The 57,671-nt window shown below is 63.3% G+C and carries 46 protein-coding genes, 1 tRNA gene, 5 pseudogenes and 1 other annotated feature (1 of these 53 running past the window's edge); of the genes and pseudogenes, 23 read left to right on the top strand and 29 right to left on the bottom strand.

What is annotated here, in order from left to right:
- From AC50X9_RS15385 to AC50X9_RS15360, 6 genes and pseudogenes are all read right to left on the bottom strand, one after another.
- A protein-coding gene (locus AC50X9_RS15385) for a hypothetical protein (protein WP_494894683.1) crosses the window boundary here: on the bottom strand, positions 1-342 show its 5' portion. 51 nt of this gene lie to the left of the window's left edge; only the first 342 of its 393 coding nucleotides appear in the window; its start codon is at positions 340-342; its stop codon lies beyond the left edge, outside the window.
- A 133-nt stretch (positions 343-475) separates the two neighbouring features.
- Positions 476-949: pseudogene (locus AC50X9_RS15380) on the bottom strand (ATP-binding cassette domain-containing protein); the annotation flags it as partial.
- A 545-nt stretch (positions 950-1,494) separates the two neighbouring features.
- On the bottom strand, positions 1,495-1,704 hold the full coding sequence (locus AC50X9_RS15375; protein ID WP_494894681.1) for a hypothetical protein: 210 nt from the start codon (positions 1,702-1,704) through the stop codon (positions 1,495-1,497).
- Positions 1,705-1,948: 244 nt separating this feature from the next.
- Complete coding sequence (locus AC50X9_RS15370; protein ID WP_494894679.1) at positions 1,949-3,178, bottom strand: MFS transporter; 1,230 nt, start codon at positions 3,176-3,178, stop codon at positions 1,949-1,951.
- Positions 3,179-3,466: 288 nt separating this feature from the next.
- Positions 3,467-3,790 (bottom strand): hypothetical protein, encoded by a 324-nt coding sequence (locus AC50X9_RS15365; RefSeq protein WP_494894677.1) that lies wholly within the window; start codon positions 3,788-3,790, stop codon positions 3,467-3,469.
- A gap of 70 nt (positions 3,791-3,860) precedes the next feature.
- Entirely contained in the window at positions 3,861-4,796 is a 936-nt protein-coding gene (locus AC50X9_RS15360; RefSeq protein ID WP_494894675.1) for a VOC family protein, read from the bottom strand.
- 144 nt (positions 4,797-4,940) lie between these two features.
- Here AC50X9_RS15360 and AC50X9_RS15355 point away from each other — a divergent pair, with 144 nt between their 5' ends.
- The 12 genes from AC50X9_RS15355 (at position 4,941) to AC50X9_RS15300 (ending at position 17,821) form a co-directional block, all read left to right on the top strand.
- Positions 4,941-5,879 (top strand): LysR family transcriptional regulator, encoded by a 939-nt coding sequence (locus tag AC50X9_RS15355; protein ID WP_494894673.1) that lies wholly within the window; start codon positions 4,941-4,943, stop codon positions 5,877-5,879.
- Positions 5,880-5,992: 113 nt separating this feature from the next.
- A complete protein-coding gene (locus AC50X9_RS15350; protein WP_494894671.1) occupies positions 5,993-7,375 on the top strand; it encodes an aromatic ring-hydroxylating oxygenase subunit alpha in 1,383 nt (460 codons plus the stop codon).
- Positions 7,372-7,902 carry an aromatic-ring-hydroxylating dioxygenase subunit beta gene (locus AC50X9_RS15345; RefSeq protein WP_494894669.1) on the top strand — a complete coding sequence of 177 codons (531 nt, stop codon included), beginning with the start codon at positions 7,372-7,374 and terminating at the stop codon, positions 7,900-7,902. The genes AC50X9_RS15350 and AC50X9_RS15345 overlap by 4 nt, the downstream gene beginning before the upstream one ends.
- Entirely contained in the window at positions 7,899-8,117 is a 219-nt protein-coding gene (locus AC50X9_RS15340; protein ID WP_494894667.1) for a ferredoxin, read from the top strand. The genes AC50X9_RS15345 and AC50X9_RS15340 overlap by 4 nt, the downstream gene beginning before the upstream one ends.
- Positions 8,114-9,340: an NAD(P)/FAD-dependent oxidoreductase gene (locus tag AC50X9_RS15335; protein ID WP_494894665.1), complete on the top strand. Its 1,227-nt coding sequence runs from the start codon at positions 8,114-8,116 to the stop codon at positions 9,338-9,340. Before AC50X9_RS15340 ends, AC50X9_RS15335 begins: the two co-directional genes overlap by 4 nt.
- Positions 9,337-10,194: an SDR family oxidoreductase gene (locus AC50X9_RS15330; RefSeq protein ID WP_494894663.1), complete on the top strand. Its 858-nt coding sequence runs from the start codon at positions 9,337-9,339 to the stop codon at positions 10,192-10,194. The genes AC50X9_RS15335 and AC50X9_RS15330 overlap by 4 nt, the downstream gene beginning before the upstream one ends.
- 201 nt (positions 10,195-10,395) lie before the next feature.
- Entirely contained in the window at positions 10,396-11,385 is a 990-nt protein-coding gene (locus AC50X9_RS15325; RefSeq protein WP_494894661.1) for an ornithine cyclodeaminase family protein, read from the top strand.
- 35 nt (positions 11,386-11,420) lie between these two features.
- The gene (locus AC50X9_RS15320; protein ID WP_494894659.1) at positions 11,421-12,440 is read left to right on the top strand and encodes a dihydrodipicolinate synthase family protein; all 1,020 of its coding nucleotides are present in this window, start codon (positions 11,421-11,423) and stop codon (positions 12,438-12,440) included.
- Positions 12,437-13,879: an NAD-dependent succinate-semialdehyde dehydrogenase gene (locus AC50X9_RS15315; protein ID WP_494894657.1), complete on the top strand. Its 1,443-nt coding sequence runs from the start codon at positions 12,437-12,439 to the stop codon at positions 13,877-13,879. Before AC50X9_RS15320 ends, AC50X9_RS15315 begins: the two co-directional genes overlap by 4 nt.
- Positions 13,880-14,133: 254 nt before the next feature.
- Positions 14,134-15,051 carry an MBL fold metallo-hydrolase gene (locus tag AC50X9_RS15310; RefSeq protein ID WP_494894810.1) on the top strand — a complete coding sequence of 306 codons (918 nt, stop codon included), beginning with the start codon at positions 14,134-14,136 and terminating at the stop codon, positions 15,049-15,051.
- 55 nt (positions 15,052-15,106) lie between these two features.
- Entirely contained in the window at positions 15,107-16,132 is a 1,026-nt protein-coding gene (locus tag AC50X9_RS15305; RefSeq protein WP_494894654.1) for a fumarylacetoacetate hydrolase family protein, read from the top strand.
- A gap of 564 nt (positions 16,133-16,696) precedes the next feature.
- The gene (locus AC50X9_RS15300; protein ID WP_494894650.1) at positions 16,697-17,821 is read left to right on the top strand and encodes an FAD-dependent monooxygenase; all 1,125 of its coding nucleotides are present in this window, start codon (positions 16,697-16,699) and stop codon (positions 17,819-17,821) included.
- Between the two features lie 659 nt (positions 17,822-18,480).
- On the opposite strand, the gene AC50X9_RS15295 is transcribed toward AC50X9_RS15300, so the two are convergent.
- Both AC50X9_RS15295 and AC50X9_RS15290 read right to left on the bottom strand, forming a co-directional pair.
- Positions 18,481-20,940, bottom strand: a complete 2,460-nt coding sequence (locus AC50X9_RS15295; RefSeq protein WP_494894647.1) for an Ig-like domain-containing protein — start codon at positions 20,938-20,940, stop codon at positions 18,481-18,483.
- A gap of 28 nt (positions 20,941-20,968) precedes the next feature.
- Positions 20,969-21,595 (bottom strand): hypothetical protein, encoded by a 627-nt coding sequence (locus AC50X9_RS15290; RefSeq protein WP_494894645.1) that lies wholly within the window; start codon positions 21,593-21,595, stop codon positions 20,969-20,971.
- Positions 21,596-23,429: 1,834 nt separating this feature from the next.
- Between AC50X9_RS15290 and AC50X9_RS15285 the strand changes: the two genes are divergently transcribed.
- Entirely contained in the window at positions 23,430-23,552 is a 123-nt protein-coding gene (locus tag AC50X9_RS15285) for a ribosomal protein bL36 (protein WP_494894643.1), read from the top strand.
- A 58-nt stretch (positions 23,553-23,610) separates the two neighbouring features.
- Here the strand turns inward: AC50X9_RS15285 and AC50X9_RS15280 are convergent, their stop codons facing one another.
- Complete coding sequence (locus AC50X9_RS15280; protein ID WP_494894641.1) at positions 23,611-23,763, bottom strand: hypothetical protein; 153 nt, start codon at positions 23,761-23,763, stop codon at positions 23,611-23,613.
- A 656-nt stretch (positions 23,764-24,419) separates the two neighbouring features.
- On the opposite strand from AC50X9_RS15280, the pseudogene AC50X9_RS15275 reads away from it, so the two are divergent.
- Both AC50X9_RS15275 and AC50X9_RS15270 read left to right on the top strand, forming a co-directional pair.
- Positions 24,420-25,122, top strand: a pseudogene (locus AC50X9_RS15275) (transposase); the annotation flags it as partial.
- Positions 25,123-25,284: 162 nt separating this feature from the next.
- A complete protein-coding gene (locus tag AC50X9_RS15270; RefSeq protein ID WP_494894639.1) occupies positions 25,285-25,929 on the top strand; it encodes an ANTAR domain-containing protein in 645 nt (214 codons plus the stop codon).
- A 646-nt stretch (positions 25,930-26,575) separates the two neighbouring features.
- Here the strand turns inward: AC50X9_RS15270 and AC50X9_RS15265 are convergent.
- Positions 26,576-27,586, bottom strand: coding sequence for a metallophosphoesterase family protein (locus AC50X9_RS15265; RefSeq protein WP_494894637.1), 1,011 nt, complete (start codon positions 27,584-27,586; stop codon positions 26,576-26,578).
- Positions 27,587-28,258: 672 nt separating this feature from the next.
- Here AC50X9_RS15265 and AC50X9_RS15260 point away from each other — a divergent pair.
- Complete coding sequence (locus AC50X9_RS15260; protein ID WP_494894635.1) at positions 28,259-28,411, top strand: hypothetical protein; 153 nt, start codon at positions 28,259-28,261, stop codon at positions 28,409-28,411.
- Positions 28,412-28,422: 11 nt separating this feature from the next.
- Positions 28,423-28,638, top strand: coding sequence for a hypothetical protein (locus tag AC50X9_RS15255; RefSeq protein ID WP_494894633.1), 216 nt, complete (start codon positions 28,423-28,425; stop codon positions 28,636-28,638).
- 229 nt (positions 28,639-28,867) lie between these two features.
- Here the strand turns inward: AC50X9_RS15255 and AC50X9_RS15250 are convergent, their stop codons facing one another.
- Positions 28,868-29,104 (bottom strand): hypothetical protein, encoded by a 237-nt coding sequence (locus AC50X9_RS15250; protein WP_494894631.1) that lies wholly within the window; start codon positions 29,102-29,104, stop codon positions 28,868-28,870.
- Between the two features lie 709 nt (positions 29,105-29,813).
- On the opposite strand from AC50X9_RS15250, the gene AC50X9_RS15245 reads away from it, so the two are divergent.
- Positions 29,814-30,263: a pyridoxamine 5'-phosphate oxidase family protein gene (locus tag AC50X9_RS15245; RefSeq protein ID WP_494894629.1), complete on the top strand. Its 450-nt coding sequence runs from the start codon at positions 29,814-29,816 to the stop codon at positions 30,261-30,263.
- A gap of 300 nt (positions 30,264-30,563) precedes the next feature.
- Here the strand turns inward: AC50X9_RS15245 and AC50X9_RS15240 are convergent, their stop codons facing one another.
- Positions 30,564-30,773, bottom strand: coding sequence for a hypothetical protein (locus AC50X9_RS15240; RefSeq protein ID WP_494894627.1), 210 nt, complete (start codon positions 30,771-30,773; stop codon positions 30,564-30,566).
- Positions 30,774-30,874: 101 nt separating this feature from the next.
- Positions 30,875-31,282 carry a DUF6544 family protein gene (locus AC50X9_RS15235; protein ID WP_494894625.1) on the bottom strand — a complete coding sequence of 136 codons (408 nt, stop codon included), beginning with the start codon at positions 31,280-31,282 and terminating at the stop codon, positions 30,875-30,877.
- A 48-nt stretch (positions 31,283-31,330) separates the two neighbouring features.
- Between AC50X9_RS15235 and AC50X9_RS15230 the strand changes: the two genes are divergently transcribed.
- From AC50X9_RS15230 to AC50X9_RS15220, 3 genes are all read left to right on the top strand, one after another.
- Positions 31,331-31,891: a recombinase family protein gene (locus tag AC50X9_RS15230; protein WP_494894623.1), complete on the top strand. Its 561-nt coding sequence runs from the start codon at positions 31,331-31,333 to the stop codon at positions 31,889-31,891.
- A 271-nt stretch (positions 31,892-32,162) separates the two neighbouring features.
- A tRNA-His gene (locus tag AC50X9_RS15225) sits at positions 32,163-32,248 on the top strand.
- A gap of 99 nt (positions 32,249-32,347) precedes the next feature.
- Entirely contained in the window at positions 32,348-32,641 is a 294-nt protein-coding gene (locus tag AC50X9_RS15220; RefSeq protein ID WP_494894621.1) for a hypothetical protein, read from the top strand.
- 459 nt (positions 32,642-33,100) lie between these two features.
- On the opposite strand, the pseudogene AC50X9_RS15215 reads toward AC50X9_RS15220, so the two are convergent.
- The 14 genes and pseudogenes from AC50X9_RS15215 to AC50X9_RS15150 form a co-directional block, all read right to left on the bottom strand.
- Positions 33,101-34,242: pseudogene (locus AC50X9_RS15215) on the bottom strand (IS701 family transposase).
- A gap of 89 nt (positions 34,243-34,331) precedes the next feature.
- Positions 34,332-34,895 carry a type II toxin-antitoxin system RelE family toxin gene (locus AC50X9_RS15210; protein WP_494894619.1) on the bottom strand — a complete coding sequence of 188 codons (564 nt, stop codon included), beginning with the start codon at positions 34,893-34,895 and terminating at the stop codon, positions 34,332-34,334.
- Positions 34,896-34,904: 9 nt separating this feature from the next.
- Complete coding sequence (locus tag AC50X9_RS15205; protein WP_494894617.1) at positions 34,905-35,198, bottom strand: prevent-host-death family protein; 294 nt, start codon at positions 35,196-35,198, stop codon at positions 34,905-34,907.
- Between the two features lie 517 nt (positions 35,199-35,715).
- Complete coding sequence (locus AC50X9_RS15200; protein ID WP_494894615.1) at positions 35,716-36,024, bottom strand: hypothetical protein; 309 nt, start codon at positions 36,022-36,024, stop codon at positions 35,716-35,718.
- A gap of 343 nt (positions 36,025-36,367) precedes the next feature.
- Positions 36,368-36,862, bottom strand: coding sequence for a universal stress protein (locus tag AC50X9_RS15195; RefSeq protein ID WP_494894613.1), 495 nt, complete (start codon positions 36,860-36,862; stop codon positions 36,368-36,370).
- Between the two features lie 111 nt (positions 36,863-36,973).
- Entirely contained in the window at positions 36,974-39,058 is a 2,085-nt protein-coding gene (locus AC50X9_RS15190; RefSeq protein ID WP_494894611.1) for an NUDIX domain-containing protein, read from the bottom strand.
- 297 nt (positions 39,059-39,355) lie between these two features.
- Entirely contained in the window at positions 39,356-41,023 is a 1,668-nt protein-coding gene (locus AC50X9_RS15185; RefSeq protein ID WP_494894609.1) for an ABC1 kinase family protein, read from the bottom strand.
- A 99-nt stretch (positions 41,024-41,122) separates the two neighbouring features.
- The gene (locus AC50X9_RS15180; RefSeq protein WP_494894607.1) at positions 41,123-41,983 is read right to left on the bottom strand and encodes a DMT family transporter; all 861 of its coding nucleotides are present in this window, start codon (positions 41,981-41,983) and stop codon (positions 41,123-41,125) included.
- A gap of 475 nt (positions 41,984-42,458) precedes the next feature.
- Entirely contained in the window at positions 42,459-43,133 is a 675-nt protein-coding gene (locus AC50X9_RS15175; RefSeq protein ID WP_494894605.1) for a methyltransferase family protein, read from the bottom strand.
- The gene (locus AC50X9_RS15170) at positions 43,123-43,407 is read right to left on the bottom strand and encodes a DUF2933 domain-containing protein (protein WP_494894603.1); all 285 of its coding nucleotides are present in this window, start codon (positions 43,405-43,407) and stop codon (positions 43,123-43,125) included. The genes AC50X9_RS15175 and AC50X9_RS15170 overlap by 11 nt, the downstream gene beginning before the upstream one ends.
- Complete coding sequence (locus tag AC50X9_RS15165) at positions 43,404-44,468, bottom strand: type II glyceraldehyde-3-phosphate dehydrogenase (RefSeq protein WP_494894601.1); 1,065 nt, start codon at positions 44,466-44,468, stop codon at positions 43,404-43,406. The genes AC50X9_RS15170 and AC50X9_RS15165 overlap by 4 nt, the downstream gene beginning before the upstream one ends.
- Entirely contained in the window at positions 44,465-47,722 is a 3,258-nt protein-coding gene (locus AC50X9_RS15160; protein WP_494894600.1) for a beta-phosphoglucomutase family hydrolase, read from the bottom strand. Before AC50X9_RS15160 ends, AC50X9_RS15165 begins: the two co-directional genes overlap by 4 nt.
- A gap of 1 nt (position 47,723) precedes the next feature.
- Positions 47,724-50,153, bottom strand: a complete 2,430-nt coding sequence (locus AC50X9_RS15155; RefSeq protein ID WP_494894598.1) for a phosphoketolase family protein — start codon at positions 50,151-50,153, stop codon at positions 47,724-47,726.
- A 54-nt stretch (positions 50,154-50,207) separates the two neighbouring features.
- A complete protein-coding gene (locus AC50X9_RS15150) occupies positions 50,208-52,706 on the bottom strand; it encodes a heavy metal translocating P-type ATPase (protein WP_494894596.1) in 2,499 nt (832 codons plus the stop codon).
- A gap of 892 nt (positions 52,707-53,598) precedes the next feature.
- On the opposite strand from AC50X9_RS15150, the pseudogene AC50X9_RS15145 reads away from it, so the two are divergent.
- Together AC50X9_RS15145 and AC50X9_RS15140 are read left to right on the top strand one after the other, a co-directional pair.
- A pseudogene (locus tag AC50X9_RS15145) lies at positions 53,599-54,816 on the top strand (IS3 family transposase).
- Positions 53,875-53,988: a sequence feature (AL1L pseudoknot), on the top strand. It overlaps the preceding pseudogene by 114 nt.
- Before the next feature lie 23 nt (positions 54,817-54,839).
- A pseudogene (locus AC50X9_RS15140) lies at positions 54,840-55,067 on the top strand (IS1380 family transposase); the annotation flags it as partial.
- 658 nt (positions 55,068-55,725) lie between these two features.
- Here AC50X9_RS15140 and AC50X9_RS15135 read toward each other — a convergent pair.
- The gene (locus AC50X9_RS15135) at positions 55,726-57,192 is read right to left on the bottom strand and encodes a multicopper oxidase family protein (protein ID WP_494894594.1); all 1,467 of its coding nucleotides are present in this window, start codon (positions 57,190-57,192) and stop codon (positions 55,726-55,728) included.
- A complete protein-coding gene (locus AC50X9_RS15130) occupies positions 57,192-57,464 on the bottom strand; it encodes an SHOCT domain-containing protein (protein WP_494894592.1) in 273 nt (90 codons plus the stop codon). The genes AC50X9_RS15135 and AC50X9_RS15130 overlap by 1 nt, the downstream gene beginning before the upstream one ends.
- Positions 57,465-57,671: the final 207 nt, after the last annotated feature.

Genomic DNA, 57,671 nt, shown 5'->3' with positions numbered 1-57,671 from the left:
CTGGGCTACGCCCGATTTCCAATCTTCAAGGTCCTGAATGAGGGACTTTATATCAGCAGGGCTTGGCGGTTCGTCCTGAGCTTCCTGCGGTTCGTCATGGGGCCCGAGCCGTGAGAGCTCGGTCATTGCATTTTCAATTGCAGTCCAGTCGCTGTCGTCGACCGTAACCGTGCGGACTCGGTTTGTCTGGACGGCACGTTCGAAACGCGTCACCGCGTCGTTGAAGAGGACCTCTTCGATTGCCCTTTCCCAAGCCTTGCGCATCTCTCTGACAAGAGTTTCGCGGGCTTCCCGCCACACCTTGTCGGCCTTGTTGTCCCAGTATTTTTCATTTTGCTGCAAGTGATTGCGGATGTAGCCGAGCCGTTTACTAAGGTTTGCGCCGTACGGAGGTAACGTGCCGCTGTACGTGCCCGCTCCGGCAGAAGTGTTTTCCAGTACTCGGTACTCGATGTCGGCTCCGGTATGTGGAGCGTGGTGATTTAGCTGTGGTCACGCCGAGCTGGATCTTTTGCTGCTGCCCGCCGGAAAGCTTATCGAGCCGCATGTTCGCCTTGTCGGCCAGGTCCACCCGTTCCAGGTACTCTTGGGACCAGGTTTTGGCGCGGGTCTTGTCCAGGCCTTTGAGCCGGCCGAAGTAGACCATGACATCCAGGACGGTCTCTTTCTTGTACAGACCGCGTTCCTCGGGCAGGTACCCGAGCCGGGCACCGTCCTGCGGGGCGAAGGGTTTGCCGCCGATGTGCAGGGTCCCGGCGGTGGGCTGGTAGATGCCCAGCAGTGCCCGGAGGGTGGTGGTTTTGCCGGACCCGTTGCTGCCGAGGAACCCGAAGGTTTCCCCGGCGTGGACGTCGAAGGAGAGGTCTTTGATGACCGTCGTGTCCCCGAAATCCATGCGGAAGTCTTTGAAGTGTACAAGCGGCTCTGTGGCCGCGTCCCCCAACGTCATGCTCCCACTCTAACCGGGTGCACAAGGGTGCCTTCTGGCTCCTGTTGCATGTTGCTGCGAGCCCCGTGAGCCCCATCAGCTCTTTGTCCGCAGCGCTGTGCCCTATCCTGTTTCGAAAGCGCTAATCGCCGGATTCACGAGCGTTGGGACTCCGCGGCCGGTGAGGACCTGGAGCCTATACCGCGGTCGGTGAGGTCATGGACGATATTGGCAGGGTTCGACGCTGAGGAGCTGATATGGCCGGTCTGCCTTTCACGAAGTACCATTCCGCGGCTGGACAAGAGGTCAACGGTCGTTGTCACTCTCAGTAGAGTGGCGAACGTCCGCTTGATGGATAGCTCGAATTTCAATGCCTACGAGGCCGGGCGAAGCTATCGAGGGTCAGGTCTTGGAGTTCTTTGACAGCAGCGTTGAGGAGCCGGTCGGCCTCCTCGATGCTGGATGCGGTGATGTGGTGCGGGGTCATGGCGAAGCACCTTTCTATCGTGGGGCGGGAAGTGCTGGCCTGATCTGCTCGACACTGTCTTAAGGATTGTCTGACTGAATCAGGTCTGATACCGGTGGATTTGGCACTCGTCCATGAAGAGCATTCTGCGTTCCCCGGTCCTCAGTTCCCGGACCCACACGATGTTCAGCTGCGGCATGGTTTCCTCCACGTGTCCGCTGTAACGGGTGGGTCCATTCCCGTGGACATCGACGTGATCGCCATATTGAAGGGGGGCGGAGTCGAGAGCGCTGCCGGTGTGGTCCGTCATGGTGCCGTCGTCTTTTCTCTGGGTGGCCGTTGTTGGCTGTCGAAGTGGGTGGCGTGGGCCGCCCGGAAGCTAGGTGGAGCAAGCTTCGGGCGGCCCATGCGTTTAGGCCCGGGACGTATTGATATGACGCAGCATTCGGCGCCCTGTAGCTCCCGTCTCGGATGCGAGCAGTACGCGTCTTCGGGTGGGGCAAAGTCGCGGTCACAGTCCAGGGGGCTGCGGTCCTTTAGGGCATTGGGATGATTTACGGAGCGGTGAGGACCTTTTCTTCTTCAACCGGCTCGGCGCCGACGGGCCCGGGTCGCACGACGGCTGCCAGCACGAGGGCGACAAGGGCACATAGGATGCCGATGATACCGACGGCTGCTGCGGCCTCAATCCCGATCGCGCCCTGCATTGCGCCGACAACCAGTGGCGTGATGAATTGACCGAGGTAGAAGGCCGAGGCCCAGGCCCCGGTCGAGCGGCCCCGAGCCGAGAAATGAATCCGACCGAGCGCCCATGCCAACATTGTAGGTAGCAGGATCCCGGTTCCCGCACTGGCGATTAGCACGCCGGCGATGACACCGATCACAGACTCTGCGTCCGCCGCGATCCAGATGACGACGTAGCCGGCGGCCAGTGCCCCAAACGCAGTGGGCAGAAGCTTTTTGGCTCCGAAGCGGGCGAGCCGCGGGAATATGAAAGCGAAGATCGCAGTTGCGAGTGACGCGGCGGCGGAGATCGGCCCGATTGCCTGAGCGTCAGCGAGCCCGAGGCTCGCGTAGATGACCGGCGGCTCGGTGAGTGCCACGAAGAACGCGAAACCGCCGAAGAACGTAACGACAAGCGGCAACGCGAGATACCGCCACGGGATGCCGGACGCTGCTTGCACTCGGGATGCTGCTCGGTCTCCCTCAGTCTTTTTGGGTTCCCACAGCACGAAAATCATCGGGATGGCGATGAGGAGGCTGATTGCGTAGACGTAAAATGGCGTGCGCCAGCCGCTGCCACCCAGTAAGCCGCCCATGAGCAGGAAAATCGTCGCCGAAATGGTCGTGTACACCGACTGCAAACCGAAATAACGGTTCCGGCGGTCGCCGCTGAAGTAGTCGCCGATGAGCGTGGTGCAGCATGTGAGAATCGCCGCCTCGCAGATGCCGACTAGTAACCGGCTGATGAGAATGATCGACAGATCGGCGGGGAGCCACACCGGCGCCGTTCCGACGATCGCGTAGAGGAACAACGCCACGATCAAGAGATTCTTACGGCCGATCCTGTCGGCGACCAGGCCGGCGACCGGCGCAAAGATCGCGACCATCAGTGCAGGTGCCGAGATGATCAGAAGCACGAGCGGGCTGCCGCCGAACTCTGCCAGCAGCTGCGGGATAACGGGGGCCAGCAGCACCGAGCCGAGCACCTGCATACAAGTCGCGAAAAGCAGCGGCAGGGCCTGGGCGGTGCCTGCCGTTCGGGCAGACGATGTGATTGTCATAAGATCTCCTTTGATCGTTGGCATGGGTGGTTCAGGGTGGAGCTGTGTCGGGAATGCGCTCGTCGTAACGCACGATTGGGGAACGGCGAGAGTCTGAACCGGGACCCTCAACGCCCGTCGCCGTGCCGGGGTACCCGTGCCGCAGATTTACCGTCCACGACCCGATGGCGGATCGTCCCGGGCGTCTGGGTGGGGTGATCTCGACGGCACCGGCTTGACCAGAGCCTCTACGACGCTTGGCAGCGTTCACTTTTGGGGAGCTCGTGCGCGTCAGCGATGACGGGGCCCTTAGTGCGCGCCCGGAGGGTGGTGGGCGCTGATGGAATCAGCCACTCGGCGATCGGCCAGGCGGTACCAACAGTCCTCTGCCTCCCGAACGGTGATCACAAGTTCCCGACTGCCGAGTGCATTGAGTTCGTGTTCTACGGTTTCGGGTGCGATGTTGAGGCTGAGTGCGATGTCCCGGGCGTGTCCGGGAGCTTCCAGCAGCATGGTCAGCAACACCCGCGACAGGTCACGGGACATTGCCTTGCGGACTGCTTCGTCTATTTCATCCAGCGTCCGTGACGAAACCACGAACGCGCTGGCCGGTATCGACTCCTCCACTTCCATTAGCTTTCCTCGACACGCAGCAGGGACGGGAGGGATGTTGGAGCGTGTTTCCACGTGGCCAAACATGGCGCTAAACCGGTGACGGTTTCCAGAGGCCGCTGTCTGTCTTCTGGCGCAGCATCGCGGGGATCATTTCCTCGGTGATCGAACCGCCGGTGCCCCACTGATCCTGGGATTCGGGGTCGCTCATGTCGAATGTGCGGGGTTCCCAGGTGTTCTCATCCGGGATCGTCTCGAGCTCGGTGGTGTACTCGATGATGTTGCCCTCGGGGTCATTGAAGTAGGTGAATGTGTTGTCGCCTGGACCGTGCCTGCCGGGTCCCCAGAGCGGGCGGTGTCCGCTGCGCAGGAGGCGGCCGGTCCCGCGCATGTATTCGTCCAGGCCGCGAAGTTCGAACGATACGTGGTTGAGCGAAACGGATGGGGCCTGCGCGATGGCGAGGATGTGGTGTTGGGAGCCGCTGCGCATGAAGCACATCATGTCGCCCAACCAGTCGGACAACTTGAAGCCCAGGTGGGTTTCGTAGAACGCTTTCGTGGCCTTCACATCTGTGGAGTTGATGACCACGTGGCTGAGGCTCTTAGGGATGGATTCCCGGGGCTCCAGCGCCCGGTAAGGGCGCTCCTCGACTCCGGTCGATACTTCAATCAGCCGCCCGTCAGGGTCGAAAAACCGCAGGCCGTACCCACCGCCTGGAGTGTCGAGCTGGCCGGGTTCTCGGTCCAGTTTGACGGCGGCGCTGCCCAACCGTTGCGCGAGCTCGTCGACCTCGGCTTCGGTATCGGTTCCGAAAGAGATGAGGTCCAGCCGCTGGTCCGTGTCCTTGCGAACGCGAAGAATGTAGTGTTCCGGGTCCGCGGGTGTGCCAAAAAAGGTGATGCCGCTGTCTTCGGCGACGGGCTGCAGCCCCCACATGTTCTTGTAGAACTCGACCGATTTGGCGTAGTCCGGAACTCCGAGGCCGACGTGCCGTAGCCGGGTAATTGGTTGGAAGGGAGTCGTCATTTGCTGTCCTCGCTTGATTTGGAATCCGTCCTTCGTGACGGTTAGCTCCTGATGCAAGCAAGCTAACCTTGCCTTGGCCTTCGATTCAAACGATTATTTGCGATACATCTGGATCGATTTTGACAATGAATGGACTGCACCCCCGTGAACTTTGATTTGGCCCGCATTGACCTGAACCTGCTCGTGGCGTTTGACGCTCTTATGGCAGAGCGAAGCGTGTCTTCTGCTGCGAAGCGGCTGTCCATAGGGCAGCCGGCGATGAGTTCCACCTTGGCGCGCCTGAGGCGGCTGCTGGATGACCCTGTCCTGGTGCGCGATGGACGCACGATGATTGCTACGCCTTTGGCGCAGTCTCTCGTCGTCCCGGTGGGCGACATCCTGGCGAGGGTGCGCGAGATGTTGTGGGCCCGGCAGTCGTTCGCACCCGAAAACGAGCATCGCACCTTCCGGGTGATGACCAGCGAATACTCTGCTCTTGCCTTGCTCCATCCCCTCATGGTGGCGCTGAGAACGGAGGCGCCGAGCATTCGGCTCAGCATCCAGACCATGGCGCCCGATTTTGTCGACCAGCTCAAGCACAATCAGCTCGACTTGGTCATCGTCCCCGCCGAAGTATTCCCCCGCCAATCATTCTCGCGGCAGGAGCTTTATCAAGACCGCTACCTCCTGGCCGTCGATGAAGCGAACCCGGACGTAGGTGAGGAAATCAGTCTGGAGCAGTTCAGCGACATGCCGTACCTGGCGACCCAATGGGGCACGCAACTCTCCCTGGTCGACACCCAGCTGGACAGGCTGGCGATACCGCGCCGTGTCGAGGTCACGGCAGGGTTCGGGCTGGCGCCGTTAATTCTCCGCGGAACGCTCCTGATCACCTTGATCCCCGAGTTGCTCGCGCGGCGGATCGCCGCCTTGGCGGACATCCGCTTGTTGGAGCCGCCCATGCACTTGGAGCCGGTCACCGAGACCATGACCTGGAACCCAATGTTCGACGACGAACCCGGCCTGCAATGGCTCCGCAACCGGCTTCTCACCGAAGCGCTCAAGCTGAACAACCGAGGTGAGCAGAGCCGCCAAATACATTGATCAGATCGATCGATTGACATCGAAACTTACAGCTTCTGTTGATGGGACCCCTCCCGTATCGTTGCCAAACACCGGGTGTTGAAGGTCACACGGTCAAGAATCTAGGAGCTCATATGTCAGTCACTACGTCCAATGGCGCGCGAGTTGGCGGACTCCTCGACCGCGTCGAGGAATCTCTCGCAGACGGCCAGGTGCCGGTCGAAATATTCAACGACGACGAAGTCTTCCACGCCGAGATCGACAGCATCTTCGGGACATGCTGGGTCTTCGTCGCCCACGAGAGCGAAATTCCGAAGGCAGGAGACTTCGTTCAGCGCCGCATCGGTCTCGATCCCGTTATCGTCACTCGGGACGGCAAGGGCGGCGTCAACGTAATGTCGAACTACTGCCGCCACCGTGGCACACAGGTGTGCCAGACGGATGCAGGCAACTCACGCTTCTTCAAGTGCCCGTACCACGGTTGGACCTACAACAACGAGGGCGATCTCGTGGGCACGCCGCACATGCACGATGCCTACGGGGAACGGCTGGATCCCAAGCATTGGGGACTGAAGCGCGCGCCCCGCATCGCCGTTCGTTCCGGATTCATCTTCGCGTCCCTCTCCAAGGAGGGGCCCTCGCTTGAGGAGTTCCTCGGCGGATCCGGCTGGATGCTGGATCTGATGGTGGGCCTGCACCCTGACGGTATGCGCGTCGCCGGTCCGCCGGAACGCTACAGGGTCAAGGCGAACTGGAAGATCGCGGCGGAGAACTTCGCCGGCGACGCTTACCACGTCGACACGCTGCACTGGAGCAACGAGGAAGTGGCGATGGTTCAGGGCTTGCAGGGCAACTGCGAGATGGCCCATCTATACGACTTCGGAAACGGCCACGCGAACATTGCCCACCCCTGGCCGGACATCATTCACCCGGGCTATGTGCTGTGGGGCTACCCCCCGGAGATCACCAGCCGCTTTGACCTGTCAGGTCTGGACGAGGCCCAGCTGCAGGTGGTCAACAATGAACCACCGACCACGGGGACAATTTTCCCGAACTTCAGCTACCTCCGAGTCAACTCGCCCACGGTACCTAACGGACCCATGACAGTGGTCACCACCTTCCGGCAGTGGCAGCCGATCGGTCCCGGAGAGATGGAGATCTGGAACTGGCAGTTTGTGTGGAACTTCATGTCCGAAGAAGAAGCACTCGAATCAGCCGTCGCCGGCCAGTTCGTCTTCGGTTCCGCAGGCACCTTCGAGCAGGACGACACAGTCGCCTGGGAGGGTGCGCCTCAGGCAGCTCGCAGCCCGTGGATGCGCCGCGAAGGCATGGCCTTCAATTACCAGCAATCACACCGGACTCCCGTTGATACCTCACCCGATCCGGACTACCAGGGTCCGGGCATCAAGCGGAACAGCGGCTACGGGGAACACAACCAGCTCAGCTTCTACCGCTCATGGCTGAAGACAATGCGGTTTGGTGCCCAGGCTGCGACCGGAAAGGAGAACGAATCATGACGACCGCCTTGGACCCCATAGCCGCTGAGGCTTCCGCCGAGACACACACGTTGGCCGCCCAGTTCCTGGCCCATGAAGCGCAGCTGCTGGACGAGGGACGCGAACGCGAGTGGTTCGCCCTTCTCGACGATGACCTCCTTTACACAATTCCGATCCGCCAGGCCGCTGAACCGCGCAGCAAGGAGATCGACCGCAAGGCCTTCCGTGTCCGTGATACCAAGGCGCACGTCCACACGCGGATCGAACGCCTCGCAACCGGCATCGCCTACTCGGAAGTGCCGCCGTCGCGCACCATGCGCCTGGTCGGATCCATCCACGTGACGCTCACCGGTCGACCCGACGTCATCGCTGTGACCAGTTCGCTGCTCGTTTACCGCCAGCGCGGAATCGACCAGCACTTCGACCTCATCCCTTGCCGCCGCAACGACACCCTTCGACTCACTGATGGAGCCGTCCGCTTGCTGACCCGGGAAGTCATCCTCACCGAAGTTGCCCTCAACACCCCGAACCTGGGCCTGTTTCTATGAGTGAAGGAATCGATGTCCACCTCGACGACAAGCGTTGCCGGATGTACGGCATCTGTGTCTCCGTCCTGCCTGATGTCTTTGAGACACCTGCCGGCAGCCCGACCGCCATCTTGCTGCGCACCTCGGTCGGGGAGGACGAACGTGAAGACCTGCAGGAGGCCATCCGATACTGCCCCGCCCAGGCCATCTCGATGCAGACTGTGAGCGGGCCATGAGCAGCGCTCCGCAACGAGTCGTGATCGCCGGAGGGTCGGCGGCCGGGCTGAGTGCCGCGGACGGGCTCCGCGAAGGCGGCTTTGACGGCTCCATCACCGTGCTGAGCGCCGAACGCCACCCGCCGTATGACCGGCCAACGGTGTCCAAGGATCTGTTGACCGCGGACGCCGAGCCGGAGGTCCTGGAACTTCGCACGGCAGAACGGCTCGCCGAGAACCGGATCTACCTCCGCCTCGGCCAGGAAGCCGTCGGCCTGGACATCGACCGGGGCTACGTCGTCACCAGCAACGGGGAGCCTCTACCCTGGGATGCACTCGTCATCGCCACCGGAACGCGCGCACGCCGCCTGCGCACCGTCGACGGAACCCCGCTGCCGGTCCTGCGCACCATAGATGATCTGCGGCTACTCAGGACAGCCATGGCGCTCTACGGCGAGATCACCCTCATTGGCTCCGGTTTCATCGGTTTGGAAGTCGCTGCCGGGCTGGCACGAAAAAACGTGAAAGTCACCGTATTCGATGCTGCCCCCCTGCCATTGGAGCCCATCGTCGGGCCCGAGGTGGCCACCGGTATCCGGAAACTGCACCGTGATCACGGTGTCGCCATGCACGGCGGGGTAGCAATCACCTCCGTTGAAGGGAAACCCGGGAACTACCGCATCGCCTTCGCCGACGGGACCGCACACCGCACACCCTTCGTTCTCGTCGGAATCGGCGTCGAAGCCAACACCGACTGGCTGATCGGATCCGGTGTGAAGCTGAACGGCGGTGTCACCACGGACCCTGCCGGCCGGACGAACATCCCGGGAGTCTGGGCGGCAGGTGATGTCGCTGCCTTCGAGCACCCACTGCTTAATGCGACCGTCAGGGTGGAGCACTGGACGCACGCCATCGAACAGGGCAGGCACGTCGGACTGAACATCATGCGTGCCGAACCCGTGCCCTATGGCATGCCGCCGTACTTCTGGAGCGACCAGTACGGCAAACGCTTCCAATCCTATGGACGACGCCGACCACAAGACCGCACGGTGGTTGCGGAAGGGGCACTCGACTCCGATGAGTTCCTGGTCCTGTACGGCGACGAACACCTGCACGCCGTATTCGCCTGCGGGCGCGAACGCTCCCTGCGTCCCTACCGGCGCTTGCTGGAACGGCGGGGAACCTTCGCGGAGGCCCTGGAGATCGCCCGTGCAGCGGATGGATCGCAGGTGAGAGTTTCATGAATTCAAAGACGCCCGGCAAGGGTGGCAAAGGAGAGGACAGCCCGATGGGACTGCTGACTGACCATGTGGTCCTGGTAACCGGAGGGGGTTCGGGCCTGGGGCTCGGAGTGGCCCGCTACCTGCTCGGGGAAGGCGCCCAACTCGCCATCCTGGAATACGATGCAGCCAAGGTCGCAGATCTCGAACGCGAGTTTGGCGCCGATGTCCTCGTGATACATGGCGATGTCCGCAACATTTCCGACCTGGAAAGCACCCGCGCGTCCATCCTCGAACGGTACGGGCGACTCAGCGCTGTGGTCGCCACCCAGGGGATCTGGGACGGGAACATCCGGCTCATGGACATTCCTGTTGATGAAGTCGATTCGGTTCTCGATGAGGTGCTCGCAGTCAACCTGAAGGGCTACGTACTGACAGCCCGCATCATGTTTGACCTCCTCAAAAAGGAGCGCGGAGCGATCGTCTTGACCGGCTCCAACGCCGCCTTCGCCGCCGACGGCGGTGGCGTGCCCTATACAACGAGCAAGGGCGCGGTCCGCAGCCTCGTTAACCAGCTGGCTTTCGAATTCGCCCCGGACGTGCGCGTCAACGGCGTTGCACCCACGGGGATCGCCAAGAGCCAACTGCGCGGTGCCGAGACGCTTGGGCTGGGTGCTACTAAACAATCCGACGTGCCGGCAGACCTCTTCCGGACCCACTTCGAATCCGCGGCGCCCCTGGCCTACCTGCCAGAACCGGAGGACTACGGCCCCCTCTACGCGCTGCTCGCCTCCAGCCGCAACCGGGTGATGACCGGACAAACCATCCTCGCCGACTCGGGCCTGTTCAACCGCGCGTTCATATCGGCAGGCGGATAACAAAACCCTCGCACCGGCACGAGCGCCGAGCAAGGAACCTGCTCCAGCCTGCCGGGCCCTAAACAGGGACACGGCTCGCAAGTCCCCAACAACACCACCCTCAACCCGTACCGCCGAATGGCATCGACGCCGGACGACTCGTCGTTCTTCCTCGCTGTCATGCTGCGCGCCCCGAGCCGCACCCTGTAGAAGGAACCGAACATGACCACCCTTTCGGACACAACGTTCATTACCGATAACGATGTCGCGATGCTCACCGACTGGCCTTCGGCGGTGGCGGCCCTTCGACGGGCTTACGCCCATGAAGGCCAGGCAAATTCGGTGCCGCCCCGTTCGATCGCCACAACAAGCACCGGGTGGCTTCGGACCATGACGGCGGCGCCCGGCGCGACCCGCCTGATCGGCACGAAGATCATCTCGGCATCCACCGCCGCTGGTGCCGCGAGCTACCTCATCGCACTTTTCGATCGCGAGACGTCCGGGCTGGTGGCCCTCGTCGACGGCAACCGCGTCACGGGGATCCGCACCGCGGCGACGTCGGCCGTTGCAGTTGACGCGCTGGCCCCGGACCGGGCGCTGCGCGTGGCGTTTATCGGGTCCGGGTTTGAGGCACGATCGCATTTCGCGGCACTGGCGTCCGTGCGCGACATCGCCTCCGCTACCGTGTTCAGCCCCACTCCGGCGAACCGCGAAGCATTTGCGCGTGAACTCGGGGAACAGCATGGCGTGGTCATCGTCCCTGTCGAATCCGCCCGGGAAGCGATTCGCGGTGCGGATGTCATCGTGTGCGCGGCCCGGTCCCGCGACGAGTCACCCACGCTGCTGGGGGAGTGGCTGGAACCTGGTACCACCGTGGTTTCGATCGGCTCCACGGTGCCTTCCCAGCGTGAGGTCGACCCTGAGGTCATCCGCAGGGCATCGGTCATTGTGGCCGACGAACTGGACGAGGTCGCACGAGACACCGGCGACATGATTGCCGCGGCTGAAGCCGGCATCGACTTTAGCGACAAGTTGATTTCGCTCAGCGAATGTCTGCGCCTGGGAGTGCCGGGCCGCGAAGGCATCAACCTCTACAAATCGACCGGATCGGCGTTGCAGGACATCGTTATGGCCGAAGTGCTCTATGAGAGCGCGGTCTCGACCGGACGGGGCGCCGCCCTTCCCACCGGCGTCACGATCAATAAGAAGTAGCCGTCAACGACGGCCATAGTCAAGGAGAGATCAGCATGATCGATTACACCAAAACAGAGGCCCGTGCGTGGGCCAAGAAGAACTTCGTTGGAGTCTGCGGGGTGACGCATCCGACGTTCACCAGCGACCTGGAACGGATCAACGAGGCGGCCATTGTCCATGACATCACCCTGCTGAAGAAGCTCGGCTACGACTCGACCCTGCTCGTGACCGAACTGGCAATCACGCCGGAGGAAAATGCCCGCGTGGCTGAAATCGCGAGTGAGGCCGCCGGCCCGGACTTCGGCCTTTTCTTCCACGCAGCCTTCGGCACGCTCGAGGAAAACATCCACGCCGCCAAGCTGGCCCAGGATGCCGGAGCAGACCGCGCCCTCCTGTCCTACCCCTCCGGCTTCTACCCCACCACCGCCGACGAGATCTACGAGTACACCAGCGCCTTCTGCAACGCTACCGACCTCGCCGTCATGCTCTTCCCAATTCCGCTCTGGGGGTTTGAGCGAATCCACCCGGCCGGCATGCCGGTCGACTTCGTCCGTCGCGTCGTCGACACCATCCCCAACATCGTCGCGGTCAAGTCCGAGCAGGGCTTCCCGTCCATCCCGGGCGTGATGGAGATGTACCGCCACTTCCGGGACGAGATTGTCATCAGCGCCCCCATCGAGAGCGATGTCATTCCACTGATGTCGGTGCTCGACCTGCAGTTTTCCGGGACCAGCAACACCAGCTGGATGAGTGACTACTTCCCGAAGGCCTTCGACCTCGCCCGCAAGGGCGAATGGGATGCGGCCATGGAGCTTTACTGGAAGGTGCATCCGGCCCGCCAGGCCAACGGCGCAGCGGCCTCCTCGTACGCGTCGGGAACGAACATGCTGAATCGAACCATGTGGAAGTACCAGGAGTGGCTCGCCGGGTTCAACGGCGGACCTCTGCGCGCCCCGGCGATGCGCATCCCGGACCGCTTCATGTCGACCTTCCGCAAGAGCCTGGAAGCTTCGGGGCTTCCGGTCACCGACAGCGAGGACCGCGAGTACTTCATCGGACGGAACCCGGCATGAGCCTTCGAATGCCGGAGACCGGTCTTTACATCGACGGTAAATCCATCCCGGCGGACGATCTGGCCGAATTCGACGTCTTCAATCCCGCCACCGAACAGCCTCTGGCGCGGGTCGCCTCGGCTTCGGTCGACGATGCCAAACGTGCGGTCGACGCAGCCGAGGGGGCAGCCGCCGAGTGGGCAGCGACGCCGCCGCGGCGCCGGGGGGAAATCCTCCGCCGGGCTTTCGAGCTGATGACCGAACGCGAAGACTACCTCGCCCGCCTCATTACCCTTGAAAACGGCAAGGCATTGCCCGAATCAGTCGCCGAAATCCGCTACGCAGCCGATTTTCTCCGGTGGTACTCGGAGGAAGCGGTGCGGATCATCGGAGATCTGAGCGTCGCCCCGAGCGGAGCGAATCGGATGCTGGTGAGTTACCAGCCTGTCGGCATAGCCCTTCTCATCACGCCGTGGAATTTCCCGGCAGCGATGGTCACCCGGAAGATCGGGCCCGCCCTGGCGGCAGGGTGCACCACAGTGTTGAAACCCGCCTCCGAAACACCCTTGACGGCCCTCGCTCTCGCCGAGATCCTCACTGAAGCAGGCGTCCCCGCCGGCGTTGTTAATGTCGTGCCGACACGGCGCACCGGGGACGTTGTCTCGGCGCTGCTCGACGATGACCGGGTGCGCAAACTCTCGTTCACCGGATCCACCGAAGTAGGAGTCCGCCTGATGGAGCAGGCAGCCCCGCAGGTCATCCCGTGCTCCATGGAACTGGGCGGAAACGCGCCGTTCATCGTGCTCGATGACGCCGATCTCGAGGTTGCTGTCGCCTCCGCGATCACGGCAAAGCTCCGCAACGGCGGGCAGTCCTGCACCGCGGCCAACCGGTTCTACGTTGCCCGGCCGGTCCTCGACGATTTCACGACCAGGCTCACCGAAGCCATGGAGGACCTTCAGCTCGGGCCGGGCCTCGATGACGGGGTCCATGTCGGGCCCCTTGTCAACGCGGCCGCTGTTGCCAAAGTCGACTCTCTCGTTGCCGATGCGGTGGCTCGCGGAGCCAGAGTCGTCACCGGAGGGTCGGCGCCTGAAGGTGTGGGCCATTACTACTCCCCAACAGTCCTGGCCGACGTCCCCGCCGACGCCCGGATTGTGCGGGAAGAGATTTTCGGACCGGTGGCACCGATCGTTGCCTTTGACTCCGTCGATGAGGCGGTCGAGCTGGCCAACTCCACACCGTTCGGCCTCGTGTCCTTTATCCAGACCGGAGATTTGGCGAAGGGGCTCGCCCTTGCTGAGCGGATCGATTCGGGCATGGTCGGTATCAACCGCGGTGTCGTCTCGGACGCGGCCGCCCCGTTCGGAGGCTGGAAGCAAAGCGGTCTCGGTATCGAGGGCGGGCACGCCGGCCTCATGGAGTACCTGGAGACGAAGTACGTCGCAGCAACCTGGTGATGCTGCCCGGAGGGGCCCTCGTGCATTGAGGGCTCCTCCTCTATAAGCCATTCATAACTGGGATTCGCTGGGCCAGGGTGCGGCAGGATTCATTTCCCCGGTACCGGCCCCTACAGCATTCAGATGACGGTGGCGGCCATTGTCCTGCTGCCGGGACACATGGTGCTCGTGACACTGCCGCGCTACCCGCACGGTACGGAAAACCAGGTCGACGAAGAGTCGGCCGCTTCTATGGAGATGTGATCGTGGAAAACATGATGGTGGAACAGGAAAAGCAATCGGGCGCGCCCGAGTTGCAGCAGGTGGCTCCCGGGGTATGGGCTTACATCCAGCCCGATGGGAGCTGGATGGTCAACAACATGGGCTTCATCGAGAGCTCCCGGGGCAACATCAGTATCGACGTGACGTCAACGGAGAAGCGCACTGCCGCGTATCTGGCAGCGATGGAGTCAGTTACGGGCCAGGGCGTGCGGTACCTTGTCTACACCCACGCGCACCCGGATCACAGTAACGGCGCCTCCTTGCTCGAGGACGCCGTCGTCGTGGCCCATGAGAACGCCCGGACGGAGCTGCGGGCAAGCCAGCCCGTTGCGGGACATATCTTCACCCCGTTCGATCAGGGGTCGGTCCGGCCCAGGGAACCTGAAGTGACGTTTACCCACTCGATGAGCTTGTACGCGGACGAACGAGAGGTGCAGCTGATCCATCCGGGCACCCGGGCCCACACGCAGGGTGATTCCTACGTCTGGCTCCCCGGCTCCCGGGTCCTTTTCGCCGGCGATCTCGTCTTCAACGGAGGGACCCCGTTTCTCATGTCGGGTTCTGCTACAGGATGGCTCGAGGCCTTGGCCCAACTCAGGTCCTTGAACCCCGGTGTCATCGTTCCCGGACACGGCCCGGTCGGAGGTCCTGAACTGCTGGATGCGATGGAGGACTACCTTCGATTCGTCTGGGAAGCCGCCGCAGAGGCCAGGTCCCAGGGCCTCTCGCCCCTGGAGGCGTCGCGCGCACTGGACTTGGGCCGGTTCGCGGGGCTGCTGGACTCGGAACGAATCGTGGGCAACCTGCACAGCGCCTATGCGGAAATGTCCGGCGAGCCGGTGGATCACCAGGCCGTCTTCCAGGAAATGTTCGAATACAACGGCGGCCGCCCCCTGACATGTACAGCCTGAACCATCGACTGACCGCTCCGCTCTCTAGCGGAGCAACATATGAAGGGAGCACCACATGGTGCGTATAGCTCGCTGGGCACACGGAGACAAGATCCGCTCGGGTTTCGTCAAGGAGTCCCTCGCATACCCGCTTGCCGATGGACTGACGACTCAGGCCCTGCTGGACATGGGGCTCGAGAAGACGCTGAAGTTAGCCGAGGAAACGTGCACGGGCGGAGCAGGAATTCCTCTGGATGATGTGGTCCTCCTGGCACCGTTGAAGCCGGCATCGATGCGGGATTTCGTGACCTTCGAAGAGCATGTGGAAGGCATCGTTAAGACCATGGCCGGCGGGCACGTTGTGGAGGAGTGGTACCAGGCACCCACCTTCTACTTCACCAACCCGCACACCGTCAGCGCCACAAAAACCACCGTCGGCATACCCGCAGGGTGCGAGGAGCTCGATTTCGAAGCCGAGGTCGCGGCCGTGATCGGCCATGTCGAGGGCAGCGACGGAAGAAACTTGAACAGCGGCATGGCCGGGCGTCATATCTTCGGCTACACCATCCTGAACGACTGGTCGGCCCGGGACTTGCAGCGCCGCGAAATGAAGGTCTCGCTCGGACCCTGCAAAGGCAAGGATTTCAATAACACCCTCGGCCCCTGGATCGTAACCGCCGACGAATTCGATGTACGACACGATGAGGAAGGCTTTCTCGCGCTTCCCATCCTGGTGGAAGTGAACGATGAAGCCATTGGCTCGGATTCTCTGTCGAACATGGGATGGCCGTTCAATGAGCTCGTGAGCTACGCCTCCCGTGATTCGCGCATCGTTCCGGGCGACGTCCTGGGGTCCGGAACCTGCGGCAGCGGCTGTCTAGCGGAGCTCTGGGGACGCAACGGAGAAAAGCTGCCTCTGCCCCTGAAACCGGCGGACAGGGTCAGGATCACCGTTGACGGAATAGGTGTCATCGAAAATACGGTCGGCGAACGCAACGACTCAGCGGACCCTGTGGCCAGGGCCCGGAAGCGGCCCTACCGCAGCCGTATCGGTCATGGCTCCAACATTCCAGGAGTCCCGGAAGACGCGGCAACCCGCTAATAACCCCCACACCACCGAGCCGCGAATCGGGCGAAGGCCCGCGGATCCACTCCGCGGGCCTACAGCCAACGCGTCCCGTCCCCTCAGACAAAGCCGCCGGCCGGCGCCCACCCCTTTGCCCCGTCCCACCGAAGGCAACGTCCATACCCCCCCGATTTGAACGGAGAGATTCTATGTCCGCCCGCCGCGGGTACACCGGCAAGCTCATCGTCGGTGAAGACCTTCTGCAACTGTGTGTCGGCCGCTGATCGACCCGCAGCAGCCGACAGACATACGCAACGGAACCGGATCCCAGCGTTGCGAAAAGGTTCGATCGACACAGGAATGCACCCGAGCGACGCCCCGCTCCGCGAGTTCTTCATCGGCAGGAACGCGGAATGATCGCCGCGATCAAACGTCCGATCCCGAGGCAACCGCCGCAGAAGCAGCGCAATGCGTCTCCAGCTGGGGGCGTTGGGGTGGTCACGATGTTCTCAGGACATTGAACATCAACGACGTCAACGGAGAGATGGCGCAGCAGTGACCACACATCCACACATCCACAACACACACTGGAGGAAACGAATGGCACGTGTAGGAATAGTTGGCGCAGGAATCGGCGGCCTGACGGCGGCTATCGCGTTACGTCGGGGCGGGCACGAAGTCGTCGTCTTCGAGCAGGCGGCGCAGTTCTCGCGGGTTGGAGCGGACATCAACCTCACCCCGAACGCTGTTCATGCCCTCGACAGACTCGGAATCGGCGGCCTCCTGCGTGAGACTGCCGCGGAGCCCGACTACACCATCAGCCGCATATGGGACACAGATGATGAGACCATGCGACTGGCAATGTCAGGCACCGCGCTTGAACAGTATGGCGCACCCCAGCTGACTATGCACCGTGCCGATCTAATGCAAGCTCTCGAATCCGCGCTGCCGCCGGATATCATCAGATTCCGTCACCGCTTGGTTGCCCTCCAGCCAGGCGATACCGGAGTGACTGTCTCCTTTGAGTCCGCGCCAGATGTACTCGTCGATGTACTTATCGGGGCAGATGGAATTCACTCCGCCGTTCGAAATGCCCTCTTTGGCGCAGAGCACCCCACCTTCACTGGTGTCGTCGCGTATCGTGCGGTCTTCCCAGTCGATCGTTTGACCAATACGACTAACACCAACAACTTCATCAAGTGGTGGGGCCCGAACCCCGAAACCCAGATCGTGACGTTCCCCCTTAATCAAGGGAAGGACATGTTCATATTCGCTACGAAAACTCAGGAATCCTGGCGCGACGAGTCGTGGACGCAACCCGGAGACGTCGCTGAACTGCGTGAGAGTTACAGCACGTTCCCCGCCGAGGCTCGCGCGTATCTGGATGCGTGCGATTATGTTTTGAAGTCTGCTCTCTATATCCGCGAACCGCTTGCCAAGTGGAGTGTCGGTGCGGTCACACTTCTCGGCGATGCATGCCATCCCATGATGCCCTTCATGGCGCAGGGCGCCGGCCAGTCGATCGAGGATGCGGTGGTGCTCGCGCGCTGCATCAATGACTCGGAGGAAGCCGGGATCCCTGGGGCACTGCTTCGCTACGAGAGGGCCCGTCGCGATCGCACCGCGCAGATCCAGTTGGCTTCTCGCGAGAACAGCTGGCTGAGGGACAAAGGAAACGGTGACTGGGTATTCGGGTACGACGCATGGAGCGTCGCCCTTCCGTAAAGGCGCGATCGCACAATGCTGCGTTCTCGGCTCACCCGCCATCCTCGACGTTGCGATCTCGATGCCAGCAACACTGAGAGGAACAGTCATAGCTGAATGACTGTGACAGTTTTGGATGGCGCCGGCAGGACCGTCACACCGGTCCTAAACGAAACTGCCATATTCAGGAACCTCCAGTGTCGATGCGAATGCGCAAGAGTCCTGCGATGCTCTTGGTGCCGAGCGAGCTCTGGAGCGTATGGCGGGTGAGCTTGCGCTCGAGGGGAGGAGCTCGCCTACACCCTATGGGTCGGGATCAGTGACATCCTGCAGCCATCATCGGACACCCTTTCACAAACGACCACTCATGAGACGGCACAGAGGTCGCGTCCCAGATCCGGCATCCCTGGCTCATGATCCGTGTCCGCTATCCATGTGTTGGGACTAGCGACTGTGGACGGGACGATCGAGAAGCTGGCCCGCACCCCCGTGCATCTCAAATACGATCGTATTTTGCGATGCCCGGGAGGCGGCCGTCAACGCAGGGCTGGTCTCCCGCGACGCCTTTAGTCAAGTTGGGGCCGGGCGATTCGACGATGCTTCGGGGTCGCCACGAGTCGTGGTTTCCGGGCGTGGAACCGCATGGATTGCACCTACCAGGTCTCTTTGCGTGATCTTGGTTAGAAGTCTCTGTCGGTTGTGCCGGTTTCGGCGGCAGGTGCGAGGGAGCACGCGGTGCCGGCTGTGGTGGTGACGGAGGATGTCGGCGTCCATACCATCGCGGCAGCGGTAGTGGTGGTGCGGATACTGCTGCTGCCGCTGGCCACGCTGCCCAGTTTCACGGTGACTACTGTTCTCGGGACGCCGGCGATTATGACCGTGGTGGCTGTCATGGTGGCGTTGTAGGTGACGGTCTTGCGGTTGTTGGCGAAGTTGGCTTTGGTGTTGACAGTTCCCAGGTTCACGGTGCTGCCCGGCCGCTGGACGTCCAGGGTGTCCCCGCTATTGCCGGTGCCCAGGATGTTGCCGTCGCGCAGCCGGAGCGTCACGGGCAGGGCAGCGCCGGTCCATCCCGGAGTGACGGAGGCGGGGTTGACCTGCTGGCTGTAGGTGAAGCTCAGGGTGTCGCCGGCGTCGAGCCTGCCCGGGATGCCGGTGCTGTTGGCGGCCTGGACGTCGGCGCCGCGCAGGGGGCTGTTGTCCACCCGCCGGCCGGCCACGATGGCGGAGATGGTTTCCTTGCCGGCGCCGTCGGTGAGGATGGCACGGAGATCGTACTGCCCGTCGGCCACGGTCCGGGTGTCCCACACGCAGGAGTAAGGCGCCGCGGCCAGGGTGCAGCGTGTGGTCCAGGTGCCGGTTCCGGCCGGTGCCGTCTGGATCCGCACATTGCTCACGCCCGCCGTCGAGTTCGCAGCAGCGGTGAGCGTGGCGTTACCGGTCAGGTAGGCGCCCGGATCCTCCACCGACACCGAGGACACGGTGTTGTCCACCACCCTGTTGCTGACAGCGGGAGACGTCGTACTGGTGCCCGCCTCATCCGTGGCGATGGCGCGGAAACCGTAGGAGGCGTTGGGCAGGGCGGTGGTGTCGAACCGGCAGGAATACGGCGCCACGTACACGGTGCAGAGCGGCGCCCACGCCGTGGTGCCAGAGCGGGCGTACTGAATTTGCACCTGGGCGACGCCGGAGTGGGCATCCGTGGCGGCGGCCGCAAAGGTGGCGACGCCGCGCAGCGGGGTGCCGGGATCGCTCATGGTTACCGTGGGCGCCTGGTTGTCCACGAGCACGTCGGTAATCGTTTCCGAGTAGGTGGACGTGGGCCCGGAGACGGCCACGGCACGGAGATCGTAGAAGTCATTGGCGAACGTCCCCGTGGCCCAGGTGCAGTTATACGGAGCCGCCAGATTCTGGCACAGCGTGTTCCACTTGTTAGCCCCGGCCAGGGAATACTCCACCCGGACGGCGTAGTTGGTGGTGCCCGGGCTGTAGAGCGCAGCGGAGAGGTTCACGGTGCCGCGCTGGATTTCGCCGGGATCGTTGAGGACCACCGCGAAGCTGTTGGCCACCGTGGTCTGTACTTCGGCGGAGGTGCTGGTGAGACCGGAGTTGTCCGTGGCCACGGCCCGGAGGCTGTAGGCACCGTCGGGCATGCCCTGGGTGTTCCACACGCACGAATAAGGCGCCGCCGCCGCCGTGCACAGCGCTGTCCAGGCACCGCTGGGCCCCTGGTACTGGATGGCCACGTTGCGGACGCCCGTTTCGGCGTCGCTCGCTTCCGCGGTCAGCGTGACGCTGGCCCGCACCATCGTCCCGGGGCTGGCCAGGATGACCGCTGGCGGTGTCCAGTCCGTGGCCGTGCTGAACGTGTTGGCGGCGTTCGCGGTGGTGGCCGTGAACGCGGCTGAGGAGAAAGCGGTGGAGGTGGCTATGACCAGGACAGCCAGGGCAGCGAGGATGCCGACGGCTGCGCCCGCCTTCAGGCCGGAGCGATCAGCGGGGGGAGAAGGCTCAACCGGGGGTGTGCCGCCGTCGTCGGTCGCGTTGTTATCCTCTGTGTTGTCTTCCCCTTCGGGGGATCGGGCGCCGAACACGGCCACGACGACGGCGAACAGCGTCAGCACGCTCCACCAGGCCAGCGCCGGGAGGTTACCGCTGGTCAGCCAGAGACCCGGCAGCCCGACTGCGGGGACCAGGAGCCTGGCCTGCCCGGTGATCTGCCCGCGCCCCAGCGGGGTGCTGTCCACCTCGGAGTTGGCGTCTCCGGCTGTCACGAAGGTGCCGTCCGGGTTTTCGGCCACGATCCGATGCAGCCGGGTCTTTTCCACCCCGCCCGGCTCTGCCTCGGCCGGGCTGGTGAACTCCACGACGCCGCCCACCGGGACCTTCCCGGCGGCGTCGAAACCGGCGGCCAGCACCACGTCGCCGGCGCTGATGTGCGGTTCCATGGATCCGCTCTGCACCACGGTGCCATGCCAGCCCAGCAGGGCAGGCAGCACCGCAATCAGGGCAAGGCTCAGCACCACACCCAGATACAGCCGCGACACAACAGACGCCAGGAACAGCCCCCACCCGTCAGCGGAAACCAGCGGACCCCACCAGGAGGATACCCGGGCGGACCCGGGTTCCTCCCGGTTCACAGTTTTTGCTATTCCCGAAGCCTCCCGGCTACGGGATTACGGGGGACTCGTCCGACTGGAGCTCCCACACCAGGTCGATGCCCACACGGGCTCCCTGCAAGGCGTTGATGTCGTCCTGGCTCAGGCCGGTCGTGTCGAAGCGCCAGGTGCCGCGGTAGCTCTGCGTTTCACCGGGGCTGCCCGCGGTCTGCCAGGGGGCGCCGCCGGTGGCGAAGTCCCTATTGACGGACGCCAGGGTGGAGAGGGGCAGCTCGGGGACGGTGTTGGCCGTGGGCGTGAACTCGGTGCAGTCGTTGAAGGACCCGCCCGTACCGCGCTCGAGATCGAAGTAGATCCGGTTTTCCAGGCCCTTGGAGCTGATTAGGTTCTGCGTGTAGCCGCGGACCTCACCCTGGACGTTGGACTGGGACGTAACCACGATGCACTTCTGGCCGGTCTGCCCGGGAACAATGTTCTCCACCGTGAACGCGGCGGCGCCGAGGTCATCGTCGGTGAGGACCACGTTGCCGGTGCTCCACGAGCTGCCGGCATTGCGGGTGGATGCCGTGAAGGCTGCTTGGGAGCCCTGCCAGACCATGCCGCCGGCGATCAGGACAGCAAGTGGGGCGGCGGCAAACGTGGCGATCTTACGGGTGCGCGCAGAAGGAGTATTCATGACGGAGACCTTGTCTTAGAACCGAAGATAATTTGGATTGCCCGGTTCACCTGGCGGACCCTCCCAGGTATCCGCCAGCCCCAAGCTCTGACGCTCACATCTTACGGGACAGTCAACATACTTAACACCAGTAGTCACACTCTCGATAAACCCGAAAGGCACGCCCCGGGCAAGGGCGACAGCCGTTCGCTTTCCAGTCGGAGGACGATGGCTCGGCTGCGACGTCGGTAGGGTCAAAGACGACCAACTTCGGGAGAGAACCCACGGAACTGTCGATATTCTTGTAATCGAGGAAGCAATCTCTTTGGGCATCTCAAATAGCCGAAAGAGGGACCTCACGGGAAGAAACTGGCACGGAAGGTTCCGGTATCAGAGTTATCCACCCATGCGGGGGGTTGTATTTAGCCGCCCGGCCACAAGTGCAGCCCGAGGAATATGGGAGCCGGGGTAAACCGAGCGGCGGACGGGGAANGGGGGGGGGGGGGGGGGGGGGGGGGGGGGGTTGTCCGGGTTCGCTGGACCGGGATAGGTCGTTCATGGATGGTGCCCTGGGCAGGGGAGGGAGTTCGTCGATGAGCTCGTTGGCTGCCTGGGCGAGCAGGTCCCGCTGCAACGGGGGAAGCGACAGCAGGGACTGAATGTAGGCGTCGACTTCGTACTCTCCTACGGCGCCTCCGTTGGTGAAGTACCGCATCCAGAGCTCTCCCGTGGTGATATCGGAGCTGTAGAGGGCCTTGCGCAGATGCCCGCTTTGGAGTTGTCCGCGCCCTGCCGGATCGTCCGGAAGGTTTCCACTTCCGATCATGGATGATCCTCTTGGTGACCGTGTTGGTGCTGTTCACCGGGTGGTCCCCTGTGGGGGCGCCGTTCCTCATCGGTCATTATTCCGGGAGCACCAGCCGGAATCCGCACGGACATTCCATCACGCGGACGTCCAGGTACACGGGTGAGGCTCCCGGGAACTCTTCCTCCACTAGGCGACCTTCGAACTGAAGCACGCTGGAAGCGGTTTTTTGCATGGCCTGCCCGCAGTGGATGTACTGTCCGCTGAAAACAAGCACTCGTCCGAGCCCGGGGAGACGTTGAGCGCCCCGGCGAACTGGTCCGCATTGGCCCGATGGCAATAGGACAGCCGGCACCTGATGCAGGTGTAATAAACAGCGATCCAATTGCTGGAGGGCTGCAGTGGCGGCGCGACGGAGCTGATGAACAAAGTAGAAGGCGCCCCGCAGTGCGGGCAACACAGCCGGGGAGGCTGCGGCTCGGAGCCCTGAGGTAAGCGACGTTCGGGGTTTCTGGACATGGCTACAGCATCCTGAAAAACGGACTGCCGGCAATGTGCCAGGCGCCAGCAGGGCCGGTAATACCGGGCCCGTGACCAGGGCGGAGGGTGAGGTTTTGGTTTCGCGCCGGGTCCTGGCGCCCGCATCGTCCGGCCAGCAGCACGCAGGGACGAGCAGAGGCCAAAGGATCCGCTGGCACAGCTGTTGGTTCGAAGAACTGCTTAGAACACGTGGCGGCCATCGCGGCCTTCTTTCGCCAGGTGCATCGTCGCCGCCGTTCGGCTACAGCAGCACGCCCTTGCCGGTTCTGCACCGACCGGCAAGGCGGGCCCCGCCCCGGGGGCAGGGCCTGAATCCAAATTTACCCACCGTGCCCGGTACTGTACAGAAAAACTTACAGGATCCCGCCGATCGGAGCAGCCATCCCTGTCATCAGCTGGCAGACCTGGACGCCGAACAGGCGCCGGAACAGGCATGGGTACTGCCTTCCCGCCGGAGTGGTCGACGCCGTCTACAACGCGGCACGGCGCTCCGACCCCCGCTCAGGGTTCATGAAAGTACGAAACTCGCTGAGGGCACTGAGAAAAATACCGGGAGCACAAATTGCCCGCCGCCGCGGACGCACCTTCGTCATCAACAAGAAAAACCCCCGGATGAAAGCCCGCCAAGGCTAACCCAACGCTGCGGAGCGGTGGACATCGCAGGGGTGATCCAGTCAGGATGTCCGTTTGCCTAGGATCCTGTGATGCGATCGATGGCCGGGGCAATATTGATAACCCATATGACGATCCCGGCGGCGATCATTACCAGGAGGATGCCGACGCCCAGCATGATCAAGGGAGCGTTTTGACGGTCCCAGAAGCGTGGTTCGCGTTTTGATGACATCGGAGGCACCTGACTGTTCGGGGCTTGACCAGCGGATCTGGTCACGACGCTGGGCGGTTTCGGAGATGCAGGTCTGGCGTCAACAGCAGCATCTCTGCGAGGCCCTGAGGAAGTAGATGTTCGCTCAAAGTGATCATGTTGAGCCGCCCTTCATTAGTCGGTACGAGTGTCGCTCGCAACCGAGGCTTTTGGCAGGCCGCGGCCGCCGTCGCGTCCGCGGCTACCCCAGTTCAATTATGGTGGGCTCGCCGACTGTGTCTTCCATATGGATTGCCTGTGGAATTGCTGTGCGGATTGGTTGGAGGTTCATAGGGCGTAGCCACGCGGGGAGTTGTCGTACTCGGTGATTTACAGTATCGAAACGCACCGTGGTGACGTGAGTGACGACGTCCTCGGATGGGCCCGGGCCGTGCTGTACAGCATCGCCCAGCGGCCCGGGTCTTGTTCCAAAATCTAGAAAACATCAGCTACCCGCTCACATGCTTCACTCATCAACATTTGGCCCTACCTGCGCGGATGAGTTCGCCGAGGCGATGCTCCAGGTCTGCCCGCGCACGTTGTACGCATGGCCTCCTTTGTGGCGTATTGGCTATAGACCACAGTGCGGGAGACACCTGCCGCGCGCGCGACATCTCCATTGAAGTGGTCCGGGCGATCAACCGCTTGCAGGCCCAGCTGCTGGAATACTTCCCGGCCCTGGAGCGGGCCTTTGACTACAGCCGCTCCAAAGCCGCCCTGTTGCTGCTCACCCGACACCGGACCCCGGACGGGATCCGGCGCACCGGCCAGACCAGACTCCACGCCTGGCTAAAGAAACACGGCGCACACCACCGTCCCGGCCCAGCGCCTCGGGGAGCTGATCGTCGCCGCCCTCGCCCAGGAAATCATCACCCTGGACAAAGAACTGGCCGACCTGGACGCCTCGATCAGCGAGAGAGTCACCGAACACCGGTACACGCAGACCCTGCTGAGCATGCCCGGCTTCGGGCCTGTCCTCGCCGCGAATTCCTCGGCGCCACCGGCGGAGACCTCGCCGTCTTTGAAACCGCGGACCGGTTCGCCGGCATTGCCGGACTCGCCCCGGCTTCCCGGGACTCCGGCAGGATCGCCGGCAACCACCACCGCCCCCGGCGCTACGACCGCAGGCTCCTCCGCGTGTTCTATTTGTCCGGGCTCTCGGCACTGAAATCCTGCCCCGCCTCGCGCGCCTATTACGACCGCAAACGTGTTGAAGGGAATACCCACATCCAGGCCATACTTTCCCTCGCCCGGCGCCGCCTGAACTTCCTCTGGGCTATGTTCCGCGACGGCACCACCTACACCCCGGTCCCGGCGCCGACAGACCGTCTGGCTTCCTGAGCAGGATCCGGCGGGGGGCTGCGCCTTTTCTTTGACCGTGATCAGTACCAGCCCGCTCTGGAACGAACGCATGAACCGGTGACTCTGACCAAGTGATGGTCCGAGGAGTGGACACGCAGCCATGGCGACACGCCTGCGGCCGGGGAGGCTACTATCAGCGTTATGGAAAAAGACGGGCAGGCCGACGATTTTCGGCGGCTGCTCGGCCTGGTCGACGGCGCCGGGAACATCAAGGATTTACTGGACAGGATGGCCGCCCTGGCTGCGGCGGCAATGGGCCGGGCGACGGGGGCGCGGATCGGGTGCGTCCTGACCCTGCGGCTGCACAAGCATCGCCCTACGATCGCCGGCAGCAGCGACGCGGCAGCTGAGCGGAGCTGGGCCCGAAACAGCAGCGATCTCGCCGCAGCGGGAAACCCTACCGCGTTGGCCGTGCCCCTTCAGCTACGCCAGGCTGCGACTGCAGCGCTGAACTTTTCCGCCCCCGCCACGGGCCTGTTTACCGGGGATGCCGTTGCCGTGGCAGTCGACTTTGCGGACGCGGCCAGTGATGCCCTGCGCCTGAGCATCAGGATCGCCGCGGCGGATCTGCTCAGCGGTAATCTGAAGGCCGCGCTGGAGGGTAGAACAGCGATCAACATGGCCTGCGGGGTGATCATCGCGCAGAACCGGTGCTCGCAGGAGGAAGCCTTCGGCGTCCTCCTGCGGGCCTCGACCAGCCGCAACCAGAAGCTGCACACCATTGCCTCAGAGATCCTCGCACGCTTCACCGGCACCACTGGGACGACGACCCACTTCGAGGCCTAACCACACCTCAAGCCCGCAGGACCCACCCTAGGGCAACGGACCATCCTCCGATGCGCTGGAGCGGAAACGTTGCGCCGACATTTTTCCGAAGTCGCCTGCCCGGAATGTCCAAAGTCGTCTGCACAGGTGTTCTGTGTCCTTTTGGGGAACCAATAAAGCGCATGTTGCCAGACTATCGATCAGGCACTCCCGTTGGACGGAAACGTCCGACGTTGAGGGCAGCATTCGATTGAACCCGTCGTCCGTTTCGCGCACGCTGGGAGCGGCTTCGATGACAAAAAAAGATTCTGATACCTTCAAATCGAACTTTTGCGACGATAGTTCCATGAACGTCGTATTCCGTTTACAGGCAGGGGATCGGTGCCATGCTGAGCCCATCGTGGTCGCTTGGGCTGTAATTGAGCAAGGGGTAGTAAGATGCAATGGACCAGGGAGAGAGACCCGGGAATCCTTAGCCACAGGAGATGGTCATAACCGTAGACGACCACCCACTGGCCCTGAATCTGCTGCTATTCGTCCGCCACGTCTGGTCGCCTGCACTCGATGCTGACATTCCGGAACTCACGCCAACCTGCCTGTGGTCGCCGCCGGGCATAGGGACGGTATCAATGTTAGTGCCGAACCGGCGGTGATCGGAACCGAGGAGTTAGCCCTGGCTTCGAGACCCGCTGTCAGTCTGCATTCCGCCGGAGACGGGACGGAATTCCCACGTATAGGAGCCGTCAGCCTTGAGGCTCATCCGTAGGTGACCCCAGGTGTCGCTAAATTTCCGCTCCACATAAGAGGGGTTGCTGGTGAACTCCCGGAGGCCGATTCCACCGGTGGACACCTGAAATTGTTGCATCCCGTCCGCAACGCACTCGTCCGCGTTGTTTATCGGGCAGGTCCGCTCATAATTGTGCTGTGAGCCGGACAGCAACACACGAACGCGGTTTGTCCAGAACACGTCAATCCACGGCTTCATCTTAGAGAAGCGCTTATGGCTCGACGTGTCGCTGGTGAAATACGGATCATGGTAGATAACCGCCAGGTGCTTTCCAGCGGCCTTTGCCGCTTTCAGGTCGGCATCCATCTCCGAGGTCATCGCTCGAGCCCGCGTAGCGTCATAACGCCAGGTGGCCGTGGGCGCCACAAGAATGTGCCAGTTGCCCTTGTCGAACGAATACCATTCAAGTGCGTCCTGGAACCGTCCCAGATCGGAGCTCGTCGCGCTCTTCTCCGTGGACACGCACTGCCCATCCATGTACCGGTCAACGTCATTCCCGCCGGGTTCAACATCATGATTCGGGCCAGCGGTCCAGTACGTCTTGGCCTTGGCCGGACCCCACAACTTGTCGTAATCCCTGAGCGCGGAACAGGTGCCCTTGTCATACTGGAAATCGCCCAACGCAAGGAAGTTGTCCAGCGAACCGTCGTTGAGACCGGCAATGATGCTGGCAGCGTTCTTACCACTGTGCGACGCGGCCGACGTGTTACCTTCAGGGTTCATATCTCCGGTGGCGGCGAACTCAAACGACTCACCGGATGGCGGGGGAGGGGGAGTAGTACCGGCTGCCGTAGTAGGCGCCGCCGTCGTTACTGCCGGTTGAGTTGAAGGGGCCGAGCAGCCGGCCAGGAAGATTGCCGCCACCCCAAGGGCGAGCAAGTGTTTACGCATACGTCAGATGATAAGGGCATCGCGCGGCGCTGCCTATGTGACCGCTCCCAGAGACGTTGTGCGCGCAGCTCGTTTGCCATTGCTCGCCCGGCCAGCCGGCGGCGGAACCCCGAATGCCGCCGGTGACGAGGAGCCCGGGAAGGCAATGAGCGTGTACCTCGAATTCCGGGCACTGGAGTGTCCTTGTGGCTTCCGGCTGCTGCTCCCCGGCTAGACGCCGCGCCGATATCAGGCAGCCCGCTGTAGGCCGAGTGCTGCATCCGCACGGAATGCTGCGCCGCCACGCCCCGGGGAAAATCCTGTCTATCGCGACATCAAAACACTGACCGGGTCGCTGGCTTCGCCCGGCGGAATGTCGCTGCCACCTCAGCCGCCATCGCGGCGGCGGTTTCGGCGGACTCCAGCGATGACCTCTCACAGCGACTTTGTTTGGAGCCGTGCTTCTTGGAAGCGCGTTCCCGACTACGCCCGGAACCGGGAGGACGACGGTTTGTCCGTAAGCGTCCGTTACCGGGTGTCCGACATGGACTCAGCACCGCGCATATCGCAGCTCGGGGCGGTAAGTTCGCGCTTGCGATCTGTCAGTGGATGCTTTCTCCTTGAACGAAATGAGCCCTCATGCTAGGCCTGCCCGCAGTTATCGTTTTCGACGTCAATGAAACACTGTCCGACATGTCAGTCTTGGGTGGACGGTTCGCCGAGACCGGGGCGCCGTCCTTTCTGGCCAAGGTCTGGTTTTCCGGGGTGCTGCGGGACGGGTTTGCAATGGCCGCGGCGGGGGACCGGGAAAACTTTGTGGAGATCGCGACGGGCTACTGCAGGTGAGCCTGGCGGGATTGCCGTTGAACCGTGGTGTCGAGGACGCCGTCGGGCGCATCATGGACGGATTCGACGATCTGGTGCTGCACCCTGACATTGTCGGCGGGGTCAGCGACCTGAAAGCGGCAGGATTTCGTCTGGTGACCCTGTCCAACGGCTCCGCCCAAGTGGCGGGGAAGCTGTTCGGTGATGCCGGGATCGGTGAGGACTTTGAGGCCCTGCTGTCGGTTTAGGACGGGCCGGCCTGGAAACCGGTTCCGGAGGCATACCTGCACGCTGCGCAGTTGTGCGGTGTCGAACCAGGACGAGTGCTCTTGGTCGCTGTCCATCCCTGGGATATCTACGGGGCAGCGCGTACCGGGCTGCGCACGGCGTGGATTAACCGCAGCCGAACATCCAGGCCAAGCGCTCCCTGGCCCGGGCCGCCTGAGCGTCCTCGGGACCTTGCTCCGTGACGCGTCCTTAGCCGCGGTAGGAGGCGAGGTGCGGCATATGAAGTTCAGTCAGGCGCTCATTGAGGACTAACGCCAGGAGGTTGCAGTCGTGGGCGGGCAGCGGCATCAGTCCGTTCAGATATGCATCGATGACCCACCGATCCTTGTTGCCCCCATACCCGAAGTACATTAACCAGGTTTCACGGACCTCAAGGTCCGCGAGCAGGAAAGCAACATGCGTCAGTTTCTGCTGGTATGCAGCCATCAAAACCCATCCCCCCGGGGATCGCACACTTCGGAGTGCGCGACGTCAAGCCCCTGTTTGACGGCAGGAGAAACATCTCCACTCGCTCTTTTGAGGCACAATTGCGCCCGCACCGCGTCCACCGTCTCCATAAGAGGCTATCTCGCATGGCAGTTTTGACCCAGGGCCGAAGTGCCTAAACGCTTCACACCCCCGTCGAGTATGGCCAGGGGCTCCCGGTCCGCCTTCAGCGGAGGGATGAGGCCCCGCCGGCACCCTGGACGTGGATGGCAGTCCAGCGACAGCCATCGAGGTCTTCCATCGCGTCCTTCTCGGCGGAGTCCAGTGACGAAGGGGAATTGACAGGGGACAAGGGCCGCTGCGAACGGCGGCCGTCCGGTGTCTTCGCCACCTCTGCATTGCTGGGCGCACCACCCAGACGCGGAGGGTATAGCTTTGGCTGCTGCGCGGGACGGATTCTCCGTGGCGGTTCCGAAGGATTGGCTGCCCGTAGCCCCGCCGAAGGGCTGGTTGATGGCGCCCGCCAAAGGATGGGGAGTCGTCGTGGCGTAGGCTGCCGGCCTGGTGAATACGCTGCCTAATTATATCACGAGGGGTACCGCCCGCGGTTTCGCCGTAGCTCTGGACCTGTCCGCTGTCGCCGCCCTACCCAAGTCCGCGCTCTAGGGGGTGCTCTACTGCGTATCCGTCAGGTAGGTATGCTCGGCAAATGAATATCTTCAAGCAAGCACCGGAAACAGCGGTTCTGGGAACGCACGCGTGCTGGAGAAACCTTCGGTCCGCTTCCATCGGTCGACTGGCGGTAACTGGCAGCGCCGGACCTGAAATCTTTCCCGTGAATTACCTGCCGGAGGATGGATCACTGATTTTCCGAACAGGTCCGGGAACCAAACTGGACGCTTTGCTGGAAGGGGGAGCGGTCGCGCTGGAGGCTGACGGCCTCAATCCCTACGGAACCATTGCATGGAGCGTCGTCGTGAAAGGCCGTCCTGAAGCTGTCCCGGATAACGAACTCGATCAGGACAACGTGGATCAGAGCCTGTCTCCGTGGGAGCCAGGGGCAAAGGATCAGCTGTTCCGTATTACGCCGACGGAAATTACAGGACGCCAGTTTGCCATCACCCCGTCGGCACGATGGTGGTCACCACGGGAGCCCTGAGGTCGGCCGAGGCTTAGGCAACCCCGAATAAGGAATACGTGCTCGCAAGCTGTCGGCACGGTCCCTTGCTCAGTAGTACCAAGCCCTGATGAGCGCCATGGGGAGCGTGTGGACAGCCGTGAAGACGGTCGCCGCGCTCAGGTACATCCAGGGTCGGTACCCGGGGACGAATCGGAGCGTGGATCGTAGACCGATACCCACGAACAGGATGATCGATGTCCACGCCAAAGCGGTGAAGCCGATGGCGCTGGTGCTCCAGGCGCTTGTGGGGGCCCAGGCAACGGCGGCCCAGGCCGCAGCTTAGGCGCCGAGCCCCAGAAAATATGCTGGGAGCAATGGCCGGGAAGGGGCCTCCCGCAGTGACAGCGGCATGAGCAGCGGGGCACCGAGGACCACGCCGCGAAGACTGGTCTCCAGTAGCGAAATCCAGTCCGGGATGTCCGGTCCGGCACTGCCCGGAGCGAGGGGCGCGGGAAGCACATTAACCAGCGCAAGGTTAAGCACCAGCATGGGCACAACCAACCAGAACCGGTTCCGCAGCAGCTGCGCCCAGGATCCTCGCGCAGCCGAACCGGGCGGGGCGCCGTCAGGAGGACTGTCCGCCCGGGCGCTCATCCCTGAGCCCCGGCGCGCGGTGCGGCCACGTTGTATTCGATGGAATCGAGAACGAAACGCAGGTAGGAGTAGTCCCCTGACGGTGCGTGCCAGATCCCTTGGCCGAGTCCCATGAGCTGGTGCGCGCTGAAGCCTCGGTAAGCGGTCAATGGAGTTGACCACGGCATCTTGGTAAATGATTTTCCGTCGGCCGATGCCGCACCCCGTCCGTCGGCGACGAAGTTTCTCAGTTCCCCTTGCTCGTTGAAGGAAAGGACGGCGCGGATGGTGCGGCCGGCATTGGTAAAGGATGCTTCGACAGTTCCACCGTCGATCTCGTGCCATTGAATGCTCTGATCGATCAGCGCGCCCGGCGCGAACACGCAGAGATCGTTGAACAACGTCACCGTCTCTGCCTCGTCCATTTCGGGGCCTTCCGCATTCACTACGGTGGCGACCGATGCGACGTCAGCTTGACGGATCAAAGCACTGATCTGCAGACCCGTGAGCTGGAGACTGCGGGGTGCGAGCGGATCTACAAGGACCAGGGGATTAGCGGGACGCAGGCAAGGCGTCCGGAGCTGGACCGGATGCTGGACCGTCTCGGTCGGGGTGACGAGGTCGTGGTGTGGAAGCTGGACCGGCTGGGGCGCAACACCCGCCACCTGCTGGAGCTGTTGGATGACTTCAAGTCGCGAGGGATCAAGTTCCGCTCGCTGCGGGATGGCATTGCCACTGACCCGGACAGTGAGATCGGGGGCGCGATGGCCCAGGCCATGGTCACCATCATTTCCGCTTTCGCCCAGCTTGAACGAGACCAGCTTTCCGAGCGCACCAGGGCCGGCATGGCTGCCGCAGCTGCCAATGGACGGAAGGCAGGACGACGGGAGGTCACGGCTGACCACGAGAATGTAAAGCGGGCGCATGAATTGAAGACAAGAGGGCTCAAGCCGGCTGACATCGAAAAGATCATCGGGGCCAGCCGCGCCACGGTGTACCGCTATCTGAGCATGGAAAGCAACGAGCTGACCTGACGATGGCCGAGGCGATGCCATAGACGGCCGGGATGGGCGCCTCGCCCGGGAACCCGGGGACTGCTGCCGCGTCGATGTGTCGCGTAACTAACGGTGAATACACCGATTCAGTCAGAAGGTTCCGAGACATAGTTACGGGAATCACCGACGGTGGACGAACCCACACCGTTTCGCAAAATTGAGCGCTCGGGAGTTGCACTTGCCGCTGAACGGCAGTCGCGGCCCATGCCGGGTGGACCTGACAAAGGATGGCTTAGTTCACCGTCCGCCTGGCGTTGTCGCACAGCGGCCGATTGCGGGGGACTGTGAATCCCTTCCCTTCGGGGTTCGCAGGTTCAAATCCTGCCAGCGCCACCAATGTTCCTCGGGCAATTTCCGGATATACGTTCGTGCACCGCGCGGAATTGTTACGTTGGTTCTGGAGGACAACCTCCAAGAACGCTTGAGGAGCAATTTATGGCTGATGTTTGGGTAGCTGCAGGCGACGTTCTTGTTCGCGCCGATGCGATCTTGGACATCAAGGGCCTCGCGTGCGGCGAAGAGGCCCGCGTGGCTGTGAAGACAGTCCTCGACAGCTACGTCGTATCTGTTACGGCCATCCCTGAGGGCGACCCGTCGTCACCGGAGGACGTGCGAGCAGTGGCGCTGAAGAAGGCCACAGAGTTGGCCGACCAGATTGCCCGTCACTCCGATGATGACCACTACCACCTCGCCGTTATTGATCTTGATGCGGTTGTGCCGGTTAGCTGAACCACAATTCGGCGCTGACAAGCCCCGGCATCGAAGAGTCCACTTCACGGTGGGCTCTTTTTTGTGCCCATGAAAGGAAACCTTGACGACTGAATCTCGCACGATCGAGTTCCACCACGCGTTCGGCCACCCGGTCCGCTCGGTGTCGCAGACGCTTTCCCGCGAGGAGGCCCTGCTGGCTTTGCGTCTGATCGAGGAGGAGTTCTGCCCCGCGACGGTCGCAAGGTCGTCATTTGCGGTGTTCCGGGCGCCGTCAAAAACAAAGGAAAATTCCGTGAGCCATCTAGTACTACAGTCGCGTTTATGGGGTGTGTCCGCGGGTCCTGTAATGACTATTTCGTGCGCGGTGTTGGTGTTTTCGTCGCCAGGTTGAGTGTTCCAGGACGTGTTTCGGGCTGGTCGTGCGGTGCCAGACGAGCCGGACGAGCAGGCGCCTGATTTCGGGCAGTGAGAGCCGGATCAGTTCCCCGTCTCCGGCGGCAGCGCCCCTTTTTTGGAGCGGATCACGGTCAGGAAGGACTGGGCGAACATGGAGAGGGTGATGTGGCGGTACCAGCCGGTGTATTGGCGGACCTGATAGTGGTCCAGTCCGGTTTCTCCCTTGGAGGTTTGGAAGGTTTCTTCGATCGCCCAGCGGGCGCCGGCGATCCTGACCAGCTCGGCCAGTGAGACCCGGTTGGGGCCTTGGCAGATGTAGTAGGCCAGATCGGTCGGGTCTTTCAGGGAGCGGCGGGCCAGTAGCCAGTGTTCCCCTGTTTCGGCTGGTCCGTTGATGCGGGTTCGTGCCCAGGAATACCGGCGGTCGCCTTTGGTCCCGGCCCCGGCGGTCCGGGTCCGCCAGGCATTGGCGCGCAGCGGGGCGATGAGTTTATCGGCGCGCCATTGCTCGCCGATCCCGGCTGTGGGGGCGATGACGTTTTGGTTCGTGGGAACCGCCAGCACGTAGTGCAACCCCTTGGCTTCCAGACGGCGGCGCAGCCCCGTGTGCTGCCCGTAGACCGCGTCCCCGGTGGCCCAGCGGGCAGGGATCCCGGCATCCCAGGGCGCGGTCGATCATGTCCGCGGCCAGTACCGGTTTCGTGGCGAATTCGCGGGTTTTAGGGATCCCGGCCCGGGTGCATCTTTCCCGGTCATCGGCCCAGGTTTTGGGCAGGTAGAGTTCCCGGTCCAGAAGGGTGCGCCCGGCCGGCGCGGAGTACGTGAGGAATACCCCGATCTGGCAGTTCTCCACGCGACCGGCGGTGCCCGAGTACTGGCGTGCGACCCCGGCTGAGGCGGCGCCCTTCTTGAGGAATCCGGTCTCGTCAATGATCAGGATCCCGTCGGGATCGCCCAGGTGGCGGTTGACGTAGGTGAACAGGTCATCCCGCACGGCATCCGGGTCCCAGTCGGTGGTCGAGAGCAGGCGTTGCATGCCATCCGGAGTGCCGTGCCCGGCGCGTTCAGACAGGGTCCAGGAGTTCTTGCGTTCCTCGTCCGAAAGCAGCCCTCGCACATACCCCACGGCGTTCGGCGTGGTCGGACCGGACGAACCGCTGCCCAATCAGATCGCCGATTTCTTCCAGACCTTCGGCCCACTCTTCTACGTCCGCCACACAAATATCATCACTCACCACCAACGATTAACAGGCCGCGAGCGGAAAGTCCGGTTAAACCGCCGATACAGCCCAAATTAAACGCGACTGTAGTACTAGGTAGGTTTCGACCAGTGCTGCATCAGAAGATTCTTGGCTTCATCTTCAGCGAGTTGGGCGACCTCGGCTTCGGTCATATGCAGATTCTCGATAAGTCCCTGAGCGAGCCAACCCGGGAGGGCGGGAACAGCTCTTGGCTCAGGGTGGGCTTCAATGTCGTTGAATAGCGAACCCATCTTCTCGATGACTTCGACTAACGACAGCGCCTGCGGGTTGCCTGATGACCTGAGTTTGACCAGGCGGTCGTTCATTTCTGTGTAGACTTCACTGTCATTCCGGGCACCTGCTGCCCAGACTTCGGCGATGTCGAGGACCGGATTATGCTCGGTGTCGGTTGTTTCACGCCAGACGATGCGATAGTCGCGATCCCCGACGGCGATCTTTCGGAAACCTATGAGCGCCCCCACTAGTGGTTCGCCGGCGCCCGATGAACGCTCCAGGAGAAGCATCTTGGCGAAAACGGCCCGAACTATCTGCGGGTCTTTTTTATTCAGGCGATAAAGATCCGAAATAGCGTCTTCGGTGAGACGTACACGACATTTAGGTTCTGGCAGAGTCACACACTGAGCTTAGAGGGTGTGAAGACCGTTCTCGATTTCGGTTTCGAGTTCGGCGCGGCTTAAGCCGAAGGCTTCCATGGCTCGATCGAGATCTGTGCGGACACCCGAATCAGTAGCAAATCGAACCATGACCAGAGCTGCATCTCTAAGGGTTTCCCGATCCCGCCTGAGACCGGCGATCTCCTCGGCGGAGACAATCTCAGCTACAACATGCCCATGGCGGGAGAGGGCGATGTCGATACCGGCCTCTGCGGAACTTACCAGTCCGGAGACGCCAGTGCGCGAAGCTTCTGTGATTGTCATAGTGCACATGCGTCCAAGCTACACAGATTTCTACACAGAATCAACCGTGGGTGCTCGGAGCTGCGGACTCTGGTCCGGTTTAGTCGGCACCGGGGTCACCCTCAACGTCGCTTGCTAACAACGCCCCGCAAGACCCATGCATGTTTCAATGCCGGACGCGAGAGCATGGTAGCGGAGATCATGCCTCCATCGCCAGCGACAAGCCGCTCCCGGTGCGCATGACCGACACAAGTTGCCCTGCGACGCACCCAGGGGGCCAGAGATAACCGTCCTACCGGGCACCCAAACCTGTCATAGTCAGATCCCACAGCAGGCGGTCAGAGATGCCTCCAGACTGTATCAGTCAGCCGAAGTCATGCCTGGGGTCGGCGGGGCCCGGTCCGGGCGTAAGGTGCCGGTCGGGAAGTGGATGAGGGGACCAATACAGGCTGAATAGGGCTTTCGCGCCTGCAACCAGGGTCCCATGGGTCCCATGCGGGTACGTTCCGATGCCCGGTGGAGAGTGGGTAGGGCGGGGCTAGTGACCTGAGGGGTGATCCGTTGTGTGTTCCACGCCCGGTACCGGGCCAGGGTTTAGGTCGCCTCCCGTGCCACTGATCGCCGGGCCGAATATAAATGCGGACACCACGAACATTGCGGCGAAGATCAGCAGCCCGATGGCAGGCGCGACCCAGGTTCCGAAGCGCCGGTACAGGCGCAGGAGCAGTGGGATTGAAGCGAGTAATCCCAGCGCGCCGAACAGCGCGGTGCCGCCCGACCCTGCGACGAGTGCCGTACCGGCGAGAATCCCAACGTGATGCAGGACGTGCGGCAGGAGACCGACCACGAATCCTATGACTGCGACGACAGAGTGCCAAAGGGCTTGCAACCGGCCACTCCACGTCCGTTGTCCCGTTGGATCTGCATCGATGCCGGAGGGCGAGACGCCAGACTCATGCAAATGATGGGAGTGATCATCCGTCATGGTATCCAGTCCTGTCGCTTGTTCCTCGTGAGCTCAGAGGCCAGTCTAAGCCCGCTTCCGGTTAGGCTCCTGCGCTCCCACTTATCGCAGCTCTCGACTGGCAGAAGCACCGAACCACCGCTGGCTGGTTCCTCAGCCCCCTCCGCGACCGGCGGAGGGGGCGCCTCCGGGTGCGCCGCTGGGGGGATCCCGTCGACCGAAGATGTTATCCAACGTCGAGGATGCCGTGCCTGGTCCTGACGACGAGCACGGCACAGGCGGCGTGGTGGACTACCTGCGTGGACACGGATCCGAGCAGCAGCCCGGCGAATCCTCCGTGGCCACGGGAACCAACGACCAGCAGGTCGGCGTCCTTGGAAGCATTTACAAGGACGGTGACTGTAGGCCCTTGGAGGACGTCACCTGTGATGTTGACGCCTTCGGTGTCCATCCCCTTCAAAGTGTCGGTCTGCATTCTCCGGGCAGTCGGCTCGAAAATGTCTGGATCCCAGATCATCGCTTCCATCCCGGCCGTCTCGGGCGGATACTCCCAGGCGGTTACGGCCCGTACCTGGCCGTGGCGGAGACGGGCCTCCGTGACGGCCCATTCGAGAGCGAACCGTGATTCCGCCGAGCCGTCCACCCCAACCGCGATCGTGAATCTGTCGCCGCCGCTCATGACCTCCGCCGTCCGTTGAGGTCCTGCCTGGCTGGTTGCCATCAGCCCCCGTAACGGGTTTCAGCAGCAAGGTACCTGTTGAAGATTGCACTTAATGAAGATGCTACGCCGCAGGCCAGCCTGCCGGCGACTGGTGATGCGAGGGGTTCTCAGTCAGGGCATCTGCGGTTCCCTGCCTCGGCCTGAAGCAGGACCTGTGGTTATCGGCGAGTGCTTCGTCGGCCCTGTCGTGGTTTCTTTGAGTCCTGTGCTCCAAAGCATTCCTCTGAGCATGTCAAGTATCGCGCTCGTGCCCGCTCCCAGTGTCGCGGGCTGGCGTTCCGCCGAGGGTTCTTCCTCCGGTACAGGATCCGGTCGCTGTTGCCCCGCGTCTGTCCGCTGGTACAACGGAATTGCCGTGATATGGCTGACCTCGGCTATGTTGGCCATGCCGGTGAAGACGGGTCCCGTAGACCATGCGATTACGGGCGTAAGCAGGAACCCGCTTTCGGGAAGTGCTATGGCGGGGAGTGTGCCCAGAATGTGCACGCTGCCCGGGTCCAGTGCGGTTTCCTCAGCGGCCTCGCGCAGTGCCGTAGCGGCTGGCCCGTGGTCGCCGGTTTCAGCAGCCCCACCGGGAAAAACCAGCTGACCTGGGTAGTTGGTTAGATCGGGTGCGCGTTCAGTGAGGAGCGCGGTCGGTCCGTGTGGGCTGTCGGTGAGCAGCACAAGCACCGCCGCTTCCGTCAGCTTGACCGGGGTCTGTTGCCGGTTCGACAATGGACGATCAGGTCCGGTCAGCCGGGCCAACGTGTCGGCCCATGGCGGCCGCACGGACGTTCCAAGGCTCAGCTGAGTCCGGCCGGGGTCGGAGTCCAGCCATTGGACTTGTCCGGTTTGTACGCGCAGCAGCCCCACACCTGGAGCGGAGTTGGCCGGTTGGACCAGGCGTGTCAACTGTCCAAAACCCGGATGCCCGAACAATGCACGGGCGGGACGGCGGGCCGCCAGATCGGTTGGCTCTGAGAAATCGGCGGGGTTGTTGGCTACTGCCACAAAGGCCTGGCCGGTCCCAACGAGGTTCGCCACCGGGCCGCTAAAGGCGACGAGGGTCTCGCTCATGGCGGGGACCAGCAGGAGGTTGGCGCCGGCTTCGGTCAAGGCGTGCACGGCGTGAGGGTTAAGAAGGTCCCGGCAGATAGCGAGCACCAGATGCCATCCGTCGTCGCTGACATGGACGCGCAGCTGGGGCCAGCCCTGAGGCTGGATGTCTTCGTTGACCGGCCGGTCAGCTGGGGAATGCTTGTCCTGGGTTAACGGGGTGGGGACGCCGCGGAGGTAGGCGACGGCCGTGTTACGCCGCCGCGGCGACCCGTCGTGCACGTCGTCGTGATGGTAGCTGCCTGCGACCAGCATCCTGGGCCCACCGGCCCGGCAGGTCCAGCCCTGCAGCCGCGCGGCCAGCGGCTCGGTAACGCACAGCTCGGGAAGCACGACAACGCTCGCGCCGGCTGTGACGGCTGCGCTGATCAGCCGGTCTATCTCCTGATGCTGTTTCTCTTCATCCTTTGGGCGGACCGGGAAGGTCCGCCCGCTGGCATCCGCCGGGAAGTGGAACTCAGCCAGAGTGCGGTTTGGGTGACAGGTTGCCACGATGGTGTCGGGACCAATGATCCCGATGAGCTCGCGGGCGAGACTGTAGTCGAAGATGACCTGGAACTGTGTGGCCCATTCCCCGGCAAGCCGGACATGACGGGTCTCATCCAGACGGTTGGCAAGCCGCCAGGGCGGAGAAGTCGCAGGCATTGCGGTCACTTCCCGCAGATCGGGACTGTCCAGCGGGACAGGATCGCCTACGCCCGGCTGGTACGGGCTACGCCGGCGAAAGGACTCGCGGAAGCTTTGGCCGCAGTGCTCATCCAGCAGCTCGGCCAGCAGCCGCGCCACCGCCACGGCGGGAACGTCAACGCCGGCGGTCAATGACGCTGCAAGAGCACTGCGTACCTCCGGGCCCAGCTCGAGTCCGGTTGATGTGGCGGGCAGCACCGATCGGACACCGGCGACGATCAGCGCTGCTCTCGCGCGGCATCCAGGGTCCTGCATCCGCTCCTGCAGCACCCGGTGCTCGTCTCGGCACAGCTGCAGTAAATGTGTGAGGGTTACCAACGGTTCCCTCTCGGCTGCAATGGCCACCTGGATTGATGCGACGCGCTGGGGCAGCGGCAATGGTCGGGCCACGCAGGGGGCACACTCAGTCATGGATTCAAGGTGCGCGCACTGGCCCCCGCCGTCCCCGCTAACGTTCCCCGGGCCGGGATCGACGTCCGGAAAAGGGGTGTGCCCGCCGGTGTTCATCGCCTCCGCATCGCAGCTGGATCTTTCATGAGGCTCCTTCCGTGCAGCCTGCCGAAGAAAGTTGAGGCCCATCGGGCAGTGTCTCCGTGTTGCAGTCCATTATTGGCGTACCTGCCGGGGGCCGGCGGAACCGTGGGGCCGACACCGCCGGGGACTCTGGCCCGCAGCCGGATCCTTTGCGGCACGCGGAATGTTGCCCGCTCATCGGTGTGAACCCCCGGTACGCCGCGATGTCCAGATCAGATAGGCGCCAAGCGCACCGCCTGCACCGATTCCGGCCCTCATCAGCGGTTTCTCCCAGTTGTCCCAGCGCTCCTTGTCCCCCGCCATCAGAGCGCTCACACCCCCGATCAGGGCCGCAGCAATCATGCCTCCTACCAGGCGGTTGCCGATGCGTTCCACCCGTCCGACGAGGGGTTCGAGCTCCGCGGCGCGTAAATGGACTTCCAGGCCTGCTGTGTCTAGGGTATCCACGACTCGGCGGAGTAATGCCGGCAGGTCCTCGGCTAGTTCCGCTGCGTCAGCACCGGCTGCGGCCATGCGCTTGGCCAGGGCCTGCGGCGCAAAGCGGCCCAGCATTAGTTTCTTTGCGTAGGGGGCGAGCACCACGCCCAGATTAAAGCTGGGATCCAGTTCAACTCCGATGCCTTCGGCCATGATCATCATCTTCAGGAGCTTCGACAGTTCCTGGGGCATCTGCAGGTGGTAAGTGCGCATCAGCGTGACCGCTTGTGTGATCAGCGGCCCGATTTCGATCTCACTGAGTTGGCGGCCTTCGTAGAGGGCAATAAACCGGGTGACGTCCGCGCGGTACCGGCTGCGGTCCACAGGCTGCCGGGTCACGGAAAGGTCCAGCAAAGCGGAGCCGACACGGCCCGGGTCCCTGCGGGCCAATGCAATCAGCAGGACGCTGAGCTGGCCGCGCAGCTTGTCATTCACCTCGCCAACCATGCCGAAGTCGATAAGACCTATGCGACCGTCGGATTCGATGAACAGGTTGCCCGGGTGCGGATCGGCATGGAAGAACCCGTCTTCGAAGACCATTTTAACTGCTGTGCCTGCGGACCGGACAGCCAGCGCAGCACGGTCGATCCCGGCACAGTCCAGGGCAGTGAGATCATTGACCTTCATCCCCACAATTCGTTCCAGCGTCAGCACCCGGGACGTGGTCGTTTCCCAAAAGACGCGGGGAATGTGAATGTCGGGGTCGGAGGCAAAGTTCTCGGCGAATCGATCCGCATTCCGCCCTTCCTGAAGATAGTCGAGTTCTGCCCTCAGAGTCTGTGCAAAATCCGCTGCTATGCCGGGGAGATTGTAGTCGGCCGCAGCCTCCCACCGGTGGCTGATCTGAACCGCGAGGTTCTGCAGGATATCCAGGTCTGCCTCGATCGTGGGAATGATGCTGGGCCGCCGGACTTTTACGACGACGGGTGTTCCGTCATGGAGAGTGGCTGCATGGGCTTGGCCGATAGAGGCACTCGCCAGGGGTACGAGGGTGAAGTCCGCAAACAAGTCGTCCGGCTCGGAGCCGAGCTCTTCGCGGATTAGTTGACGGATGGCTGCGCCTGGCACAGGTGGGGCAGCGTCCTGGAGTTTAGCCAACTCCGTCTGATACTGGGGCGGCAAGATGTCAGGCCGGGTGGACAGGAGCTGGCCAAGCTTGATGAACGTCGGTCCCAGCTCTTCGAGGGCCACCCGCAAGTGGTCTGGATTCGAGTAGGGCTCGGCCCTGCGTTCATGGCCCAGGAGTCCCTGGTGGAAGGGTACCCACCGCTCGAGTCCGGTGACGCCCATAAGGAAGCCCAGCCCGTGCCGGGCGAGAACCTCGCTGATTTCCTTATAACGGTGTACACGTACGTTCGTTGTCATGGTCTGTTCTGATTTCCGTGTGATGTTGGAAGCTTCGATGTGGCACGGCGTGCCTCGCGTTCCTGCAGGCCTTGGCATTCCATGCGGCGTGACCGCGTTCTACTGTCCACGGGAGCTTTCGGCCCTTTGCAGAGTGGGCTGTTTTCGCGGCAGCACGAGGACGAGCATGGACACCAGAACCAGGGTCATGCCGGCCAAGGTCCAACTGTTCTGGCGTTCGCCCAAGACAACCATGGACAGCAGGATGCCGAACACTGGGACCAGAAAGGTCCATGCGGAGACTGCGTCCAGACGGCAGTGCCGGATTTCTGTGAACCAACCGAGAAAGGCCGTAGCGGTGCCCACGAGGGAGACATAAAGGAGAATGACGATGAAGCGCACGCCCCAGTTGATCGTCGGCACCCCCTCGGTAAGCCCGGCGATGACCGCCAGAATTGCGCCGCCAACGAGGAAATGCCATGCAATCACCGGCAGGATATCGGCCTTTATCTGCCTCGAAATCAGGGTTCCTGCGGTGACTGCGAGAGCCGCGGTAATGGACAGCCACGCACCGGTGCCCGTTCCGCCGGGCAGGGCGACTGCCAGTAGCCCTGCGAAGCCTGTCCCCATCGCTGCCAGCGTCCGCACGGACAAGCGCTCCTTGTATATCCACCAGGCCGGAAGCACTATGAGCAAGGGCTGTGCGTTGGCCAGGACGGAGGCGGCTCCAGTTGAGAGACCGGCCAGACCGCCAAACATGGTAGCGAATGCCAGTGCGACATTGACAATTCCCATTACTGCTATAAGAGTCCAGGTCCTTGCCCCGCGCGGCGTCGGTTCCCCCCGGAAACCTGCTGCGATGAGGAGTGCCCCGCCGGCTATGAGAGCGCGGAACGCGGCGAACCACAGCGGCGGCGCATCCTTCAGACCGATGCTGATTGCCAGAAAGCAGGAGCCCCAGGCGAACGTGATCCACAGCATCCGTATAGGCTTGGGTCGGCGAAGGTCTCCGTCCTGTCCCGTACTTGCTAGGGCCGGGGGGATGCGCATAGCAACTCCTTCCACGGCGTGATCCCGGAGAGGATTTCGCCCGGCATGGGGTAAGGCATAGTAATCCTCCTGTCGATGAGGGAAGAGGCCCCCGCCGACGAGTTCGGCCCTTCATTTGCCGGCTCTGGCCCGCACCGTGGGTGGTCGCGTCCTAGACTCCCGGACATATTGATCTGCCGCTCTTGGCTGAAGAGCTTGCCTTCCCGGTCCAGATCCCCGATGCGCCGGCTGACTCCAACCGTTATCCTGCAGTCCGCCGGCCCCCAGGCCAGATACGCCGAGCGCTGTTGAACCATCAGAATTCCTCTCTCAGGGTCCCGCCCCGACTGAGGCAGGCCGGCGACACCACAATTTCAGCCCTATGCATGGAGTGCCCGACTGGCGGCGCCCGCAGGCCGAAGTATGGCTACTTAGGGCGTTTAGGGCCGTGAACGTCCGGTACATCTTTGTTTTTGCCGAACCGGGGGATAAAACCTGGAACGTTGCGGGCATAGGCGAGATACGCCGCTCCAAATTGGCCCGCCATGTCCTTCTCTTCGTGTCTGGCAAGGCGGTGGTAGACGAGAACCAGGATCGGGAACATGATCAGGGTCAGGAGTGTGGGCCACTGCAGCAGGAAACCAAACATGATCGTCAGGAACCCCAGGTATTGCGGGTGGCGGAGCCGGGCATAAACACCAGTGACCGCCAACCGGTGCTCCGTCTGTGCCGCATACAAAACCCGCCATGCCTGATACAGCAAAATGAAGCCAGCAGCTATGAGCACGTTGCTCAGCAGGTGCAGGGGGTTGAGATGCGGATCTCCTTGCCAGCCCATCAGGTCCTGCCACAGATGCCCTGAATTGTGAGTCAGAAGGTTGAAATTCGGGAACTGGCTGCCCAGCCAGCCGGAGAGAAAGTAGATGGTCAGCGGAAAACCGTACATCTCCGTGAACAACGCGACGATGAACGCGGCGAACCCCCCGAAGGCCCGCCAGTCGAGTTTCGTTTTCGGTTTGACGAAGCTGAACGCGAAAACAATAAATATTGCAGAGTTCAAAATCACCAGGAACCACAGGTCGTACCCGTAATCAGTTGCCATTGCCCGCACTCCGTCCCGTAGTTCCATCGTGGCTGTCTCCGTGTCCCCCATGGCCGCCGTGTCCTCCGTGTCCGAACAAGTGCATCGCCAGCATCCCCACCACGAATACGTAGGGCAGCGCGTCCAGCACGTGCAGCCAATGGCTGTTCAGCAGGTAGATCACGGCGATGATAATCAGGACGGTCAGCCCGCCACGCAGATACAGGGACCGGCGGTCCTGAACGGGAGGCGGCGCCTCAGGCTGGTGTTCGGCCGGGTGTCCGTTGTGATTCACGGCTGGTCTCGCGGCAGGACGGGCAGATTTTCGGCGAGGAAGTCCTGCCGCATGCCCAGGGTGGAGTCGGTAATCCCCATGGACGTCGCCGCGTCCGGGGCTGACCCTGACAGGGCGCGGATAGCATCGATGGTTTCGGGCACGACGATCGCCTCGTTGTAGACCTGGTACGTAAGGTAGGCCTCATCGCCTTCAACGGTGACAAGTTCCTCCCAGACCGCGACTTCCCACATGTCCCCACGGGGCCGGCCGAGATCCTTCATTAATTCGATTGTCGAGTTCAGCGCGACGAGTCCGTCGGCCATCCGGATGAAGGCTATCCGCGGTGCGGCTCGCAGTGCTGCGATGACCTCCTCCCTGCTGGCGGCCCGCGTGAGCTGAAGCGTCCAGTAATGGTTATGGGTCTGCGTGTGCGCGCCCTTGGCTGCGATGGTGACGACGTCCAGATCGGGAAGGACGGTCCGGGCATCAGGACCCTGGTGTGACGGAATTTTTGATTCCGGGACCATGGTGTTCATGATCCCGCCGAGATGTGATTCCCAGGGGTCGGTGGCGCGGCGGATGAGGACTCCGCGGGCCTTGGCCAGCAGGCCCGCTTCCTGCAGGGCACCGAGTACCCTGATGATGCTGGTCGTGTTGCATGAGACGACGCGTGTCATGTCCCGGCCCAGTGCGCTGTCGTAGTTGGCCTGGGCCACGAAGGAATGCCCTGTGGTGTCGTGGGATTCACCGCCCTGCAGGATGACTTTCACCCCTGCCGCCCGGTAGCGGGGCAGATTGCCGGCCGCCACGTGTTTGGGGGTCGCATCGACGACGACGTCCGCCTGGGCCAGCAGGTCATCCAGGTCTCCGGAGATGGTCAGGCCTGCCTGTCCCATGGCGTCCCGTGCTTCGGCGGTGGATGCGAACAGGGGAAACCGTCCCGCGGCGGAGCGGATCCGCCAGTCGGTGATGATGTCGGCGACGCCGATCAATTCCATGTCCGGCTGCAACAGGACCGCGTCGGCTACCCGCTTGCCGATGACTCCGTATCCGTTGACGGCCACTCTGGTTTTATTCATTGGTATGCCTTCCCACTTGCGGTTGCGGTGTTTTGTTGATGGCGGTTTTCCGGCCCTGCGGATCTTGGGTTCTTTAGTGTCAGGGGGAAGTTCATGTCTTCCCCGCCGGCGAGCTGTGCATAGGTTCCTTCGACGCCTATCCGCACAGCGGGTGCGCTGCAGGGCTGCAGCCGGATCCGGAGGTTTTCCGCGCTCAGGGACACATCGAGGCGGTGGCCCCGGTACTGGATCTGGAACCGGGCGTTTCCCAGCCGGGCCGGGAGCCGGGGAGAAAAGGTCAGCGCGTCGGCTTCTGTCTGGAGGCCGGCGAAAGCCCGGGCGACGATATCGACCGTTCCGGACATGGCGCCGAGATGGATACCTTCCCGGGTCGTGCCGCCCTGGGTGTCGTCCAGGTCGGAGACCAGGGCCTCACGGAAGACCTGCCAGGCCCGGGATTCATCAATCCGTGCCAGTACCGAGGCGTGCACCACCCGGCTGAGGGTTGATCCGTTGGCGGTCCGGGCCAGGTAGTACTCCACGGTGCGCTCCAGATCGGGCTCCGCGAAAGGATAGCCGAGCCGGTGCAGCTGCCTGATCACGCCTGCGGGCCCCAGCAGGTAGATCAGCATCAGGACGTCAGCCTGCTTGGCGAGTTTGTACCGGTTGGTGGCATCGTTTTCGGCTTCGAGAATCAGATCGAGCCGTCCGATATTGCCGTACGTGGCACGATAGCCGGACCAGTCCAGTTCTGCCAGGTCTTCGTAACCATCGAACTGGCTGAGGACTCCGTCGGCATGGAACGGCACTGTGAGCCGGCGACTGATCCTGGACCAGTGGCTGATTTCCTCCTCGGTGACCTGCAGCCGCTCGGTGAGGTCATCGCCGGGGTGGCCCGCGAGTTCACGCAGCACATCGGCGGCGCGTTCGCAGAGCCAGGAGAGAAGCACATTGGTGTAAGCGTTGTCACGCAGGCCGGTCCCGGGCGTATCCGGGTACCCGTCGTGGTATTCGTCGGGTCCCATCACTCCTGAAATGTGGAACCGCTCCCCTGCCGGATCATAGGTGGCCAGCGAGGCGAACATCCTGGTCACTTCGATGATCAATTCCCCGCCACGGGCCGCCAACCAGTCCCGATCCCCGGTGGCCTGGAAATGCTCCCAGGCATTGTACGCGACGGCGAGTCCGACGTGCCGCTGGCGGCTGGAGTTGTCCGGCATCCAGCGGGCGGACCGGGCGTTGTAGAGCTGGCGGGGCGTCTCCTCCCGTCCGTCGCTGCCGCTCTGCCATGGGAAGAGCGCCCCCTGGAGGCCCTGCGCGTGTGCGGCGGCCCGGGCAGCATCAAGCCTGCGCCAGCGGTACTCCAGCAGTGTCCGGCTGACGTCAGGGAGCCGGAGTCCGATCACGGGGAAGACGAAGAGTTCGTCCCAGAAGACGTGACCGCGGTAGCCCTCCCCGTGCAGGCCGCGGGCCGGCACGCCGGCATCCAGGGCTGCGGTATGCACGGAGATTGTCTGCAGCAGGTGGAACACATGCAGGTTGAGTACCAGCTGGGCCTGCCGGTCGCCGTCCAGGCTGATCCCGAACCGCTCCCACAGGCGCCGCCATGCCGCTTCGTGGTCCCTGAGCAGAGCGGTGAAGCCTGTGTCAACGCGGGAAAGTCCGGCCAGGGCCGCGGTCTCGGGCGAGGAGATGGCGCCGTCGCGGGAGGTTGCCAGCGACGCGGTTCTGGTGATGGTGGCTGGCTGTCCGTCGGCCAGCCGGAGGTCGTACTGCCGCTGGTAGCGTCCGCCGTCGCTCTCGGCGTCCCGGGGCGTTGCCGGCGTGGCGCCGTCTAACAACGTCCGGACGGCTACGGCGATGCGTATCCTGCTCTGGCTGGTTTGGACGGCGCACAGGACGGTGCTGCTGTCCACTTCGGTGAATTCAGGATCGGTCAGGTGCCGCTGCCCGGTGCCGGCATAGTCACGGACGTTGGTGTTGGCCACCCGGGCATCGATGCCCTCCCGGATACCCACGGTCCCGCTGAAGCCGTGGGCCGTCAGGGTTGTCTCCAGCGCGGCCAGGTGTGGGGTGTGCATGGAGACCAGACGCCGCTGCACGACGGTGAGCTGTTCACCGTCCGGGCCGGCGAGGGTTGCGCGGCGAGTCAACAGCCCCCGGCGCAGATCGAGTTCGCTTCGCTCATCGGTGACATGGGTATCCCCCGTGGACCACCACTGCCCGGCGCCGATGCGCACATCCACGGGCAGCCAGTTAGGGACGTTGACCAGATGCTCTTCTTCCATATCGCGGCCGTGAATGGCGCTCGTTGTCCGGTTGTAAACACCGGCCAGATAGGTCCCGGGATAATGGACTCCGTCGTCACTGTGTTCCGGCCGGGCGCCGCGCATTGCCATGTACCCGTTCCCCAGGGCGGTCAGCACCTCCCGGTGGCCTTCGTGGGCAGGATCGAACCCTTCGTAGGCCAGCGTCCACGGGTCGGCGCGTGAAACCCCCAGGTCCAGCTCCGCGACGTCGCCGAGTACGATGTCGGCGCCGGCAAGTTCCAGCTGTTCCCGATGTCCCGCGCGGTCGATGCCGACGACCAGGCCGAAGCCGCCGCGGCGTCCTGCCTGGACACCGGCGGCGGCGTCCTCGACAACTGCGACATGGCGGGGTGCCACGCCGAGGCGGCGGGCTGCTTCGAGGAACATGGCTGGGTCGGGCTTACCCGGCAGGCTCTGTTCGGCGGCGGTCTGCCCGTCGATGATGACGTCGAACCCGGCGTCGAGGCCGGCCGCCGTCAGCAGGGCGCGGGCGTTGCGGCTCGCTGTGACCAGGCCCAAGGGGATGCCTGCGGCCCGCAGTCGGGCCAGCAGGGCGGTGGTCCCGGGGTAGGCCCGGATGCCGTCGCGGGTCACCGCCTCGAGGAACAGGCCGTTTTTGCGGGCGCCGAGTCCGTGGACGGACCAGATGTCGGGCCCGTCTTCAGGGCTGCCGACGGGAAGCCGGCCGCCGCGGGAGTCCAGGAAGGCGGTAACTCCGTCCTCGCGCTGCCGGCCATCGACGTACTGCCGGTAGTCCGCGTCGTCGAACGGATCCCGTCTGGGGCTCCCGGCGAGCCGGGGGTCCTGAAGGAAGGCGTCGAAGAGTTGCTTCCAGGCCGCCGCGTGCACGGCGGCGGTCTGGGTGACGACCCCGTCCATATCGAACAGCACCGCCTGATACGGCAGTGCAGCGCCATGCCGGGAATCACTGGAGGGGCGGCTGCCGCCCGCATGGATGTCCGTCATGCTACTCCGGTTCCGCTACGTCATCAGCCGGGTTGTTGGCGGGGTCTGCTGCGGAGGTCCACTCCCAGTTCCGGATCTCCGGCATGTCTTCACCATGGGCGCGGATGTATTGCCGGTGCTCGATGAGCTTGTTCTTGAGCTCCTCGCGTACATACGCCGAGACGTCTTTCAGCCTGGGCACCCGGTCGATGACGTCGATGGCGAGGTTGAACCGGTCCAGCTGGTTGAGGACACACATGTCGAACGGGGTCGTGGTGGTTCCTTCCTCCTTGTAGCCGCGGACATGGATGTTGCCGTGGTTCGTCCGGCGGTACGTGAGCCGGTGTATCAACCACGGGTAGCCGTGGTAAGCGAAGATGACAGGTTTGTCCGTGGTGAACAGGGCATCGAAGTCCCGCCCGGACAGGCCGTGGGGATGTTCCGTGTCATCCTGCAGGCGCATGAGGTCAACAACGTTGACCACCCGGATCTTCAGATCCGGGAACCGCCCGCGGAGGATGTCGACGGCGGCGAGGGTCTCCATTGTGGGCACATCACCGGCGCAGCCCATGACGACGTCGGGTTCCCCGTCCGCGTCCGTACTGGCCCAGTCCCAGATGCCGATGCCTTTGGTGCAGTGCACGATCGCCTGATGCATGTCCAGGTACTGCAGTTGGGGCTGCTTGCCGGCGACAATGACGTTGACGTACTGGTGGCTGCGCAGGCAGTGGTCGGCCACGGACAGGAGAGTGTTGGCGTCCGGTGGCAGGTAGACGCGGATGACGTCGGTTTTCTTGTTGATCACATGGTCGATGAACCCCGGGTCCTGGTGCGAGAACCCGTTGTTGTCCTGCCGCCACACGTGGGAGGTCAGCAGGTAGTTCAGGGAAGCGACCGGCCGGCGCCATGGGATGTCGTTGGTCGTGGTCAGCCACTTGGCGTGCTGGTTGAACATGGAGTCGACGATGTGGATGAACGCCTCGTAGCAGGAAAAGAATCCATGCCGGCCGGAGAGCAGGTAGCCTTCCAGCCAGCCCTGGCAGGTGTGTTCGGAGAGGATTTCCATGACCCGTCCGTCGCGGGCGAGATGGTCATCCTCCGGAACAGTCCGGGCATTCCAGACCCGGTCGGTCGCGTCGAATATGGCGCCGAGCCGGTTGGAGTTGTTTTCGTCCGGGGCGAAGACCCGGAAATTGTCCATGTTCGCAGCCATGATGTCCCGGAGGAACGTGCCCAGGACGCGGGTGGATTCCACGGCCCCGGTGCCGGGATGGGTCACGGGCACGGCATAGCCGGCGAAGTCAGGCATGCGCAAATCCCGCAGCAACAGCCCTCCGTTCGCGTGCGGGTTTGCGCTCATGCGCCGCTCCCCGACCGGATGCAACCCGTCGACCGCCGCCACCGGCGCGCCCGCGTCGTCGAAGAGTTCCTCGGGGCGGTAGCTGCGCAGCCACTGTTCCAGCACGGTACGGTGGCTGTCGTTTTCGCGGGCCTGGGTGAAGGGCACCTGGTGCGAACGCCAGCTTCCCTCCACCTTCAGCCCGTCCACTTCTGCCGGTCCCGTCCAGCCCTTGGGAGAGCGCAGGACGATCATGGGCCAGCGGGGCCGTTCCGTCCGTCCGTCCTCCCGGGCGCCGCGTTTGATCTCATGAATCTCGTCCAGGCAGGCATCCAGGGTCCGGGCGAAGTCCTGGTGCATCTGTTCCGGATCCGAACCTTCCACGTAATACGGTGTGTGGCCGTATCCGCGCAACAGCGAGTCCAGTTCCTCGTGGCTGATCCGGTCCAGGATCGTGGGGTTGGCGATTTTGTAGCCGTTCAGGTGCAGGATCGGCAGGACAGTGCCGTCCCGTGCCGGGTTCACGAACTTGTTGGAGTGCCAGCTCGCGGCCAGCGGGCCCGTCTCTGCTTCCCCATCACCGATTACAGCCGCCACGATGAGGCCCGGGTTATCGAACGCTGCGCCGTAGGCGTGCGAGAGCGCATATCCGAGCTCCCCGCCCTCGTGGATGGACCCCGGCGTCTCCGGTGCCACATGACTGGGGATGCCGCCGGGAAAGGAGAACTGGCGGAACAGCCGCTTCATCCCGGCGGTGTCCTGGGAGATATCCGGGTACGTCTCACTGTAGGTACCTTCCAGCCAGGCCGACGCCACCGGGCCCGGTCCACCATGCCCTGGGCCCATGATGTAGATCATGTCCAGGTCCCGTTCCATGATGGCCCGGTTCAGGTGGGCGTAAATGAAATTCAGGCCCGGGGTGGTGCCCCAGTGCCCCAGCAGCCGCGGCTTGATGTGCTCGGGGCGCAGCGGTTCGCGCAGCAGAGGGTTGTCCATGAGGTAGATCTGTCCGACGGAGAGGTAGTTCGCGGCCCGCCACCAGGTATCGATGCGGTCCAGCTGGTCGGGGCTGAGGACGGGTATCGGAGTTTTCGGCTGTTGATGGTCTGTCATGGCAGATCCTGTCTGTCTGAGCGAGTACTTGGGTCGGGGCCGAAGGGACGGCGTTTAGCGGACGCCGCTTGGTTCCGGTGCTGGTTCAGTCTTGATCGTGCGGCCGGTGGCCTCGCCGGGCTCCGGAAGGCGCAGGCGCTTGAGGAGCAGGGCGTTGACGGCGACAATGACGCTGGAGCCGGACATGGAGATCGCGGCTATTTCCGGGCTGAGCATGAGGCCAAACGCTGGGTAGAAGACGCCGGCGGCGATCGGCAGGGCGATGACGTTGTAGCCGATGGCCCAGCCCAGGTTCTGGCGCATCTTGCGCAGCGTGCCGTTGCCGATCCGCAGAGCGATGGGAACATCCAGCGGATCGGAGCGCATCAGGACAACGTCGGCAGTTTCGATGGCCACGTCGGTGCCGGCTCCGATGGCGATGCCTAGATCGGCCTGTGCCAGTGCGGGGGCGTCGTTGACGCCGTCACCGACCATGGCGACCCGCTTGCCGGCCTTCTGCAGTTCGGCCACCTTCGCGGATTTGTCCTCGGGAAGCACCTCGGCGATGACGGTGTCGATGCCGAGCTGGGCAGCAATCCGCTTCGCGGTGGCCTCGTTATCTCCCGTGAGCATGACGACCTCCACGCCGCTTTCATGCAGGGCGGCCACTGCGGAGGCAGCGGTCTCGCGGGCGGCGTCGGCCAGTGCGATGACACCGGCGGCCCTGCCGTCCACGGCCACCAGAACTGCCGTACGGCCGGTCGAGGCTAGAGCCTCGCGCTGTTCGGCTACCGGTCCGATGTCAATGCCCTCGGACACCATCAGCTTGCGGTTGCCGACGAAAACCTTCCGCCCGTTTACCGAGGCGCCGGCGCCGTGGCCTGGGACGTTACGGAACGCTTCGGCATCAGCTGACGGAACGCCGCGGGCAACGGCGTAGTTGACGACGGCGGCGGCGAGAGGGTGCTCAGATTCGCGTTCGACGGCGGCCACAAGAGCCAGGAGTTCGTCCTCGTCAAAACGGTAGGCGATAAAGTCGGTGACTTCGGGTTCACCCTTGGTCAGGGTTCCGGTCTTGTCCATCACAACCGTGTCGATGTGTGCTGCGGTTTCCAGTGCTGTGGCGTTCTTGAACAGGACGCCGCGCTTGGCGCCAAGGCCGGTTCCGACCATGATCGCCGTCGGGGTTGCCAGGCCCAGAGCATCCGGGCAGGTGATGACAACGACCGTGATGGCAAAGAGGATCGCTTGCGGAACGGTTGCTCCGGCCAGCCACCAGGCGAGGAAGGTGGCGGATCCGCCGATCAGGGCAACCAGGACAAGCCAGAATGCGGCGCGGTCCGCAAGGCGTTGGCCGGGGGCTTTGGAGTTCTGGGCTTCCTGTACGAGTGCGACAATCTGCGCGAGTGCTGTGTCTGCGCCGACCTTGGTGGCGCGGACACGCAATGTCCCCGTCGTGTTGACGGTGGCGCCGATCACCTCCGAGCCCGGAGACTTGGCCACGGGCAGGCTTTCACCGGTGACCATGGACTCATCAATGTCGGATTGGCCGTCTTCGACGGTGCCGTCCGTGGGAATCTTTGCCCCGGGGCGCACCAGCATCAAATCACCGGGCAGAACCTCCGAAGTCGCTACCTCCACGGGCTCACCGTTTCTGATCACCAACGCCTTGGACGGCGCCAGCTCCAGCAGTGTGCGGATGGCGTCGTTTGCCCCGCCCCTTGCCCGCATTTCGAACCAGTGCCCCAGCAGCACGAAAGTCGCCAGGACGGTGGCTGCTTCGTAGAATACTTCCCCGCCGCCGGTCAGAGTAATAATGAGGCTGTACAACCAGCCCGCCCCCACGCCAACAGCGACGAGGACCATCATGTCCAGGGTGCGTGCCTTCAGCGCCCGGTAAGCGCCGTCGAAGAAAATCCAGGCCGAGTAGAAAATCACCGGCAGGGACAGGATCAAGGCAAAGACATCGTCCCGAAGCCCGAACGGGGCCGGTACCTCGAAACCGATAACTTCGCGTCCGATAGGCGACCACAGGGTGATGGGCACGGAAAGGAGCAGCGCAATCAGAAAACGGTTCCGCATGTCCCGGATCATCGACTCCATAGACATTTCGTGACCGGCGTGGCCGCCGTGGCCCATGACTTCCTGGGCGTCCCTGGGGGCGCGTTCGGGGTGACCGGTATGGGCGCCGGCCCCGCCCTCATGACCCGCATGGCCCTCATGGCCTTCATGGCCCGGTCCGGTATGGCCGTCGTGGGCAGGCGGATGGTGCTCGGCGTCAGTGCGGCCCGCGCGTTCGGACGGCGCGGAACCGCTCTCGTGCATCGGATCACAAATATGCTCGGGCACTGACTGGCCAGCACAGTGGTAGCCGCAGTCCTGCACCCAGCTCCGGAGGTCGGCGATAGAGGTCTTGTCCGGGTCGAACGTGACGTTCGCGGTCTGCGAGACGGGGTTCGCTTCCACGCTGAGCACACCCGGCCGGCGGGAGAGCGTGGCTTCGGCGACGGACTTTGACGAGGCCCAGTGAACACCTGCCACCTCCATGACCACGGTTTGTGTCTTACTACTCATGACAGAAATTCCTTTCGGGACTCGCTAACTGAGGATGTGTCTCCGGCCGTCGCTCTCGTGGCGCACGCTGAGCTCTGCAGCGACAGTCGCCGCGCTTGGAAATGAGGTTCGCTCCGCCACGACGGTTCAGGGCGTCACCCGGGTACAAGGTCGCGCCTGGCCGCAGCGGCCGGTCTTCGATGCCTCCGGTCAGCGTTCGGCGGAGGGCAGACTGCTCCTATACGCGGCTGATGGAAAGCCGAATGAGCGAAACAGGGTGGAGGGGCTCCCCCGGAACCGCGGGAAGCGCCCCGGCTGGCTGTGCTGCCGCAGTGGCGGCGGACGTGCTGCCGGGCTCTCCCGGGACAGATGAGGGAGCGACGGCTGAAGACAACACATCAGGGCACGCTACAGACAAGCCCAGGTTCATGGGGCAGTGTCCCGTACGGAACGGGACGCGTTGTCCCGCGCTGTCATTGTCGACAGCCACGGCGGTGTCAGCGGAAAGGACGAGCTGGATGCCCGCAAACGCAGAGCCTTCCAGACCGGACAACGCGATGGTGTGCGATGTGGCACCCGGGCCGGTTTCTTGAGCAGACGCGGTCGGCGGGTTCAGAATTCCCGTTATGGCGAGGAGAAACGAAAGGACCGCGGTGATTGCGGCCAGGCTGGAAAAATCATGGTGCCATCCCATGGAATGACGCACGTTTCCCCACCCCCGTGGTAATCGCGAACAGGGCTAGTTGGTTTCGCCCTCTGCAGTGATCCTATCGAGCCGGGTGCGGGGAACTACAACTCCTGGTCACAAACGGCCCGGGTCATCGTCGTGCGCCACCGTCCCGGTTCCCGGAGGACGAGAAGTGAATCGCACCGGGTTTGATGGAGACATCGATTACCCGGAAGGATGATTCCCATGCCAGCACAACGGAAGTACCCAAACGAGCTGCGTGAGCGAGCAACGCGGATGGCCATTGATGCAAGGAAGACCCTGCGACCAGGACCGGCGCGTTCCGCCGGATCGGTGAGCAGCTCGGGGTGAATCGCGAGGCGCTGCGGACCTGGGTGAGTCGGGCCGAGATCGAGGAGGGCCTGAGGCCGGGCACGACAACGGCGGACGCGGACCGGATCACCGAACTCGAGCGTGAGGTCCGCGAGCTGCGCCGGGCGGACACGATCCTGAAGCAGGCTCGGCTTTCTTCGCGGCGGAGCTCGACCGCCCGTCGAGGTGATGTGCGCCGTCGTGGACAAGCACCGCGATGAACACGGGGTCGAGCCGATCTGCAAGGCGCTGCAGATCGCCCCGAGCACGTACTACGCCCGCCGTTCCCGGCCGGAGTCCGCCAGAGCAGTCAGCGACCGCGAGCTGGGGGAAAAGATCGAGAGCGTCCACGCTCAGAACTACGGCGTCTACGGCGTCCGGAAGATCCACAAGGAGCTGCAGCGGCAGGACATCCCAGCGGCGCGCTGCACCGTCGAGCGGCTGATTCGCCAGAAGGGCCTGCGCGGGATCTCGCGGTCCAAGGGGCCGCGCACCACGAAGCCAGCACCGGAGACCGGCAGGCCCGCGGACCTGGTCGAACGCCGGTTCCAGGCCACGGCGCCAAACCGGCTGTGGGTCGCAGACATCACGTATGTCCGCACGTTCGCCGGCTGGGTCTACGCGGCGTTCGTCATCGACGTCTTCTCCCGCAGAGTCGTCGGCTGGCAGGTGGCCACCAGCCTCTACACCGATCTGGCACTGGACGCTTTGGAAATGGGCATCTGGGCCAGGACCCGGGACGGCGCAGACCTTACCGGGCTCGTGCACCATTCCGACCGCGGAGTCCAGTACCGTGCGATCCGCTACACCCAGCGACTGGAAGAAGCAGACGCTGTGGCCTCCGTTGGGTCCAAGGGCGATAGCTATGACAATGCCCTCGCCGAGGCGTTCAACTCACTGTTCAAGTCCGAACTTGTCCGCAACAAGGGCCCATGGCGGGACATCAGCCACCTCGAGGTCGCCGTGGCTGAGTACGTAGATTGGTTCAACCACCGGCGTCTCCACGGCGAGATCGGCCATGTCCCGCCAGTCGAATACGAGCAGCTCCACGCAGTCCACCCGGCCCCGGAACTGCTCTCAATTTCCAACTAAAAACGCCTCCACAAAACCCGGGGCTTGACACCTGGCTCCAGCTCGCCGCCCTACCGGACGGCCACCGCGCCAAGGCCTGGGACATCAAACGCTGGCGCTACCGGCTCTTCGCGACCGCCGGGAAAATCATCACCCGCGCCCGCCGCAACCAGCTGCTCCTGCCGGATTCCGCGCCGGAGAAAGACCTCCTGAAACTCCTCCTGGAGAACAACGCCCGGCTCAACAAAGGACTCGTTCCTTCCACCGGCTGATCGTGGACCTCATCCCGTCCCAACGAACAGCACGATCACCGGAAGTGGAACCGGCGCCAACCCAGGCGAACCAACAGGCCACACCGGACTGCCCGAAAACAGAAAACAACCGCCCACCAGCCGCAGCCACAAATTAGCGGCCATCAACGAGCATCATGAAAAATTGAGGCTAGAACTGCTCCATATTGATGAGTGTCCCAATTCGGTCAAAGCGTACGAGCGACTTGAAGCAGCTCTGACCGCCTGGGGGCGTACCGATGTCGAAGTTCACATGCGCCCTTCTAGAGTCCGTAACAGATATTGAGGGCACCGGATTTTCGGGTTCACCGACCATCACTGTCAACGGATCCGATGTCTTCCCGGATGGAGCATCCGCCAGCGATTTGGCCTGCCGTATCTACATGACGCCCAATGGCTATGCCGGCCTGCCCACGATTGACCAGCTAACGGAGGCTCTCAGGAATAGTGGACTCTAACTCCGCCACCTGCTCGTGCTGCGGCAGAGTGATGCAGCGTAGGAAATTGCATGCCCTTGGGTCTGGGCCTTCCTACATATGCCGGCGGTGTGGCCTGTGGGTTGCCATCCGGCTCCGCCCGGATAGCCCCGGACGACGCTGAATACGGCGCTGCACTTGCCTGGGTCGTCACTCCACACCTCTTACCGGACTTCGATAGCGCCCATCATGCCGAGGTCTTCGTGGTCCAGGATGTGGCAGTGGTAGGCCGAGCGGCCGCGGAAGTCCGTAAAAGCCACCCTGACCTTTACCCGCCCGTTTGCAGGTACGTTCACCACGTCCTGCCAGATTGCGGCGTCCGTCCCTTGGCCGTTTTCCTCGATGATTTGCATCGGCCAGACGTGGAGATGGAAGGGGTGGTCCATGGGGCTGGTGTTGGTCAGCGTCCATTCCTCCACATTCCCGGCCGCTACCGTGGTGTCTGTTCTTGTCTCGTTGAACTCCCTGCCGTTGATGGTGAAACGCATCATGCCGGCGCCCATGCCCATGCCCATACCGGCGGCCAGGACGATTTCCCGGCGGGCCGCTACGGCGGCGGACCGCAGGTCTGCCAGCCCCTTCTGGGCCGGAACGGGCGGCAGGGCTGCGACCGGTTCGCCGGCTACGCGGAGGGTGGCCAGTGCGGCGCCGTCCGGCTGGTCTGGAGGGTTGCGTGCGCCGGATCCTGGTCCCATCATTCCCGGCATGCTTCCCCGGTTCTGGTAGAGCGCGCGCAGCACGGAGTCTCCGGTCGTTGTGGTCACGAGTAGGTCTGCCCGGTTTCCGGGTGTAAGGAGAAGTTCGTCCACTGTCTCGGGTGTCGGGAAGCGGCCGGAGTCCATGCCGAGGAGCTGCAGCTGCTGTCCGTCGAGTCGTAGACGGAGGTAGCGGGACACGCATGTGTTGATGATGCGCCATCGTTCGCGTTGTCCTGGGCGGGCGCTGAATTGGGGGTTGCTTTGACCGTTGACCAGGATCAGTTCACCCTCCCGGCCCATCATTCGTTCCATCGCCGGGACTGCCGGGATGTTCCCCAGTCCGTCCAGGGTGGTGTCCGAAATGACCAGTACCCGCTCAGCACTTGCCTCGATGGGTTCAGGGTCCTCGACGATGATCGCTCCGAAGAGCCCGGCGAAGATCTGGTCGGCCACCATGCCGTGGTGGTGGGGGTGATACCAGTACACGCCGGGCGGATGGTCCCCGGGAAGTTTGTATTCGTAGTCGAAGGTGCTGCCAGGTTCGACCGAGACGAAGACGTTGTCTCCGTTGCCCTCGGGGGAAACATGGAGGCCGTGCACGTGCAGGTTGGTGGCCTGGGTCAGCTTGTTGACGAGCCCGATCCTCAGGACATCGCCGGCGCGTACGCGCAGTGTCGGGCCGGGGATGCCGTCGTTGTAGCCAAGGGCCGCGGCCTGACGGCCTGCCAGCAATATCTGTCCAGGCGCGGCTTCGAGCCGCACCTGCAGCTGGCCGTTGGTGCTCCGCTCCTCCGGAGGCTGGGTCAGTTCGCCTCCCGCAACGGGAGCCGCCTGCGACGACAGGGTCCAGATCAGCCCGGCACCGCCGGCCGCTGTCCCCGCGATGCCGAGCCCGCCCAGCAACACCGCCTGACGGCGACTGATGGGCTTCACTACGGGCCCTCACCGAGAACCTTGAGTTGCTCGCGGTACTGGTCCGCGGTGAGTTCTCCTCTCGCAAAGCGCTCATCGAGGATCTGGCGTGCCCCGCTCCCTCCGACAGGCGGCGGCCCGCCTGGCCCCGGGGGGCCCGGAGGTCCGTACCCATTACGGCCGCCGCCGCCAAAGACTCTTACCGCCAGCAACACCAGCAGCGCAATCCCAATGAGCAGCAGAGGAATCCAGAGCCACATCCATCCCATGCCTTGTCCGTAACCCCACATCATGATTTGTGCCTTTCGTTTCCAAAGTTACTTCCGACTCTTCGCGCAGCCTCGGCCGACAGATAGAGTCCGAGGTCCCGGTCCACTCGGGCCGGTTTTCTACGCACGACACCGGTCAGAGGGTGCCCAGCAGGTCCTGCATTTCCTTGATTTCCGCTTCCTGGGCGGTCACGATGTCTTTGCTGAGTTTGATCGCGTCGGCGTTCTTGC

Source organism: Pseudarthrobacter sp. HLT1-3, assembly GCF_059383535.1.
This window is presented reverse-complemented; position numbering and strand designations above follow the sequence as displayed.

Coding starts and splice junctions, on each gene's coding strand:
- AC50X9_RS15285 (WP_494894643.1), top strand. CDS start 23,430: ATGAAAGTACGAAACTCGCTGAGGGCACTGAGAAAAATACCGGGAGCA.
- AC50X9_RS15180 (WP_494894607.1), bottom strand. CDS start 41,983: ATGCTGTGGATCACGTTCGCCTGGGGCTCCTGCTTTCTGGCAATCAGC.
- AC50X9_RS15290 (WP_494894645.1), bottom strand. CDS start 21,595: ATGAATACTCCTTCTGCGCGCACCCGTAAGATCGCCACGTTTGCCGCC.
- AC50X9_RS15155 (WP_494894598.1), bottom strand. CDS start 50,153: ATGACAGACCATCAACAGCCGAAAACTCCGATACCCGTCCTCAGCCCC.
- AC50X9_RS15360 (WP_494894675.1), bottom strand. CDS start 4,796: ATGACGACTCCCTTCCAACCAATTACCCGGCTACGGCACGTCGGCCTC.
- AC50X9_RS15250 (WP_494894631.1), bottom strand. CDS start 29,104: ATGGCTGCATACCAGCAGAAACTGACGCATGTTGCTTTCCTGCTCGCG.
- AC50X9_RS15130 (WP_494894592.1), bottom strand. CDS start 57,464: ATGATGTGGGGTTACGGACAAGGCATGGGATGGATGTGGCTCTGGATT.
- AC50X9_RS15235 (WP_494894625.1), bottom strand. CDS start 31,282: ATGGACGAGGCAGAGACGGTGACGTTGTTCAACGATCTCTGCGTGTTC.
- AC50X9_RS15340 (WP_494894667.1), top strand. CDS start 7,899: ATGAGTGAAGGAATCGATGTCCACCTCGACGACAAGCGTTGCCGGATG.
- AC50X9_RS15150 (WP_494894596.1), bottom strand. CDS start 52,706: ATGAGTAGTAAGACACAAACCGTGGTCATGGAGGTGGCAGGTGTTCAC.
- AC50X9_RS15195 (WP_494894613.1), bottom strand. CDS start 36,862: ATGGCAACCAGCCAGGCAGGACCTCAACGGACGGCGGAGGTCATGAGC.
- AC50X9_RS15335 (WP_494894665.1), top strand. CDS start 8,114: ATGAGCAGCGCTCCGCAACGAGTCGTGATCGCCGGAGGGTCGGCGGCC.
- AC50X9_RS15325 (WP_494894661.1), top strand. CDS start 10,396: ATGACCACCCTTTCGGACACAACGTTCATTACCGATAACGATGTCGCG.
- AC50X9_RS15265 (WP_494894637.1), bottom strand. CDS start 27,586: ATGCGTAAACACTTGCTCGCCCTTGGGGTGGCGGCAATCTTCCTGGCC.
- AC50X9_RS15220 (WP_494894621.1), top strand. CDS start 32,348: ATGGCTGATGTTTGGGTAGCTGCAGGCGACGTTCTTGTTCGCGCCGAT.
- AC50X9_RS15175 (WP_494894605.1), bottom strand. CDS start 43,133: ATGGCAACTGATTACGGGTACGACCTGTGGTTCCTGGTGATTTTGAAC.
- AC50X9_RS15270 (WP_494894639.1), top strand. CDS start 25,285: ATGGAAAAAGACGGGCAGGCCGACGATTTTCGGCGGCTGCTCGGCCTG.
- AC50X9_RS15300 (WP_494894650.1), top strand. CDS start 16,697: ATGGCACGTGTAGGAATAGTTGGCGCAGGAATCGGCGGCCTGACGGCG.
- AC50X9_RS15370 (WP_494894679.1), bottom strand. CDS start 3,178: ATGACAATCACATCGTCTGCCCGAACGGCAGGCACCGCCCAGGCCCTG.
- AC50X9_RS15305 (WP_494894654.1), top strand. CDS start 15,107: ATGGTGCGTATAGCTCGCTGGGCACACGGAGACAAGATCCGCTCGGGT.
- AC50X9_RS15240 (WP_494894627.1), bottom strand. CDS start 30,773: ATGCTGGTGCTTAACCTTGCGCTGGTTAATGTGCTTCCCGCGCCCCTC.
- AC50X9_RS15310 (WP_494894810.1), top strand. CDS start 14,134: ATGATGGTGGAACAGGAAAAGCAATCGGGCGCGCCCGAGTTGCAGCAG.
- AC50X9_RS15280 (WP_494894641.1), bottom strand. CDS start 23,763: ATGTCATCAAAACGCGAACCACGCTTCTGGGACCGTCAAAACGCTCCC.
- AC50X9_RS15345 (WP_494894669.1), top strand. CDS start 7,372: ATGACGACCGCCTTGGACCCCATAGCCGCTGAGGCTTCCGCCGAGACA.
- AC50X9_RS15245 (WP_494894629.1), top strand. CDS start 29,814: ATGAATATCTTCAAGCAAGCACCGGAAACAGCGGTTCTGGGAACGCAC.
- AC50X9_RS15185 (WP_494894609.1), bottom strand. CDS start 41,023: ATGACAACGAACGTACGTGTACACCGTTATAAGGAAATCAGCGAGGTT.
- AC50X9_RS15330 (WP_494894663.1), top strand. CDS start 9,337: ATGAATTCAAAGACGCCCGGCAAGGGTGGCAAAGGAGAGGACAGCCCG.
- AC50X9_RS15260 (WP_494894635.1), top strand. CDS start 28,259: ATGTCAGTCTTGGGTGGACGGTTCGCCGAGACCGGGGCGCCGTCCTTT.
- AC50X9_RS15160 (WP_494894600.1), bottom strand. CDS start 47,722: ATGACGGACATCCATGCGGGCGGCAGCCGCCCCTCCAGTGATTCCCGG.
- AC50X9_RS15375 (WP_494894681.1), bottom strand. CDS start 1,704: ATGACGGACCACACCGGCAGCGCTCTCGACTCCGCCCCCCTTCAATAT.
- AC50X9_RS15165 (WP_494894601.1), bottom strand. CDS start 44,468: ATGAATAAAACCAGAGTGGCCGTCAACGGATACGGAGTCATCGGCAAG.
- AC50X9_RS15320 (WP_494894659.1), top strand. CDS start 11,421: ATGATCGATTACACCAAAACAGAGGCCCGTGCGTGGGCCAAGAAGAAC.
- AC50X9_RS15190 (WP_494894611.1), bottom strand. CDS start 39,058: ATGACTGAGTGTGCCCCCTGCGTGGCCCGACCATTGCCGCTGCCCCAG.
- AC50X9_RS15315 (WP_494894657.1), top strand. CDS start 12,437: ATGAGCCTTCGAATGCCGGAGACCGGTCTTTACATCGACGGTAAATCC.
- AC50X9_RS15365 (WP_494894677.1), bottom strand. CDS start 3,790: ATGGAAGTGGAGGAGTCGATACCGGCCAGCGCGTTCGTGGTTTCGTCA.
- AC50X9_RS15350 (WP_494894671.1), top strand. CDS start 5,993: ATGTCAGTCACTACGTCCAATGGCGCGCGAGTTGGCGGACTCCTCGAC.
- AC50X9_RS15205 (WP_494894617.1), bottom strand. CDS start 35,198: ATGACAATCACAGAAGCTTCGCGCACTGGCGTCTCCGGACTGGTAAGT.